Annotated in this window: 51 protein-coding genes and 2 rRNA genes; 16 read left to right on the top strand and 37 right to left on the bottom strand. The window is 49.9% G+C overall.

Going from position 1 to position 57,671, the window contains the following annotated elements; genetic code table 11:
* Window positions 1–111: 111 nt before the first annotated feature.
* Entirely contained in the window at window positions 112–1,926 is a 1,815-nt protein-coding gene (gene asnB, locus T488_RS0104010) for an asparagine synthase (glutamine-hydrolyzing) (RefSeq protein WP_028519688.1), read from the top strand.
* A 6-nt stretch (window positions 1,927–1,932) separates the two neighbouring features.
* Here asnB and T488_RS0104005 read toward each other — a convergent pair whose 3' ends face one another.
* The 18 genes from T488_RS0104005 to mtaB form a co-directional block, all read right to left on the bottom strand.
* Window positions 1,933–2,418, bottom strand: coding sequence for a DUF6548 family protein (locus T488_RS0104005; RefSeq protein ID WP_028519687.1), 486 nt, complete (start codon window positions 2,416–2,418; stop codon window positions 1,933–1,935).
* Between the two features lie 109 nt (window positions 2,419–2,527).
* Window positions 2,528–3,325: an ABC transporter permease gene (locus T488_RS0104000; protein ID WP_028519686.1), complete on the bottom strand. Its 798-nt coding sequence runs from the start codon at window positions 3,323–3,325 to the stop codon at window positions 2,528–2,530.
* Window positions 3,318–4,229, bottom strand: coding sequence for an ATP-binding cassette domain-containing protein (locus tag T488_RS0103995; RefSeq protein ID WP_028519685.1), 912 nt, complete (start codon window positions 4,227–4,229; stop codon window positions 3,318–3,320). The genes T488_RS0104000 and T488_RS0103995 overlap by 8 nt, the downstream gene beginning before the upstream one ends.
* A gap of 108 nt (window positions 4,230–4,337) precedes the next feature.
* Window positions 4,338–5,537 (bottom strand): elongation factor Tu, encoded by a 1,200-nt coding sequence (tuf, locus tag T488_RS0103990; RefSeq protein ID WP_028519684.1) that lies wholly within the window; start codon window positions 5,535–5,537, stop codon window positions 4,338–4,340.
* 168 nt (window positions 5,538–5,705) lie between these two features.
* On the bottom strand, window positions 5,706–7,784 hold the full coding sequence (fusA, locus tag T488_RS0103985; protein WP_028519683.1) for an elongation factor G: 2,079 nt from the start codon (window positions 7,782–7,784) through the stop codon (window positions 5,706–5,708).
* A 24-nt stretch (window positions 7,785–7,808) separates the two neighbouring features.
* Window positions 7,809–8,279, bottom strand: a complete 471-nt coding sequence (rpsG, locus tag T488_RS0103980) for a 30S ribosomal protein S7 (protein WP_009983569.1) — start codon at window positions 8,277–8,279, stop codon at window positions 7,809–7,811.
* A 232-nt stretch (window positions 8,280–8,511) separates the two neighbouring features.
* The gene (rpsL, locus tag T488_RS0103975; protein ID WP_028519682.1) at window positions 8,512–8,928 is read right to left on the bottom strand and encodes a 30S ribosomal protein S12; all 417 of its coding nucleotides are present in this window, start codon (window positions 8,926–8,928) and stop codon (window positions 8,512–8,514) included.
* 187 nt (window positions 8,929–9,115) lie between these two features.
* Complete coding sequence (locus T488_RS20065) at window positions 9,116–12,457, bottom strand: leucine-rich repeat protein (protein WP_028519681.1); 3,342 nt, start codon at window positions 12,455–12,457, stop codon at window positions 9,116–9,118.
* 80 nt (window positions 12,458–12,537) lie between these two features.
* Window positions 12,538–13,812 carry a leucine-rich repeat protein gene (locus T488_RS19210; RefSeq protein ID WP_082320428.1) on the bottom strand — a complete coding sequence of 425 codons (1,275 nt, stop codon included), beginning with the start codon at window positions 13,810–13,812 and terminating at the stop codon, window positions 12,538–12,540.
* Between the two features lie 107 nt (window positions 13,813–13,919).
* Window positions 13,920–15,356, bottom strand: a complete 1,437-nt coding sequence (locus T488_RS0103960; protein ID WP_028519680.1) for a TrkH family potassium uptake protein — start codon at window positions 15,354–15,356, stop codon at window positions 13,920–13,922.
* Between the two features lie 19 nt (window positions 15,357–15,375).
* The gene (gene trkA, locus T488_RS0103955) at window positions 15,376–16,734 is read right to left on the bottom strand and encodes a Trk system potassium transporter TrkA (protein WP_028519679.1); all 1,359 of its coding nucleotides are present in this window, start codon (window positions 16,732–16,734) and stop codon (window positions 15,376–15,378) included.
* A gap of 326 nt (window positions 16,735–17,060) precedes the next feature.
* Window positions 17,061–17,303, bottom strand: a complete 243-nt coding sequence (locus T488_RS0103950) for a hypothetical protein (RefSeq protein ID WP_037297044.1) — start codon at window positions 17,301–17,303, stop codon at window positions 17,061–17,063.
* Between the two features lie 2 nt (window positions 17,304–17,305).
* Window positions 17,306–17,965 carry an HAD family hydrolase gene (locus tag T488_RS0103945; RefSeq protein WP_028519677.1) on the bottom strand — a complete coding sequence of 220 codons (660 nt, stop codon included), beginning with the start codon at window positions 17,963–17,965 and terminating at the stop codon, window positions 17,306–17,308.
* A gap of 243 nt (window positions 17,966–18,208) precedes the next feature.
* Window positions 18,209–18,826, bottom strand: coding sequence for a flavodoxin family protein (locus tag T488_RS0103940; protein ID WP_028519676.1), 618 nt, complete (start codon window positions 18,824–18,826; stop codon window positions 18,209–18,211).
* Window positions 18,827–18,969: 143 nt separating this feature from the next.
* Complete coding sequence (glgA, locus tag T488_RS0103935) at window positions 18,970–20,424, bottom strand: glycogen synthase GlgA (RefSeq protein WP_028519675.1); 1,455 nt, start codon at window positions 20,422–20,424, stop codon at window positions 18,970–18,972.
* A gap of 301 nt (window positions 20,425–20,725) precedes the next feature.
* On the bottom strand, window positions 20,726–22,477 hold the full coding sequence (locus T488_RS0103930) for a leucine-rich repeat protein (protein WP_028519674.1): 1,752 nt from the start codon (window positions 22,475–22,477) through the stop codon (window positions 20,726–20,728).
* Window positions 22,478–22,791: 314 nt separating this feature from the next.
* Window positions 22,792–26,496, bottom strand: a complete 3,705-nt coding sequence (locus T488_RS0103925; RefSeq protein ID WP_028519673.1) for a phosphoribosylformylglycinamidine synthase — start codon at window positions 26,494–26,496, stop codon at window positions 22,792–22,794.
* 169 nt (window positions 26,497–26,665) lie between these two features.
* On the bottom strand, window positions 26,666–27,979 hold the full coding sequence (mtaB, locus tag T488_RS0103920) for a tRNA (N(6)-L-threonylcarbamoyladenosine(37)-C(2))-methylthiotransferase MtaB (protein WP_028519672.1): 1,314 nt from the start codon (window positions 27,977–27,979) through the stop codon (window positions 26,666–26,668).
* A 295-nt stretch (window positions 27,980–28,274) separates the two neighbouring features.
* On the opposite strand from mtaB, the gene T488_RS0103915 reads away from it, so the two are divergent.
* Window positions 28,275–28,505 (top strand): HPr family phosphocarrier protein, encoded by a 231-nt coding sequence (locus T488_RS0103915; RefSeq protein ID WP_019680953.1) that lies wholly within the window; start codon window positions 28,275–28,277, stop codon window positions 28,503–28,505.
* 67 nt (window positions 28,506–28,572) lie between these two features.
* On the opposite strand, the gene T488_RS0103910 is transcribed toward T488_RS0103915, so the two are convergent.
* Together T488_RS0103910 and T488_RS18590 are read right to left on the bottom strand one after the other, a co-directional pair.
* Complete coding sequence (locus T488_RS0103910; RefSeq protein ID WP_028519671.1) at window positions 28,573–29,262, bottom strand: PepSY domain-containing protein; 690 nt, start codon at window positions 29,260–29,262, stop codon at window positions 28,573–28,575.
* An 18-nt stretch (window positions 29,263–29,280) separates the two neighbouring features.
* Window positions 29,281–29,901 (bottom strand): hypothetical protein, encoded by a 621-nt coding sequence (locus T488_RS18590; RefSeq protein WP_051536250.1) that lies wholly within the window; start codon window positions 29,899–29,901, stop codon window positions 29,281–29,283.
* 221 nt (window positions 29,902–30,122) lie between these two features.
* On the opposite strand from T488_RS18590, the gene T488_RS0103900 reads away from it, so the two are divergent.
* Window positions 30,123–30,890 (top strand): hypothetical protein, encoded by a 768-nt coding sequence (locus T488_RS0103900; RefSeq protein ID WP_028519669.1) that lies wholly within the window; start codon window positions 30,123–30,125, stop codon window positions 30,888–30,890.
* A gap of 126 nt (window positions 30,891–31,016) precedes the next feature.
* Here the strand turns inward: T488_RS0103900 and T488_RS0103895 are convergent, their stop codons facing one another.
* Genes T488_RS0103895 through T488_RS0103875 form a run of 5 tightly spaced genes read right to left on the bottom strand, consistent with a single transcriptional unit; the run spans window position 31,017 to window position 33,367 of the window.
* Window positions 31,017–31,232 (bottom strand): helix-turn-helix domain-containing protein, encoded by a 216-nt coding sequence (locus T488_RS0103895; RefSeq protein ID WP_028519668.1) that lies wholly within the window; start codon window positions 31,230–31,232, stop codon window positions 31,017–31,019.
* A gap of 9 nt (window positions 31,233–31,241) precedes the next feature.
* On the bottom strand, window positions 31,242–31,913 hold the full coding sequence (locus tag T488_RS0103890; RefSeq protein WP_028519667.1) for a hypothetical protein: 672 nt from the start codon (window positions 31,911–31,913) through the stop codon (window positions 31,242–31,244).
* Between the two features lie 13 nt (window positions 31,914–31,926).
* On the bottom strand, window positions 31,927–32,388 hold the full coding sequence (locus T488_RS0103885; RefSeq protein ID WP_028519666.1) for a hypothetical protein: 462 nt from the start codon (window positions 32,386–32,388) through the stop codon (window positions 31,927–31,929).
* Window positions 32,389–32,400: 12 nt separating this feature from the next.
* On the bottom strand, window positions 32,401–32,868 hold the full coding sequence (locus T488_RS0103880; protein ID WP_028519665.1) for a DUF2975 domain-containing protein: 468 nt from the start codon (window positions 32,866–32,868) through the stop codon (window positions 32,401–32,403).
* Between the two features lie 10 nt (window positions 32,869–32,878).
* Complete coding sequence (locus T488_RS0103875) at window positions 32,879–33,367, bottom strand: DUF2975 domain-containing protein (protein WP_028519664.1); 489 nt, start codon at window positions 33,365–33,367, stop codon at window positions 32,879–32,881.
* Window positions 33,368–33,826: 459 nt separating this feature from the next.
* Between T488_RS0103875 and T488_RS0103870 the strand changes: the two genes are divergently transcribed.
* The 4 genes from T488_RS0103870 to T488_RS0103855 all read left to right on the top strand — a co-directional run bounded on the left by T488_RS0103870 (window position 33,827) and on the right by T488_RS0103855 (window position 36,712).
* Window positions 33,827–35,422, top strand: a complete 1,596-nt coding sequence (locus T488_RS0103870; protein ID WP_028519663.1) for an MBL fold metallo-hydrolase RNA specificity domain-containing protein — start codon at window positions 33,827–33,829, stop codon at window positions 35,420–35,422.
* On the top strand, window positions 35,419–36,129 hold the full coding sequence (locus T488_RS0103865) for a zinc ribbon domain-containing protein (RefSeq protein WP_028519662.1): 711 nt from the start codon (window positions 35,419–35,421) through the stop codon (window positions 36,127–36,129). Before T488_RS0103870 ends, T488_RS0103865 begins: the two co-directional genes overlap by 4 nt.
* 185 nt (window positions 36,130–36,314) lie before the next feature.
* The gene (locus T488_RS19520; RefSeq protein ID WP_155267155.1) at window positions 36,315–36,473 is read left to right on the top strand and encodes a transcriptional regulator; all 159 of its coding nucleotides are present in this window, start codon (window positions 36,315–36,317) and stop codon (window positions 36,471–36,473) included.
* Between the two features lie 2 nt (window positions 36,474–36,475).
* Window positions 36,476–36,712 carry a hypothetical protein gene (locus T488_RS0103855; RefSeq protein ID WP_028519661.1) on the top strand — a complete coding sequence of 79 codons (237 nt, stop codon included), beginning with the start codon at window positions 36,476–36,478 and terminating at the stop codon, window positions 36,710–36,712.
* Window positions 36,713–36,762: 50 nt separating this feature from the next.
* On the opposite strand, the gene T488_RS0103850 is transcribed toward T488_RS0103855, so the two are convergent.
* The 7 genes from T488_RS0103850 to T488_RS0103820 all read right to left on the bottom strand — a co-directional run bounded on the left by T488_RS0103850 (window position 36,763) and on the right by T488_RS0103820 (window position 43,982).
* Window positions 36,763–37,923 carry a 3-phosphoglycerate dehydrogenase family protein gene (locus T488_RS0103850; RefSeq protein ID WP_028519660.1) on the bottom strand — a complete coding sequence of 387 codons (1,161 nt, stop codon included), beginning with the start codon at window positions 37,921–37,923 and terminating at the stop codon, window positions 36,763–36,765.
* Between the two features lie 140 nt (window positions 37,924–38,063).
* The gene (gene serC / locus T488_RS0103845) at window positions 38,064–39,149 is read right to left on the bottom strand and encodes a 3-phosphoserine/phosphohydroxythreonine transaminase (RefSeq protein ID WP_028519659.1); all 1,086 of its coding nucleotides are present in this window, start codon (window positions 39,147–39,149) and stop codon (window positions 38,064–38,066) included.
* 192 nt (window positions 39,150–39,341) lie between these two features.
* A complete protein-coding gene (locus tag T488_RS0103840) occupies window positions 39,342–40,280 on the bottom strand; it encodes a GNAT family N-acetyltransferase (RefSeq protein WP_028519658.1) in 939 nt (312 codons plus the stop codon).
* A gap of 50 nt (window positions 40,281–40,330) precedes the next feature.
* Entirely contained in the window at window positions 40,331–41,080 is a 750-nt protein-coding gene (locus tag T488_RS0103835; protein WP_028519657.1) for a PP2C family protein-serine/threonine phosphatase, read from the bottom strand.
* A 22-nt stretch (window positions 41,081–41,102) separates the two neighbouring features.
* The gene (locus T488_RS0103830; protein ID WP_028519656.1) at window positions 41,103–41,870 is read right to left on the bottom strand and encodes a TatD family hydrolase; all 768 of its coding nucleotides are present in this window, start codon (window positions 41,868–41,870) and stop codon (window positions 41,103–41,105) included.
* Complete coding sequence (locus T488_RS0103825) at window positions 41,870–42,739, bottom strand: LCP family protein (RefSeq protein ID WP_028519655.1); 870 nt, start codon at window positions 42,737–42,739, stop codon at window positions 41,870–41,872. The genes T488_RS0103830 and T488_RS0103825 overlap by 1 nt, the downstream gene beginning before the upstream one ends.
* A gap of 541 nt (window positions 42,740–43,280) precedes the next feature.
* Window positions 43,281–43,982, bottom strand: coding sequence for an SLOG family protein (locus T488_RS0103820; protein ID WP_028519654.1), 702 nt, complete (start codon window positions 43,980–43,982; stop codon window positions 43,281–43,283).
* Window positions 43,983–44,129: 147 nt separating this feature from the next.
* On the opposite strand from T488_RS0103820, the gene alr reads away from it, so the two are divergent.
* The 6 genes from alr to T488_RS0103790 all read left to right on the top strand — a co-directional run bounded on the left by alr (window position 44,130) and on the right by T488_RS0103790 (window position 48,554).
* On the top strand, window positions 44,130–45,293 hold the full coding sequence (gene alr / locus T488_RS0103815; protein ID WP_082320427.1) for an alanine racemase: 1,164 nt from the start codon (window positions 44,130–44,132) through the stop codon (window positions 45,291–45,293).
* A 16-nt stretch (window positions 45,294–45,309) separates the two neighbouring features.
* Window positions 45,310–46,014 carry a SecDF P1 head subdomain-containing protein gene (locus T488_RS0103810; RefSeq protein WP_028519652.1) on the top strand — a complete coding sequence of 235 codons (705 nt, stop codon included), beginning with the start codon at window positions 45,310–45,312 and terminating at the stop codon, window positions 46,012–46,014.
* Window positions 46,015–46,046: 32 nt separating this feature from the next.
* Complete coding sequence (locus T488_RS0103805) at window positions 46,047–46,577, top strand: SecDF P1 head subdomain-containing protein (RefSeq protein ID WP_028519651.1); 531 nt, start codon at window positions 46,047–46,049, stop codon at window positions 46,575–46,577.
* Window positions 46,577–47,191 (top strand): TIGR04100 family radical SAM protein, encoded by a 615-nt coding sequence (locus T488_RS0103800; protein WP_028519650.1) that lies wholly within the window; start codon window positions 46,577–46,579, stop codon window positions 47,189–47,191. The genes T488_RS0103805 and T488_RS0103800 overlap by 1 nt, the downstream gene beginning before the upstream one ends.
* 130 nt (window positions 47,192–47,321) lie before the next feature.
* Entirely contained in the window at window positions 47,322–47,453 is a 132-nt protein-coding gene (locus tag T488_RS20235) for a hypothetical protein (RefSeq protein ID WP_278245059.1), read from the top strand.
* Window positions 47,454–47,486: 33 nt separating this feature from the next.
* Window positions 47,487–48,554, top strand: a complete 1,068-nt coding sequence (locus T488_RS0103790) for a branched-chain amino acid aminotransferase (protein WP_028519649.1) — start codon at window positions 47,487–47,489, stop codon at window positions 48,552–48,554.
* A 265-nt stretch (window positions 48,555–48,819) separates the two neighbouring features.
* Here the strand turns inward: T488_RS0103790 and T488_RS18585 are convergent, their stop codons facing one another.
* Window positions 48,820–50,244, bottom strand: coding sequence for a family 16 glycosylhydrolase (locus tag T488_RS18585; protein ID WP_051536248.1), 1,425 nt, complete (start codon window positions 50,242–50,244; stop codon window positions 48,820–48,822).
* A 208-nt stretch (window positions 50,245–50,452) separates the two neighbouring features.
* Here T488_RS18585 and T488_RS0103780 point away from each other — a divergent pair, with 208 nt between their 5' ends.
* On the top strand, window positions 50,453–51,118 hold the full coding sequence (locus T488_RS0103780) for a hypothetical protein (RefSeq protein WP_028519648.1): 666 nt from the start codon (window positions 50,453–50,455) through the stop codon (window positions 51,116–51,118).
* Window positions 51,119–51,231: 113 nt separating this feature from the next.
* Here T488_RS0103780 and T488_RS0103775 read toward each other — a convergent pair whose 3' ends face one another.
* The gene (locus tag T488_RS0103775; protein WP_028519647.1) at window positions 51,232–54,081 is read right to left on the bottom strand and encodes an insulinase family protein; all 2,850 of its coding nucleotides are present in this window, start codon (window positions 54,079–54,081) and stop codon (window positions 51,232–51,234) included.
* Window positions 54,082–54,254: 173 nt separating this feature from the next.
* Here T488_RS0103775 and T488_RS0103770 point away from each other — a divergent pair, with 173 nt between their 5' ends.
* Window positions 54,255–55,118: a dipicolinate synthase subunit DpsA gene (locus T488_RS0103770; protein WP_028519646.1), complete on the top strand. Its 864-nt coding sequence runs from the start codon at window positions 54,255–54,257 to the stop codon at window positions 55,116–55,118.
* Entirely contained in the window at window positions 55,105–55,707 is a 603-nt protein-coding gene (locus T488_RS0103765; RefSeq protein WP_431767942.1) for a dipicolinate synthase subunit B, read from the top strand. Before T488_RS0103770 ends, T488_RS0103765 begins: the two co-directional genes overlap by 14 nt.
* Window positions 55,708–55,740: 33 nt before the next feature.
* Here T488_RS0103765 and T488_RS0103760 read toward each other — a convergent pair whose 3' ends face one another.
* The 3 genes from T488_RS0103760 to T488_RS0103750 all read right to left on the bottom strand — a co-directional run.
* Window positions 55,741–57,288, bottom strand: a complete 1,548-nt coding sequence (locus tag T488_RS0103760; RefSeq protein ID WP_155267154.1) for a DUF6056 family protein — start codon at window positions 57,286–57,288, stop codon at window positions 55,741–55,743.
* A 79-nt stretch (window positions 57,289–57,367) separates the two neighbouring features.
* Window positions 57,368–57,484: ribosomal RNA gene (gene rrf, locus T488_RS0103755) — 5S ribosomal RNA — on the bottom strand.
* A gap of 64 nt (window positions 57,485–57,548) precedes the next feature.
* A 23S ribosomal RNA gene (locus tag T488_RS0103750) occupies window positions 57,549–57,671 on the bottom strand; the annotation flags it as partial.

The following is a 57,671-nucleotide window of genomic DNA, read 5'->3' as shown; positions in this document are numbered from 1 at the left end:
GGACTGTGTTCCTTTGGTCGGAGCCACGAGGCAGACAGCCTCGTGCAGGGGCAGGGGCAGAGCCCCTGATAAAACGGCGTACCGTATGCCGAAAAGCGGCGGAGGAGAGATATGTGCGGAATTGCGGGAGCTGTCAGCTTCATCGAGGATATGCGCGAGGACATGAAGATATACGAAAAAATGCAGCACGCCTTACTGCGGAGGGGCCCCGACCAGAGAGGCATGGTGCTGAAACGGGAGGCTGCCCTTATCCACACCCGTCTGGCGGTCATCGACATAGACGGCGGCAGACAGCCCATGAGCTTCGGGCGGTACACCATAGTCTACAACGGTGAGCTCTACAACACCGAAGAGCTCCGCCGTGAACTTGCCGAGGACTTCGGCTTCACCACTCATTCCGACACCGAGGTAGTTCTGAAAAGCTACATAAAATGGGGCAGCTCCTGCGTTGACAGGTTCAACGGCATTTTCGCCCTTGCAGTCTGGGACGGAGAGGACCACCGCCTGTTCCTTGCCCGTGACAGGATAGGCGTGAAGCCCCTGTTTTACTATGATACGGGCACAAGGCTCATCTTCGCCTCGGAGCTCCCCGCCCTGCTGGAGCACCCTCTTGTTCCCCATGAGATAGATGCAGAGGGAGCGGCGGAGCTTCTCCTCATGGCGCCCGGGCGTACTATGGGCTGCGGAGTTATCCGCGGCGTAAAGGAGGTAAAGCCGGGCTGGTGCGGATACTACACCGCCGAGGGACCGGAGCTGTGGGAGTACTGGCGGCTTCGCGCCTATGAGCTCCGCGAGACCTTTGAGGACACCGCCGAACACGTCCGCGAGCTTGTGATTGACTCCATACGCCGTCAGCTGGTCTCAGATGTGCCTGTGTGCACCTTCCTGTCGGGAGGTCTTGACTCCAGCCTTATCTCCTCCGTGGCAGCCGCGGAGCTGAAAAAACAGGGCAGACAGCTCACCACCCTGTCCGTGGACTACCGCAACAACGAAAAATACTTCCGCAGCAGCCATTTCCAGCCCGACAGCGACCCTGAGTACATCGCCTGCATGGCGGAATATCTGGGCACAGACCACCATAACATCGTCATCGACACCGCCGACCTCGCCGGCGCTCTCGATGATGCGGTGGAAGCTCGTGGACTTCCCGGAATGGCTGATGTGGACGCCTCCATGCTGCTGTTCTGCCGTGAGATAAAAAAATACGGCACCGTCGCCCTTTCGGGAGAGTGTGCCGACGAGATATTCGGAGGCTATCCCTGGTACAGGGACGAGGATATACGCATGACCGACGGCTTCCCCTGGGCGCAGAGCACCGACTACCGCAGCCGCTTTCTCTGCCACAGGTACGCCCGTGAGATAGACGCCGCGGACTATGTCTACTCCGCCTACCGGAATACCGCAGACTACGCCATGAAGCTGCCTGAGGACAGTCCCCTTGAGTACCGCATGAGGGAGATGACACAGCTCAACTTTCACTGGTTCATGCAGACCCTTCTTGACCGCAAGGACAGAATGTCCATGTACAGCGGGCTGGAGGTGAGAGTCCCCTTCTGCGACTACCGCATAGCCGAGTACCTCTACAACGTGCCCTGGGAGTACAAGGACTACAAGGGCAGGGAAAAGGGGCTTCTCCGGGAAGCCATGAAGGAATGGCTCCCCGAGAAGGTGCTGTGGCGGAAGAAAAGCCCCTACCCCAAGACTCATGATCCCGTATTTCTTGACATAGTTACGGCTAAGCTGCGAAATGTGCTGAAGGAGGGCGGCAGGCTCACGGAGCTTGTTAAGCCTGAGGAGCTTGAACGGCTCCTCGCCCATGAAGACCATGTACAGTGGTACGGTCAGCTCATGAACCTGCCCCAGACTATCGCCTATTTCCTCCAGCTGAACTACTGGCTGGAGCGGTTTGACATAAAGCTCTTATAAACATAACTACGCACCTAAAAAGAAATCCTTAATGATCTGAAACAAACTTTTCCGCTTTTTTATAACTTGTTTCGGTGAATTAAAGGGATAATAGTTATACTGGGGTTCTGCTTTCTCAACTGTCATTTGTGTTTTCTGAGTAGTTACCGGCTGGTGCTTCTTAGAATGCTGCTCTGCTGTTCTAAGCATAGCCAACGGATCTTTTGATGAAAACAGGTTATCATAAAACTTCTTCAGCCAATAAAAATCGTCCGGTTCACAAATATCAGAATCATACCCTACTTCATGAGCAAGCTGATTTCTTACCCAACGGATATGTTTCAACTTTTCATAATCATAACTCCATGAATGGATACACCTTTTTCCGTCAGAATTATTTATCTCCATTTGGCGTATGTATTCCGATACTCCGTTTGAAGTTGAATAAGCATCTTTAAGGAATTTATCAACGCTCTTATATAGTTCTAAGAAATCTAAATTAAGCTCTTGCATATCCTTTCCCCCAATTCCAATGACTAACTATAGACTATTATTACTTACATTATAGCTTTATTTGAAAAAATAGTCAATAAAAAAGCTCCCCTCGGGGAGCTTTTCGTATTTACTTGAGGTCAGCCTTTCTGAAGAGAAGGATACCGCTTATTGTAGATATGATCGTAATAGCAAACATAAACACTATCATTCTCGGAGCATTGTCCGGTACAACATACTCCTGAACATTTATCAGCTTATTCATCTGAAGAGTAGGAATGATATCCCCCACCAGCTCCTGAGCCTTGGGGTACTTGTTAAGAAGTGCCATTGCGATAGAGAAAATACTTACTATATATGTCATGGTAATGGAAAGCACAAAGCCGCCCACATTCTTCATGGTGTTACAGAAGAATACGATCAAAGAAGTTATTGCCATCTGTATAGCAAGTGTCATAAACAGAACACCTATTATACCACCAGACGGGAACTGATCAAAGCCCAGAACTATACCGCCTGCGATCAGAGCAACTACAAAGTATGCAAGCTCATATATAAGCATTACAGACTCTGAAACGATAAAGTTTGCCAGATAGATGTTTGTTCTTGAATGGCCGATGATGATCTTGTTTCTGATCGTATTGTTTCTGAAGTCCTGTACGATGAGCATACCTGCTGTAATACCGATGAGCAGCGGCATATCGCCCTTCATGGCAAACATGAGCGAATCCGCAGTATACTTGAGATTTGAAAGCTCCTGAATATCAGCCTCACTAAGAGCATCTGATTCAAAATTGAACAGAATCTTATTCAGAAGATAGTAAAGGAACGTGAAAAGCAGTGCAATGCCGATGATAACTATAAGAACGATATAAAATCTCTTACCTTTGAAAAGTCGTCTGTAACCCTCAGCAAGAAGATTAACCATTATGAACACCTCCTACAAGACCCATGAAGTATGATTCGAGGCTCTCGTGGCGCTCGGTCATGGAATTAACGAAACAGTTCTTCTCATTGAGAGCAAGAACCAGCGGAGTTACCTGCATAGGAGTGAAAATATCCGCCTCATTGGGAGAATAGAGTCTGTACTCAGCGCCCATGCCATTGAGAACTTCGGCAAGAATAGCCGTATCGTTTACATTTACATGGATAGAAGTGCGGCAGGTCTTGTCCAGCTCCTCCGCGCTCATTTCCTTGATAACGCGTCCCCGCTCTATAAAACCGTAATGAGTGGCAAGACGCGAGAGCTCGTCGAGGATATGGCTTGAGATAAGGATAGTAATGCCCTTCTCCTTATTGAGCTTGATGAGCATTTCTCTTACCTCCATGATACCCTGAGGATCAAGACCGTTTATAGGTTCGTCAAGGACGAGAAACTCGGGATCGCCCACGAGAGAAAAGGCAATGCCCAGTCTCTGTCTCATACCGAGAGAGAAATTCTTTGCTTTTTTGTTTCCTGTATCAGCAAGGCCGACAAGCTTAAGTACATCATCGATCTTTTCATCAGAGATACCGAGTGCCTTAGTCTGCTGGATAAGGTTATCCCTTGCTGTCATATTCGGGTGGAGAGAAGGTGTTTCAACAACTGCGCCCATTTTTCTGCGAACCTCAAGAAGCTTGCTGTCATTGTTCTTCACGCCGAAGAGTGTAAATTCACCTGATGAAGGATTATTAAGTCCTGTAATTATACGGATAAGGGTAGTTTTACCCGCACCGTTCCTTCCGACCATACCATAGATAGAGCCCTTGGGCACATTGAGAGTAAGGTCGTTCAGGGCTTTGAATTTACCGTACTGCTTGCAAAGCTTCTGGGTCTGGATAATATATTCCATAATGTTTACCCTGCCTTTTGTTTAATTTATAACGATGTTTATTATGTAAAAAGGCGGTCATGCCGGAAGCACGACCGCCTGAAGTCGTTATTATTAAAAAATCAAGAATTATTCGTTGATCTTTGTAACAACGCCTGAACCAACTGTTCTACCACCCTCACGGATAGCGAAACGGAGTCCTTCTTCGATAGCGATAGGAGTGATGAGCTCAACGTCCATAGCAACGTTATCGCCGGGCATACACATTTCCTTGTCTGCGGGAAGTGTAACAACGCCTGTAACGTCAGTTGTTCTGAAGTAGAACTGAGGTCTGTAGTTGTTGAAGAAAGGAGTATGACGTCCGCCCTCTTCCTTCTTCAGTACGTAAACCTGACCGCTGAACTTTGTGTGGGGATGAATTGAGCCGGGCTTACAGAGAACCTGTCCACGCTCAACCTGATCTCTTGTGATACCACGGAGAAGAGCACCAACGTTATCACCAGCCTCACAGAAGTCAAGAGTCTTTCTGAACATTTCAAGACCTGTAACAACTGTGTTGAGCTTCTCGTCAGAAAGACCAACGATCTCAACAGGCTCGTTAACGTTGAGCTTTCCACGCTCTACTCTACCTGTAACAACAGTACCACGACCGGAAATTGTCATAGTATCCTCGATAGGCATAAGGAAAGGCTTAGCATCGTCTCTCTCAGGGCTGGGGATGTACTCATCAACAGCATCCATGAGGTCGAGGATGGGCTTGTAAGCGGGATCGCTGAGATCATCAGGAGCGTTAAGAGCTGCAAGAGCAGAGCCCTTGATGATAGGTGTATCGTCGCCGGGGAAATCGTAGCTTGTGAGAAGGTCACGGATGTCCATCTCAACGAGCTCGAGGAGCTCCTCATCGTCAACCTGATCAGCCTTGTTCATGAATACAACGATTGCAGGAACGCCAACCTGACGAGCGAGAAGGATGTGCTCTCTTGTCTGAGCCATAGGACCATCAGAAGCAGCAACAACGAGGATAGCACCATCCATCTGAGCAGCACCTGTGATCATGTTCTTAACGTAGTCAGCGTGACCGGGGCAGTCAACGTGAGCGTAGTGACGCTTGTCTGTCTCGTACTCAACGTGAGCTGTATTGATTGTGATACCACGCTCTCTCTCCTCGGGAGCCTTATCGATCATATCGTAAGCCTCGTACTGAGCCTGACCCTTCAGAGCGAGAGTCTTTGTGATAGCAGCAGTAAGAGTTGTCTTACCGTGGTCAACGTGTCCGATTGTACCAATGTTTACATGGGGTTTGGTTCTTTCAAATTTAGCCTTAGCCATTGGGAAATTCCTCCTTAGAATAGATTTCAGAAATCTGTATATATTATTATACCAGATTATTTTGGTAAATTCAAGTGTTTCAGTAAAAAAATTATAGCTGAATCACATGATTTTGTAAATTATGCCCGTTTCACACAGTTTTCCGCATAAAACGGGCGGAAATAGCAATTAGTTCTTAGCTCTGTTAGCCATGATCTTTTCAGCGATGCTCTTCGGAACTTCCTCATAGCTGTGGGGCTCCATTGTGTACTGTCCACGACCCTGAGTATTTGAACGGAGGTCGCTTGTGTAACCGAACATTTCTGAAAGTGGAACGAGAGCGTCTACCTGGATAGAACCGGATCTGGATTCCTGACCCTGGATCTGTCCACGGCGTGAGCTGAGGTCACCGATAACTGTTCCGAGATACTCATCGGGAACGATAACTGCAACCTTCATAACAGGCTCCATGAGAACTGCGTTAGCCTGCTTGAGAGCTTCCTTGAACGCGATAGAACCTGCGATCTTGAATGCCATTTCAGAGGAGTCGACCTCGTGATATGATCCGTCGTAGAGCTCTACCTTAACGTCAACTACTTCGTAGCCTGCAAGGATACCGGCCTTCATAGCGCCCTGGATACCTGCGTCAACAGCAGGGATATACTCCTTGGGGATAGAACCGCCGACAACAGCGTTGGTGAACTCATAGCCCTTACCGGACTCGTTAGGAGACACACGGATCTTAACGTGACCGTACTGACCGGAACCACCGGACTGCTTCTTGTACTTGTAGTCGATGTCTGCGCTGCCCTTGATAGTTTCCTTATATGCAACCTGAGGAGCACCAACATTAGCCTCGACCTTGAACTCACGGAGAAGACGGTCAACGATAATGTCAAGGTGGAGCTCACCCATACCTGCGATGATAGTCTGACCTGTTTCCTCGTCAGTCCATGTCTTGAAGGTAGGATCCTCTTCAGCAAGCTTTGCCAGAGCGATACCCATCTTCTCCTGACCAGCCTTTGTCTTGGGCTCGATAGCGAGCTGGATAACAGGCTCGGGGAATTCCATGGATTCGAGGATAATGGGGTGCTTTTCATCACAGAGTGTATCACCTGTAGTGGTGTTCTTGAGACCAACAGCAGCAGCGATATCGCCTGAGTAAACTGTTGTCAGGTCCTTTCTGTGGTTAGCGTGCATCTGAACGATACGGCCGAAACGCTCGCGGGTGTCCTTAGTAGCGTTGAGGACTGTATCACCCTGATTTACGACACCTGAGTATACACGGAAGAACGCAAGCTTACCAACGAAGGGATCTGTTGCGATCTTGAATGCGAGAGCTGAGAAGGGCTCGTCGTCTGAGGAAGGTCTTTCTTCCTCTGCCTCTGTTTCGGGGTTTACACCCTTGATAGCAGGAACGTCAAGGGGAGAAGGCATATAGTCGATGATAGCATCGAGGAGCTTCTGAACGCCCTTGTTCTTATATGAAGTACCGCAGGTAACAGGTACCATGTGGTTAGCTATAGTAGCCTTTCTGATGCAGGTCTTGATCTCTTCCTGTGTGAGCTCGCCCTCTTCAAAGTACTTCTCCATGAGAGCCTCGTCCTGCTCAGCAACGTGCTCAACCATCTCATCGTGGTATTTCTGAGCAAGTTCCTTCATATCCTCGGGGATATCCTCAACCTTGATATCTGTACCGAGGTCGTTAGTGTAAATGTAAGCCTTCATCTCAACCAGGTCGATGATGCCTCTGAACTCGTCCTCAGCGCCGATGGGGAGCTGGATCGGAACAGCATTACACTTGAGTCTGTCCTTCATCATGTCGATAACACGATAGAAGTTGGCACCCATGATGTCCATCTTATTTACATAAGCCATACGGGGTACCTTATAGTTATCAGCCTGTCTCCAAACAGTTTCAGACTGGGGCTCAACGCCGCCCTTAGCACAGAGAACTGTTACAGAGCCGTCGAGTACACGGAGTGAACGCTCAACCTCAACTGTAAAGTCAACGTGGCCGGGGGTGTCGATGATATTAAGTCTGTGGCCTGCCCAGTAGCAAGTTGTAGCAGCAGAGGTGATAGTGATACCTCTCTCCTGCTCCTGCTCCATCCAGTCCATAGTAGCGGAACCTTCGTGTGTTTCACCGATCTTGTGGTTAACACCTGTGTAGAAAAGGATACGCTCTGTGGTAGTGGTCTTACCTGCGTCAATGTGGGCCATTATGCCGATATTTCTTGTATTTTCAAGTGAACAATCTCTTGACATAATTTACTCCTTTTACAATGACGCTTACCAGCGGTAGTGAGCAAACGCCTTGTTTGCCTCTGCCATCTTGTGTGTGTCGTCGCGCTTCTTGCAGGCACCGCCTGTACCGTTGAGAGCGTCGAGGATCTCACCGGCGAGTCTCTCCTTCATTGTCTTCTCGTTTCTCTCTCTGGAGTACTTAGTGATCCAGCGGAGTCCGAGAGTCTGACGTCTTTCAGGTCTTACCTCCATAGGTACCTGGTAAGTAGCACCGCCGAGACGGCGAGCCTTTACCTCGAGCTCAGGCATGATATTTTCCATAGCCTGCTCGAACACCTCAAGAGCGTCCTTGCCTGTCTTTTCAGCTACGATCTCAAATGCACCGTAAACTATTTTCTGCGCTACGCCCTTCTTACCGTCTAACATGATATTGTTGATGAGACGTGTAACGAGCTTTGAATTGTATACAGGATCCTGTAATACATCACGCTTTGCGATTTTACCTCTTCTTGGCATTTTCGCTTCCCTCCTTCATATAGATTGATGAATTCATAGGTACTCAAACCATATCGGTTACTGCCTTTATATCGGCACTGCTTCGCCGATAGGTGTGTCAGGAGCCAATGCAGAGGATCAATCGAACCAAATCTATATGATCTCCGCATTACCCTGCGGTAGTAGTTATCCTATTGATAATGAATGTACGGCTTTGATAGTCAGTCAGCCGCCGACTGATGTGAAGTAGCTCTTACTTCTGCTTGGGCTTCTTGGCACCGTACTTGGAACGAGCCTGGTTACGGTTAGCAACGCCCTGAGCATCGAGAGTACCTCTGATGATGTGGTAACGCACACCGGGGAGATCCTTTACACGTCCGCCTCTGATGAGAACAACGCTGTGCTCCTGAAGGTTGTGACCGATACCGGGAATGTAAGAAGTAACTTCGTAACCGTTTGTGAGCTTAACTCTTGCGATCTTTCTCATAGCTGAGTTAGGCTTCTTAGGTGTAGCAGTTCTTACAGCTGTGCAAACGCCTCTCTTCTGAGGTGAGCTGAGGTTGATCTGTACCTTCTTCTTTGCGTTGTAGCCCTTCTGGAGAGCAGGAGCTGTAGACTTTGTCTCAAGGTCCTTTCTACCCTTACGAACGAGCTGGTTAAATGTAGGCATATTTTTCCTCCTTTTCATATAATATAGTACGCGCTTACCCGCAAAAGGGTATAAAAACTGCGTACCGATATATTATACCCAAAAAAGTGCGGCTTGTCAAGGGGAAACCCTCAAAAGCCGCACTTTTTACTGATTTTTTGTTATTTTTCCCATTATTAACGGCATTTCCGCCGTGGAGACTTAGCTATTATTTCAGCCATTCCCTCATATCGGTGATAGTGCCGCCTGTAGCGGTGTAGGCATAGAACGCCAGCACCTTGGAAGCGTCAACGGAATCTATTCTGCCGTTTTCGTCCACATCGGCTGCCTTTTTCTGAAGGCTGCTGAATTCCGAAGGTCTGTTGGTAGCTGTCCTTGCGTACTCTGCCAGTATCTGGCTGGCATCAACGGAGTTGACCTTCTTGTCTGAGTTCACATCGCCCAGAATGAAAGGCGGATCCGAAGGCACATTGCTGGTAGTGGTTGTCACAGGCTGAGGCTCTGTGGTGGTGGAAGTTGTGGTGGTGGTCGTAGTAGTAGTGGTAGTAGTTGTTGTGGTAGTGGTCGTAGTAGTGGTAGTTGTTGTGGTAGTTGTTGTGGTAGTTGTTGTGGTCGTGGTAGTCGTCGTCGTAGTCGTTGTTGTTGTGTTGGTAGTTGTCACCACATTTACGGTAAAGTCCGCATTTGCATATACCCACTGTGCCACTGCCTCGTTGAAGGACTTATAGACCAGACTCACCTTCTGCTCGCCGCTTACTGAGCTGTCGAAGCCCTGCACCTCATATCTTTCGGGGTGAGAAGCCGCATCGTCCGCAGCGTATACAAGCTCACTGCCGCTGTCGCTGACATGGTAGACATTGACCGCCATGCCTGAGAGAATGAACGCTTCTCCCACAGCGTAGGTCAGCTTATCGGGAAGCCTTACAACCTCTATCTCCGCCGAATACAGAGGCGAAGTGGTGGTAGTAGTGGTGGTCTCCTCCGTAGTTGTGGTAGTCGTAGTGGTAGTAGTTGTGGTGGTTGTAGTCGTAGTCGTAACAGTGGTAACGACCGCACCTACCGTCATATTGAACTCAGTGGTGACAGTCACGCCGTTTTCGGTGTAGCTGAGCCACATGGTGTATGTACCGTTTCTCCAGCCCTGGAAGTTATCCCTGCGCTTGACCTTTCCGTCGGTCATGGGAACTATCTCCGAGGTCTCCGAGCCGTCGCTGTTGATATGGCCTATCTCCACAGTACCGCCTGCCAGATTGAAATACTCAAATATGTTGTAGTTCACCCTGTCGGGAAGCGTTTTTATCCTGATGAAGGGCTGAGCCGCCGCGGTGGTGGTAGTTGTTGTTGTGGTAGTTTCCTCCGTGGTGGTAGTTGTGGTCGTAGTGGTCTCCTCGGTGGTGGTAGTAGTCGTGGTGGTTGTGGTCGTAGTGGTCTCCTCGGTGGTAGTAGTTGTGGTGGTGGTTGTGGTCGTAGTGGTCTCCTCGGTGGTGGTGGTTGTCGTTGTAGTAGTAGTAGTTGTTGTTGTAGTGGTGGTCGTTGTTGTCGTTGTTGTCGTTGTTGTCGTTGTCGTTGTTGTCGTTGTAGTCACAGGCTCAATGACCTCCACCTGCATCTCCGCATAGGAGACTGAACCCGACTCTGTATAGCCGAAGGTTATGGTGTATTTTCCGGGACGGCTGCTGTCGAACTCCGTCTTGTTCACATAGACACCGTCACGCCAGTAGGAAATATCGTTCATGTCCAGAACATCGGGATGAACGTCCCTGTAGGAGCCGTCGCTGAGATACTCCCTGTATGAGCGCATTATGGTACCGCCCGAAAGGTCCAGCTCCTCACCTACAGTAAAGGTTGTCCTGTCCGGAAGCTTTCCCACTCTCACATTTGCGAAGACGCTGACCACATGGACCGTTGTGGTGGCCATGGTGGTAGTAGTCTCCTCGGTGGTAGTGGTTGTACTGGTGGTAGTTGTCTCCTCCGTGGTGGTGGTAGACGTTGTTGTGGTTGTGGTTGTGGTCGTCGTTGTGGTGGTGGTAGTCGTAGTCGTAGTCGTAGTCACAGGCGCCAGCACCTCAACCTGAAGCTCGGTATATGAAACAGAGCCTCCATAGGTATAGCCGAAGGTTATAGTGTACTTGCCCGGGCGGCTGCTGTCGAACTCCGCCTTGTTGACATAGACGCCGTCACGCCAGTAGGATATATCCGTCATATCGAGAGCCCCGGGGAAAACGTCCCTGTATGAGCCGTCGCTCATGAACTCTCTGTAGGAGCGGACTACCGTACCTCCCGAAAGGTCCAGCTCCTCCCCTACGGTATAGGTGGTCTTATAGGGAGAACGTCCTATTTCCACGCTTGCAGAAACGCTCTGCACAGATGTGGTGGTAGTAGTAGTGGTGGTGGTTGCAGGGGGAAGCACCACTACCTCTATCTCCGCATAAGCTGTAGAACCCGACTGTGTATAGCCGAAGGTTATCTTGTATGTACCCGCCCTTGTGTTATCAAAGGCGTCCTTATTTGTATAAACGCCGTCCCGCCAGAAGGACATATCCGTCATGCTGAGCTCATCAAGCTCTCTGTCGAGATAGGCGCCGTTGCTGAGGAACTCCCTGTATGAGCGCTTTATGGTGCCTCCTGTAAGGTCCAGCTCCTCGCCGATGGTATATGTAGTCTTGAAGGGAGAGCTTCCCACCTCAAGCATAGCCGAAACGCTTGAAACAAACACCTCTGTCGTAGTTGTTGCGGTAGTTGTAGTGGTTGTGGTAGATGTTGTTGTTGTGGTTGTTGTTGTAGTTGTAGTTGTTGTTGTAGTGGTTGTAGTAGTTGTTGTTGTAGTTGTTGTTGTGGTAGTGGTAGTAGTTGTTGTGGTAGTAGTTGTGGTAGTGGTTGTTGTTGTCGTTGTAGTAGGTGTGGGCGGTGTACCGCTCAGCTTCTCGAACCTGAATCCCGACTGCTTTGCGTAGGTCTCTGCCGTTGAACCGCTGTAGCCCCTGATAACGCCGTTATATGAGCCCTTTCCGCCTGATTCTCCGTTGCACACGGTAAGGGTGCCGCCGACGATATTGCACTTGGGATTTCTTATGGTAAGTGAATTCAGTGCCGAGCAGCCTCTGAACGCATCGCGTCCCAGACTGGTGACATTTTCCGACAGTTCAAGAGAGCTGAGAGCCGTACAGCGCTGGAAAGCACCTCTGCTTATAGCCGTGACCGACTTTGCCAGACTTACGGACCTGAGGTTTGTGCACTCTGCAAAGGCTCCGGGGCCTACATTGGTAATGCCCTCTCCTACCTCCACAGAGCTTATGGAATTTCTTGATTTATACCACGGGGTATTGCTTGCCATTTCCCAGGAAGTCATATTCCCCGTACCCGTGATAGTGAGCTTGCCTCCGCTGAGCTCATAGTAAGCGTTCACACCGCACTGTCCCGATTCGCCCACATTTCCTCCCGGCAGCTCGATAAGCTGGGAGGAAACGGCTTCGGATAGGGTCTGCGGATAGGAAACGCAGGTAAAGATCGCCATTATCGCCGCCATTAAAGCGGCTATCAGTTTATTCATGCATATTTCTCCATTCCAAGGAGCCGATCACGTACGAACTCCTTTAATTTCCCCTATGCACTCCCCTAATACTGAATCGTTTATCTGCCGCTCATGTATTCTGATAATGATTTTTTATCTCCGTGTGTAGTAGCTGTATAAGCGTAGTACGCAAGGATATTTGAAGCATCGACTGCGTCGGTCTTGCCGTTTTTGTCAACGTCGGCAGCCTTGACCTGTACCTCGTTGAACTGTCTGGGCTGAGAAGCTCCGAGACGGGCATATTCCGCAAGAACGCCGCTTGCGTCAACAGCATCTATCTTGGTGTCATTGTTAATATCACCGAGAGCATAAACAGTGAGCTGGCAGGTGTTGTAGCCGCTCTCATTGGTATAGAATGTGATATCCACCGTACCCGGTGCCACGCCCTTTATCATGTTGCCGTTCTCGATAACAGCAACAGAAGGGTCTGCTGATACGATATGATCCAGGGGCCAGCCGTCGGTATAATACGTGGCATACTTACCGACCTCTATTATTTTATCATACAAGAAGAAGCTGGTATGTATAGGAGGTGCCGTAGTAGTAGTAACAGGTGCAGGAGTTGTAGTTGTTGTGGTGGTGGTAGATGTAGTAGTAGAGGTAGTTGTAGTGGTAGATGTAGTAGTAGTTGTTGTTGATGTTGTTGTAGTGGTCGTAGAAGTTGTTGTGGTAGTTGTAGGCTGTGTAACAGGCGAGTTTCCAAGAACAGCAAAGTTGAGCTTGTACTTCTTGCAGAAGGTCTCAGCCTTTGATCCCGAAGGAGCATAGACCGTACCGTTGAAGCTGCCTGTGTTGGCGCCGTTCATGGCGTTGCATATAGTCAGTGTACCGCCGACGATATTGCACTGAGGGTTGCAGATAGTCACCGAGCTCAGTGACGAGCACTCTCTCAGGGCGTCTCTTCCAAGGGTAGCAACACTCTCGGGAAAAACGATGGACGAAAGCGAGGGACACTTCTGGAACGCGCCCATTGCCACCGATGTAACGGTGTTGGGTATGCTGACAGACCTGAGATTTGCGCAGTCAGCGAAAGCACCCATAGGAATAGTGGTAACGCCCTCACCTATCTCAACAGATGTGATAGAGCTGCGTACACTGTACCAGGGGGTATCGCTGTTTCTCTCCCAGGGGGTCATGATGCCCGAGCCTGTGATGGTGAGCTTTCCTCCGCTGAGGTCGTAGTTGACGTTCGGTCCGCACTGTCCCGAATCTCCCACATTGCGGTCTGTGATAATGCCTGTGACGAACTCAGTCTCCACAGCTCCTGCGGGAACAGCCGCTGAAGCGGTGATGCAGATAGCTGCCGAAATAGCAGCTGCCAATAGCCTTTTCATGTTTTTATTCCTCCCATTTATTATTTCTTTCGGCAAACACTGCCTTCCGCAGCATTCACCGTATTAAAGCCCTGCAAAGCACCCCACGCAGTGCAGGGCTCAAAAGCTTAACGCCTTCTTGGTACGAACAGCATAATGAGCGGATATATCTCAAGACGTCCCAGCAGCATATCAAAGCAGAGGACCACCTTCGAGAAGGCATTGAGACCGCCCAGATTTCCCGCAGGACCAAAGCGTCCCACGCCGAATCCGATGTTGTTCATACAGGTTATGACAGCCGAAGCCGATTCCTCAATGGTAAAGCCGTTGAGCGTCACCAGCAGAACGGAGATGCACATGAGCATGATAAAGAGTATGAGATAGTTGCTCACGCCGCGGACAACGTCCTTTTCCACGGGCTTTCCGTCCATTTTTACCGTGGTCACAGCACGGGGATTGGTGATGTATTTCAGCTCCTTGATACCTGTCTTTATGAGTATCATGATACGTGATACCTTCATACCGCCGCCTGTAGAGCCTGCGCAGGAGCCCACGAACATGAGCATGAGCAGCAGAGTCTGTGAGAATACAGGCCATTTCGCCGTATCCGTAGTGGAGAAGCCTGCGGAGGTTATGGTGGAAGCCACCATGAAGAAGGTATGCCTGAGAGTATCGCCCACGCCGTCGTACAGCTTGTGTACGTTTATGGCGATTATGGCGGTAGCTGCGATAATAACGCCGAAGTAGGTCCTTACCTCCTCATTCTTTGTAGCCAGCGAGAACTTCCTTATTAAAAGGTAGTAATAAAGGTTGAAGTTTACGCCGAAAAGAATAATGAAGACAGCGATGACCATTTCAATGTAAACGCTGTCATAGTGACCTATGCTGTCGCCCCATATTGAGAAGCCTCCCGTACCTGCGGAAGAGCAGGCATGGATAACAGCGTCATACAGGGGCATACCGCCGCAGAGCAGCAGCACAGCCTCGGAAACTGTCAGTGTGATGTAAATGCCGTAGAGGATACGCGCCGAAAACCTTGATTTCGACACAAGACGCCCCACCTTGGGACCTGCGCACTCAGCCCTCATCATGTGCATGGTGCGTGAGTCGTTGCTTGACATGATAGCCAGCACGAACATCAGGACTCCCATACCGCCCAGCCAGTGGGTGAAGGCTCGCCAGAAAAGGCAGGCGCGCGACATGGCTTCCACGTCCTCAAGGATAGTGGCGCCAGTGGTAGTGAAGCCCGAGACGGTCTCAAAGAGAGCGCTGGGATAGTCGGGTATCTCACCCGAGATAACGAAGGGCAGAGCGCCTATGCAGGACATGGTTATCCATGAAGCCGCAACGCTGACGAAGCCCTCCATTGAGAATACTGAATTGTTTTTCGGCTTTTTGATAGTGAATATAATGGCGATAGCCATTGTGATGAGAAACGGTATGCCGAATGAAGCGACCACATGGTCTTCCCCGTAAATAAACCCTACTACTATGGGCAGGAGCATGAAAAGTCCCACGACCTTCAGGATCTGACCCATAATATATGATACCATTCTGTAATTCATAATTTAAGCTGTGCACTCCTCAGTCGAAAATATTGCTAAGGTCGTGCATACCCTTGGTGGTAGTAACGACCACAACGCTGTCGTTCACCTTCAGGCAGTCATCTCCCTTGGGGATAATAAGCTCGTTGCCTCTTACTATACTTGCGATAAGGATACCGCTGCGGAGCTTCAGTTTCTTCAGGGGAACTCCCACATAGTCCTTCTCATCACGGACAACGAACTCGATAGCCTCCAGTCTCTCGTTCACCAGTCTGTAGAGAGTGGTTACGCTGTTGCCCATTGAGTTCTGTCTCGCGCGGACATACTGGAGTATCTGGTTTACGGTGATAGTCTTTGGTGATATGATACTGTCAAGGTCCAGGGTGTCGGAAAGCTGCATGAGTGACATTCTGTTTACCTTGGTGACAACCTTCTCCACGCCGTTGTTCTTGGCGAGGAGAGAGAGAAGGATATTCTCCTCATCAATGCCTGTGAGAGTGACCACGGCGTCGGCGTCGTAAACGCGCTCCTCCTCAAGAATGTCATGGTCTGTACCGTCGGCGCAGGATATATCCACCTTGTTGAGCCTGTCGGACAGTTCAAGGCAGCGGTCGCGGTCTATCTCGATTATCTTGACCTTCACGCCCATTTCTATGAGCTGCTGAGCCAGATGATAGGCAACTCTTCCGCCTCCGATGAGAACTGCTGACTTTACGCGCTTTTCGCGGTAGGCAGCACTTATGCTCTTGAAGAACTTGACCATGTTGCTGTGCGAAGCTGTCATGTGTATCTTGTCCCCGGCGCGGAGCACGAAATTTCCGTTGGGGATAGTGAGCTCGTCACCGCGCTGAACGGCGCAGATGAGCACGTCCAGTCTCATACGTCTTGAGAGCTGGCTGAGAGCCACGCCGTCAAGGATACTTCCGCTGGTGATCCGTATCTCGGCGAGGTCCACCCTGCCCTTGGCGAAGGACTCTATATTTATAGCCTCTGGATAGCGCAGTACCTTGGCTATCTCATTAGCGGCGTTGTAGTCGGGATTTACCATCATACTGATACCCAGCTCCTCACGCATGAATACCAGCTGCTTGTCGAATTCGGGGCTGCGAACACGGGCGATACAGTGGCGTGCACCCATTTTCTTTGCGATAAGGCATGAGAGGATATTGACCTCATCAGACGCCGTAACGGCAATGAAGATATTGCACTTGTCCACATTTGCCTCGTCCAGGACCTCAGTCTGGAGACAGTTGCCGACAATGCCCATTACGTCGTAATCGTTGGAAGCCGCCTCAACGAGGTTTTCCTTCTTATCTATTATGGTCACATTGTGTTCGTCGTTCAGCACATCGGCGAGGGCGGTACCCACCTTGCCGCAGCCTACAATAATAATATCCATAATTCCTCCGTAGTTGATTCTGATGAAGCTTCTGCGCCCCGGATAATCGGCACAGACGAGCTTTAATAAGAGTATGTGCGAGGCACTTGCGGGCGTTTACTGGTCACCTCCCGACTTTTCGGGGGACGGCGGCTGTAAATACCCATAATAATTATAATCCGACAGTATGCTTTTGTCAACTGCATAAATAAGAATTTAACACCTGCGGTGTTAAATTCTTAGTGAGTAGAGAGTAGTAAGTAGAGAGTAGTATTATTCAGTGTATCGTCTTCTACTCACTACTTTCTACTTACTACTTACTCAAATCATAATTTTGCAAAGCAAAATTATGATTTATACATCTCCTCCAGCCATTTTATCAGCTGGTCGAAGCCCTCCTGTGTACGGTCAAACTCGGCTTCGTGCTCAATCTCCGCCTTCATGGAGCAGAGTCTGCCGTGCCAGGTCATACATTTCAGATTATCGCCGTTGCTTATCTTGTAAGAGAAGTCCCCCTTGCTGCCCGAGAAGTCGTTGCCGCTCTCGAAGTAGTAGAACTTGGGGATCTCAAATATCTCGGAAACGCTCATTATTATCCCCCCCTTTCAAAGAAGTCCACAGCCATATCGAGGCTGTCGTAAACTGCCGAGAGGAGGGGCTTTATCTCCTCATCGGGCTGAGTCATATCGGGTATCATCACCGCAAAGCAGCCTGCCGCATGGGCAGCCTTTATGCCGTTGGGAGAGTCCTCAAAGGCAGCGCACTGCTGAGGCGGAAGCCCCAGTTCTCTTGCGGCGGTAAGGTAAATATCGGGAGCCGGCTTGCCTGTCTCTATCATGTCTCCGCATATCACAGCCGAGAAATAGTCAGCCGCACCGATGCTGTCAAGGTAGTCCAGAGTCCTCTCGCGGGGAGTAGCCGTAGCCACAGCCATTTTTATCCCCTTTCCGCGGAGGTAGTCCAGCAGGGTGAAAAGTCCCTTTTTGACCTCGATACCGTTCTCCTTTATGTATTCGTTCATGAGCTCGGTGCGGTGTGCTCTTATGTCCTCGGTGGGACAGTCCTCGCCGAAAATGCCCTTGAGCAGCGGGATAGAGAACTTCCTCGCCATACTCCGCATGGAGTAGACGTGCTCAGGCGTCATATCATAGCCGAAGTCCTTTGCTGCCAGTATCCAGAATTTGAGATAGAGCTTTTCGGTGTCTATCATGAGACCGTCCATATCGAAAATAGCGCCTTTAATATTATTCATTCAAATTATCCTTTTTAGTTGTTAGTGCTTAGTGATTAGTGCTTGGCAGAGGGCAAACAGTGCTCGCCGAGCCTTGCGGGCATACCACCTGTCCGAAATCCTGCCTTGTAGGGGACGGCGTCCCCGACGTCCCGGGTGTTTGCACACCCGCATTCTCAAGCTGTTTGTGGGCGCACACTGTGCGCCACTACGGTTTTACGTATCCGCCGCTGTAATTATGCATTATGAATTATGAATTATGCATTATCTAATAAAGTGTGTGGGCTGCCAGGGTTCCTTCTCGGGAATGCCGTATTTCTCCCTGCCCAGAGCGATGGACTTCATAAGGAAGCTCATATTCCTTGCGAGGGTCCTCATGGTCTGGAGACCCTCAGCGTCCTGAGCCGCCTCGCCCTTTTCCCTGCCGTGGATAATGTTCCAGTACTGGCTGGAGGCAACGGGCATACCGCTTATGGTGAAGTATTTGTTCAGCTCGTCGAAAGTAGCCGTACAGCCGCCGCGTCTTGCCACGGCTATAGCCGCCCCCACCTTCATGGTCTTGTCGAAGTGGGTGCTGAAGAAAAGTCTGTCCAGACAGGCTACCAGAGTAGAGTTTGCGGAGGCATAGTAAACGGGAGAAGCAGCGATGAGACCGTCCGCCTCCTCGAACTTGGGAGCCAGCTCGTTGACTACGTCATCGAAGACGCATTTACCCTTTTCGCCGCAGCCTCCGCAGGCAACGCAGCCTCTTACAGCCTTGTTTCCCACCTGACAGACCTCGGTCTCGATGCCCTCCTGAGCGAAGACCTTCACCATCTCATCTATTGCCAGGGAAGTATTACCATTTGCTCTGGGACTTCCGTTAAGTATAAGAACTTTCATTGCATTTCTCCTTTATATGGTAACGCCATTGGCGTTCCTGACCGTTATACCGTAATATTACATTATTTGCGGAACATGACCGCAAACATGAAGCAGAGAGGGCGGAAAGAAATCCGCCCCCGCTCCCTTATGTTTCAGAATTATTACCATTCTATCATCCAGCTGTACATACCCTCGTACTGACGGGCGGAGCTGTTCCATGAGAAGTCCTGCTCCATAGCGCGCTGGACCATTATATCCCACTGCTTGCGGTGGTTGTAGTAGATGTGCTTGGAGTAGTTGATGACTCCCAGCATCTCGTCGCCGTTGTAGTTTGCGAAGGAGAAGCCGTTGCCTGTGCCGTCGAACTCATTATAGGGAGTAACGGTGTCCTTGAGACCGCCTGTCTCGCGGACGATGGGCAGAGTCCCGTAGCGGAGGGCGATGAGCTGAGTAAGTCCGCAGGGCTCGAACAGCGACGGCATGAGCATAGTATCAGCCGCAGCGTAGAGCTTGTGAGCCAGTTCATCGGAATAGAGGATATTTGCAGACACTCTCTCGGGGTACTTCCACTGATAGTGCTTGAACATATTCTCGTATCTGGGGTCACCTGTGCCGATGATGACGAACTGAGTGTTCTCGTCGCATATCCTCTCCATAGCGTAGTTCACCAGATCCAGCCCCTTCTGGTCGGTCAGACGGGAGATAATAGCTATCATATACTTGTTCTCGTCAACGGGGAGACCAAGCTGCTCCTGGAGCTTCTTCTTGTTCTCAGCCTTCTTTGCCTTGGCATTTTTGGGCGTGAACTCCGCAAATATCTTTTTGTCATTGGCAGGATCGAAGACCTTGTAGTCTATGCCGTTGAGGATACCTCTCAGGGAAGCAGACCTTGCGCGGAGAAGTCCGTCAAGCTGCTCGCCGTAGAAGGGATATTTTATCTCCTCGGCGTAGGTCTCGGACACAGTGGTGATGTAGTCCGCATAGACCAGACCACCCTTGAGCATATTTGCGTTGTTATGGAACTCCAGCTTATCCGATGTGAACATATAATCGGGAAGAGCCGTGTTATACTTGAATGTGTCTATATCCCACACGCCCTGGAACTTCAGGTTATGGATAGTCATAATGGACTTTGTTGAGCTGAAGAAGGGATTTGTAGCAAAGGCAGTGTGCAGGAAGACAGGTATCATGGAAGCCTGCCAGTCGTGACAGTGTATGATGTCGGGGCGGAAGCCTATAACAGGCAGTATCGCCAGCACAGCCTTGCAGAAGAAGGTGAACCTCTCTATATCCCATTTCAGGTCGGGAGAGTAGGGGCTGTCGCACTTGAAGTAATACTCGTTATCCACGAAATAAAAGGTTATACCGTTGTATTCATACTCCATGATACCGACATGGACACCCTCACTTCTCATACCGTAATCCATATAGAAGTGGTGGACGTACTTGAATTCGTTTCTGTACTTATCGGGTATGCAGGTGTAATAAGGCATTATGACTCTTACGTCGAACTTTTTCTTGTCGATGTACTGCGGAAGTGCGCCTACAACATCGGCAAGACCGCCGGTCTTTATAAAGGGAACGCACTCGGAAGCGGCGAATAGAATATTGTTCATAGCATATCTCCTTACCATTGTATTTGTTACAGCGCAACACCTGTAACCGTTACTAATATTATATACTAATTTCGCCCATTAGTCAACACAAAAATATGAACATTGCACAGCGGGCAGAAACACTGTGAATATCAACAATAGTATTAGCAATAATTTGTTTACTAAGTCGAATTTCAAAAAATTTTTTCGGTTATACAACGTTTTTCCGTTGTTTCAGCCCCCCTTCCGCACTGCTTATGAAGGGAGATGATAAAAAAAGGGCGCCCCGATGATCGGGACGTCCTTGTATGCCTGACTATTTTTACTGATTTTCGCCTGCAAGATACTCGGTGAAGGACTTATCTCCTCCGCCGCCCTTATAGGCGTAGTACGCAAGTACCTGAGAGGCGTCTAAAGCATTCAGCTTTCCGTCCTTGTTGACGTCGCCTGACGCCATCTCATCTGCCGTGGGAGCAGCTCCGCCTGTGGAGGCAGCAGCGTACTTCGCAAGGATATTTGAAGCGTCAACAGCATCTATCTTGCCGTCGCCCGTGAAGTCTCCCAGAGCCTTTTCGGCAGTCACAGGCTTTGTGGTAGTCACAGGATCTGCAGCAGAGGCAGTGGTAGAAGTCGTAGTTAAAGCAACTACGGGAGCTGATGTAGTGCCGGGAACAGCAGGAGCTTTTGTGGTAATCCCCGCCTGCGGTGCAGTTGTTGTTGTACCGCCGGGAACAACGGGACCGGTTGTTGTGGTTGAAGTTACCGGGTTGTCAGTGTAAACTTTAAGTCTATAACCTGTGATACCGGTTGTGTACTTGTCTCCTGTGCCGCCTTCCTTGAATACGTGGAGCTGGTCCTCAACGAGTGAAATCGAGATAATGTCGCCGTTCTCAGCGTCCTCGGGGACCCTGACCCTGATAATAGATACAGACTCACCGTTTGTAACCGGGGTAGGTTCACCTGTTGTAGCGCTTACAGACATAACGCTGAAACGGGCTGTTTCAGGGCTGTTAACAATTGTAGCACCGCCGAGGGCCTTTGCCTTCTTACCCATCTGAAGGAGCTCGAGACCGTCGAGATCATACTGAGCGTCGAGTCCTGCACAGGTGTTGTCGCCGGCGTCTACGATAAGGCTGAACTGAAGCTCTTCGCCTGCCTTGGCTAAACCTTCTGACTTGCCGTCAGCATCAATGATCCTGAAGTAGAATTCTCTGGTGTTTGCAGTTGTAGTTACAGTCGTTGCCCCATCATCACTTGTGGTAGTGGTAGTAGTGGTAGTAGTTCCGTATGTATTGGTTGTTGTAGTATAGGTTTTGACAGCAGTGGTGGTAACTATCTCCTCAAACTTATAGCCGTTCTGCTCGGCGTAAAGTGCACCACTGGAGTCCTTGTAACCGTAGATAGTGCCGTTGAAAATGCACCGGTCACCGTCGGTGCCGCCCTGTGAGGCATTGCAGATAGTCTCGGGATGGTGTTCTATATTGGCATCATAAACCACTATTTCATCAAGAGAGGTGCAGTCCGCAAAGGCTTCATATTCTATCCATTCTGTATTTTCAGAAAGAACTGCCTTTTTTAGCTTCGGACAATTCTTAAATGCTGATTTCTCTATCCTACACAGAAATCTTGGAGCCTTTACCGAGGTGATATCTGCATTGCCCTTGAAGGCGTCCTGACAGATATACATTACAGGAAGCTCATCGACTCTGTCGGGGAGAACAACATCGCCCTTTACAGTGCTGTCAGCGCTGATTATCTTGCCCTGATTACCGTCTATACCGTAAGTTATGCCGTCAATGACAGTAGTCACTGTAGTAGTGGTGGTGATGTTTTCCGGCTGATATGTGGTGGTGGTAGTTATCAACGGCTGGGTTGTGGTAGTTTCAGGCTCATCTTCCAGCACTTCAAACTTATAGCCGTATTTCTCCGCATATGCCTGAGCGGCAGCGTCCTTTCCGACCTGCTCCTCCGCAGCCACTGTAAAGCTTTCGGGAGAATAGAAAGCCGCCGTCTGTACAGCGCCGCATGAAATTGCCAAAGCAAGACCTGCCGCAAACAACTTCTTAAATTTCATATAAAGACCTCCTGTTCCCTATACTGGGTTGTATTTATAAACATTATACCACATTGCGCGGCTTCAAAAAATCCGCCATTATAACAAATTTATGCACTTGTTTTTGCGCATTTCGCACAATGCAAAGTATACAGAGGCGGATAATATCCGCCCCTACAACGCGTTCAAGTTTTTTGCGTAACCGGCGGGACGTCGGGGACGCCGTCCCCTACACATGGTCGTTCATGGTTTGTAGGCATAAGTACGCCGCCCCTACAAGCTCAGGGCTAAGGGCTGACGGCAAAAAAAGGACAGCCGAAGCTGTCCTTTTACGCTTATGTGAAGTACTTTACGCCGCTCTCGAAGATCTTCTGATCCTTTTCGCCCTGAACGTTCTTGCAGATGTAGCTGCCCTTACGCTCTGAGTGACCCATCTTGCCGAATACTCGTCCGTCGGGTGAGGTGATACCCTCGATAGCCTCGATGGAGGTATTGGGATTATAGCGTATATCCATTGTGGGATTGCCGTCAAGGTCAACGTACTGTGTAGCGATCTGACCGTTCTTTGCAAGCTGCTGAATGAGGCTTGCGGGAGCTACGAAGCGTCCCTCGCCGTGTGAGATCGGAACTGTGTGTATGTCGCCCACCTCGCAGCCGTAGAGCCAGGGGCTCTTGTTGGAGGCGATACGTGTATTTACCATCATGGACTGGTGACGGTTGATAGTGTTGAATGTAAGTGTGGGAGCGTCGTCAGCCATGTCGATTATCTCGCCGTAGGGCACAAGTCCCAGCTTGATAAGTGCCTGGAAGCCGTTGCAGATACCCAGCATAAGTCCGTCACGGTTCCTGAGGAGGTCGTGAACTGCGTCCTTGATCTTGGGGTTGCGGAAGAATGCTGTGATGAACTTTCCGCTTCCCTCGGGCTCGTCACCGCCGCTGAAGCCGCCGGGGATCATAATGATCTCAGAGCGTCTTACCGCTCTCTCGAAGTAGCTTACGCTCTCCTCGATGTCGCCTGCGGACAGGTTGCGGATAACTACTACCTCGGGCTTAGCGCCTGCCTTCTCAAAGGCACGGGCAGTATCATACTCGCAGTTTGTTCCGGGGAATACGGGGATAAGCACTCTGGGCTTTGCGATCTTTGTGGAAGCCGAGAGCTGTATGCGGTTGGGTGATGAATATGTCTGGGGAGTTGTATCCGTTGTCTTTATGCGGCATGGGAATACGGGCTCAAGCTTGCCCTCCCAGATCCTCTGGAGGTTATCCAGGCTGAGTGTATAGTCGCGGCAGAGTATCTTGTAGTCCTTGATAGTCTTACCGAGGACTTCCTCGCCGCTCTTTGCCTCGCCTTTAAGCTCGATGATGAATGCGCCGTAGCAGGGCTTGAACAGCATCTCTGCTGAGGGCTGTGATGTGAACTCAAAGCCGATCTTGTTACCGAAGCACATCTTTGCGATACCCTCGGCAAATCCGCCGTAGCCGTTGGTCCAGATGGCATTTGCCCTATCCTCGGCGATGAGCTTCTCGACCTTGTCGAAGCACTCTCTGATGCTGTCGAACTTGGGCAGACCGTGCTCGTCATACTCGGGAACGATAGTGATGACTGTGCTCCCCGACTCCTTGAACTCTGTGGAGACTATCTTATCTGCCATAGCAGTTGAAACTGCGAAGGAAACAAGTGTGGGAGGAACGTCGATGTTCTCGAAGGTACCGGACATTGAGTCCTTGCCGCCGATAGAGCCGCACTCCATTTCCAGCTGAGCCTTGAATGCGCCCAGGAGAGCAGCCATAGGCTTGCCCCAGCGAGTAGGATCGTTCTGTGTTCTCTCGAAGTACTCCTGGAATGTGAGCCAGCACTTCTTGTAAGAGCCGCCTGCTGCAACTACCTTGGCGATGGACTCGATAACAGCCAGCATTGCGCCGTGATAAGGAGACTTCTCGGATATATCGGGATTGTAGCCCCAGCCCATGAGCGAGCAGGTGTTGGTCTCGCCCTTGAGGACGGGTATCTTTGCTGCCATAGCCTGTGAGGGAGTCATCTGGTAAACGCCGCCGAAGGGCATGAGGACTGTGCCTGCGCCGATGGTGGAGTCGAACTTCTCGATAAGTCCCTTCTGTGAGCATACATTGAGGTTGGACATGAGCTGTGACCAGGTCTCGGCGCTGTCAGCGGGAACTGTCTCTGAGCTGAAGGCAGGTCTCTCAATCTCGATGTCTGTATACTTGGGAGCGCCGTTTGAGTTGAGGAACTCGCGTGAAAGGTCAACGATGGTATTGCCGTTCCAGTTCATCTTCAGTCTGGGTTCTTCAACAACGTCTGCAACGAGGGTAGCTTCAAGGTTCTCCTTGGCAGCCTCCTCCATGAATTTATCAAGGTCCTCGGGAGCGATGACAACTGCCATTCTCTCCTGTGACTCGGAAATTGCTATCTCGGTACCGTCAAGACCGTCGTACTTCTTGGGCACTGCATTGAGGTTGATAACGAGACCGTCTGTCAGCTCGCCGATAGCAACGGAAACGCCGCCTGCACCGAAGTCGTTGCAGCGCTTTATCATCTTTGTTACCTCGGGATTGCGGAACAGTCTCTGGAGCTTTCTCTCCTCGGGAGGATTACCCTTCTGTACCTCAGCGCCGCAGCTCTCAAGTGACTCAAGTGTGTGTGACTTTGAGGAGCCTGTTGCACCGCCGCAGCCGTCACGGCCTGTCTTTCCGCCGAGAAGGATAACGATGTCGCCGGGAACGGGGCTCTCTCTGCGGATATTCTCAGCAGGAGCCGCACCGAGAACTGCGCCTATCTCCATACGCTTTGCAACATAGCCGGGGTGGTATACCTCAGCAACATGGCCTGTTGCCAGACCTATCTGGTTACCGTAGGAGCTGTAGCCGTTTGCCGCGCCCACTGTGATCTTTCTCTGGGGGAGCTTGCCTGCGATGGTGTCCTCAACGGGTACGAGAGGATTGGCTGCACCTGTTACACGCATAGCCTGATATACATAAGAACGTCCCGAAAGAGGATCACGGATAGCACCGCCCAGACAGGTAGCCGCACCGCCGAAGGGCTCGATCTCTGTGGGGTGGTTGTGGGTCTCGTTCTTGAACATGAGGATCCAGTCCTCCTGCTCGCCGTCTATATCCACCTTGATCTTTACAGAGCAGGCATTGATCTCCTCGCTCTCGTCAAGGTCGGGAAGCTTTCCGTCAGCCTTCAGCTTCTTTGCTGCAAGGGTAGCAAGGTCCATAAGGGTCATGGGCTTGTCCGTTCTGCCCAGCTCCTCGCGGACGTTCACATACATATCGTATGTATCCTTTATATAAGGAGTATCTATCTTTACGTTTTCAACATTTGTGAGGAATGTGGTGTGACGGCAGTGATCCGACCAGTAGGTGTCGATCATGCGGATCTCGGTAATTGTGGGGTTGCGCTTTTCCTCGTTGCGGAAATAGTCCTGACAGAACTTTATATCATCGTAGTCCATGGCAAGTCCGAACTTGTCAACGAATGCATGGAGTCCGAAGGCATTGAGGTTGATGAAGCCCTCAAGCTCCTCAACTGTTGTGGGGATGTCATAGTTGGTATCGAGGGTCTTTACAGTCTCCAGTGAAGCCTCGCGGCTCTCAACGGGGTTGATGATATAAGCCTTGAGCTTTGCGAAGTCCTCGTCTGAGATCACACCTGAGATGATGTAAACTCTGGCATTTCTCACACGGCAGCGCTCGCCCTGGCGGAGTATCTGTATACACTGCTCACAGCTGTCGGCTCTCTGGTCGAACTGTCCGGGGAGGTACTCAACAGCGAAAACGCGGTCGGTCTCTGCCACCTGAGGAAGCTCGTCATATACCACGTCAACTGCGGGCTCGGAGAATACTGTGCTGATGGCAGCGTTGAAGTCCTCCTCGCTGAGCTTGTCTGCATCGTATCTGTTAATGATGCGGACGCCGGAAATGTTAAGTCTGAGAGCAGTTTTTATATCGCTGAGCACGGACTGTGCCTCAACTGCAAATTCAGGCTTTTTTTCAACGTAAATTCTGAATACGGACATAAAGATCTCCTTTCGGTCAATTCATAATTCATAATTCATAATTCACAATGAACGTATCGGCTTCGCCGATAATATCAGAAACAGGACCATTTAAGATCATTCGCCGCATGGCGGCACCGCAATTATGAATTATGCATTATGCATTATGCATTTTATAAAGCATTACGCATTAATACAGGCCGCCGACGGGACTGCCGAAGCAGAAGTCGTGACCACACTCTTCTATTATAACACTAATTATCTGATTACGCAAACTTTTTTCGGGATTTTTTCGGGAAATTTTTATTAATGTATAATCGGGTGCATATCCGCGGTGAAATTCTGTTGATTTTTCGCGTTCAAAGAGTACGGGGACAGTCTTTCCCACCTGAGCGCGGAGGTACTCCTCACGCTTTTCCTCGGCGGCGGCTGTCATCTCCTGCCAGCGGAGGGTCTTGATGCTCTCGGGCACCTGTCCGCTCATTCTGTCGGCTTTTGTACCCTTTCTCCGCGAATATCTGAAAACGTGGACCTTCGCAAAGCCCACGCGGCGCACAAAGTCCACGGACTCGGCGTGATCCTCGTCGGTCTCCTGCGGAAATCCCACCATCACATCGGTGGTGAAGGAGCAGTCGGGGAAGATGCTCCGTATCCGCTCGGTCAGGGCAAGGTACTCCGCGGCGGTATATCTGCGGTTCATGGCTTTCAGCGTCCGCTCACAGCCGCTTTGCAGGGACAGGTGGAACTGGGGACAGAACTGCGGCAGGGCTCTCAGTCTCATGAGCAGCTCCTCCGACATCATCTCGGGCTCAAGGGAGCTGAGCCTTATGCGCTCAATGCCCTCTGTGGCAGCACATATCTCCGCGGCATCAGCAAGGTCTGCACCGAACTCTCTGCCGTAAAAGGCAAGATTTATGCCCGACAGAACTATCTCCTTTACGCCCCCCTCTGCTATGGCTCTCACCTCGCTGCGGAGAACGTCCAGAGGCTTTGAGCGGCACCGTCCCCTCGCATAGGGTATCATGCAGTATGAGCAGAACTGGTTGCAGCCGTCCTGTATCTTCACGAAAGCGCGGGTATTGCTGTCAAAGCGGGTGCATTTCAGGGGCTCGAATATATCTCCTGAGCTGTAATCGGAAAGCTCCACGATACGGCGGCGCTCCTCAAGGCAGCTCTGCACCATGCTCACTATCCTGCTCCTGTACTTTGTTCCCGCGATTATATCCGCCTCGGGAAGCTGCTCAGCCTCCTTGCGGTTTGCCTGCGGATAGCAGCCTGTCAGGGCGATCACCGCATCGGGAAGTGCCGCCCTTGTTCTGCGCAGCGCCGAAAGGGCACGGCTGTCACCCGACGAGGTGACAGTACAGGAATTTATGACCACGGCATCAGCTCCCTCGGGGGCGTCGGCTATATCAAAGCCTGCTCCGCGGAAGAGCTCCTTCATACATTCGGTCTCATAGTGGTTGACCTTGCAGCCAAATGTTATAAAATATACTTTATACATAATTCTCCTCAAATTTAATAATCAACGTAGTATGGTACACTTTCCCCTCACTGGAATTGTGCACAATTATTACTCAGAGTTTTTATGCACTCTTAATAGTTTATCCTCTATCAATAAAAATCGGCTCCCCTATATCAATCATATATACCAAAATGACGAAAATTCCCAAAACGGCTTGACAGCGCAGTTTAGAAGTGCTATTATATAACTGCGGAAGGGAAAAGCCGCAGAAAAAGAAATAAACAAGAAAAAAATCCATTCGCACATCCGTACATCTGAAAACAGGAGGTAAAGTATGACTAAAACAACTGTTAATCTTCAGGCAATCAATGACGTAAAGGAATTCGTCAACATCGTTATGAAGTATGATTTCGATATTGACCTCGTTTCCGGTAGATATGCCATCGATGCAAAGTCCATCATGGGTATCTTCAGCCTCGACCTCTCAAAGCCTATCCAGCTTAATGCGCACACAGATGACGCTGACAAGTTCCTCAAAGAGATCGACAAGTTTATTGTCAAGTAAGATAAATACCAGAAAAAGCAAAAGGGATATGTTCCGTTAAGGAATGTATCCCCTTTTCTTTTTATATTCAGTCTGTTACGGGTATGCGGCGTATGATGTCGCCGTTGTTTGCGTCGATATATACCTCTGCCACGTCCTCGTCATTTACGGGTACCTTCCATGCCAGAACGGGGCCCTCGGCTATGATGAGCTCGGGCTTTGTACCCTTGTCGGTCCTGTACTTGTCCCCTGCGCACTTCACTGCCTCGGCTTCACTTACCTTAGGCTTGGTGCTGAAGCCCCAGAGATCGGTATAATGGCTGTTGAGAACTACTGCTCTGTTGCCCTCGTCGGGATCCACCATCAGCTCCACGAAGCCTGCTTCCATGCCATCGCAGAACTGGTCGAACCTGTAGTCCACCTTTCTTCCGTACTCTGTGGCGCCGCTGTACTGAAGCTCGCTGTATACGTCTATATAGCCCATTACCTGGGAATATGAGGCGATGAGGTCGAGAGCTTCCCTTTCGTTGTTGATGGGATCGTCGCTGAGGACGCCCTGTATTATCTTCACAGCATCGGTCTCCTCGTCTCTGGTGACAAAGACCCGCTCCTCGCCTGCTATGGGAGTTATATCCTCAAGAGCCCTCTGCTCCACTGACCAGTTCTCCGGTCTGTCGGGGACGTCGCTGCTCTTATGGGAAAGCTTGCTTCCCGAACAGCCGCTCAACATTACCGCCGCAGCTGTCAGAGCTAAGGCTGCATATACTCTTCTTTTCATGTCAGCACCTTCATTCTGTTATTGTCTGTTATAGTAATCTATACCGCCGTTGGGGCGGAAATATGTTCTGATATAGCCGTCTGTGGACAGTATCACGAACTCGTTGGTAGACTCTATGTAGTAAACTCCGTCGCCGTCCTCCGCCTCGGTCTTGTGAAGGGCTGAGGAGTTGTTGATAACGTCGCTGGCGCCCTTTTCGTACTCAGCTGCGGAATTATAGCCGAAATCGTCGGCAAACTCCTCGCCGTGCTTCTCGAAATGCTGGTTGAGGAGCTTTTTATTGCGGAAGTGATACTCCACATAGGTGCCGTCATCGCTGTCAAAAACCGCCGTAGTTGTGGTAGTTTCGGTATATTCTTCTTCGGAAGAAGTAGTCTTTTTATTCTTGTTCTTGTTCTTTTTGGCAGTTGTAACGCTGTCCTCGTTATCGGCGGAGGTGGTCTTCTTCGCCTTCTTTGTGGTGACAGCAGTGGTGGTCTGAGCCTTGGTGGTCCACTCCACTATACCCTCTGTTGTGGTCTCCGCTTGCGTATGCGGTCTCTCGATGTAGCTCTCATTGTGGTCGGTACAGCCGCTGAGCATTGAAGCCGCAATGACCGCAGCTGCCGAAAGGGCGGCAAAAAATCTCAATTCTTTCATATTCTGACCTCCTCACATAGCTCTTGTAAATACATTATACAGCAACTTTACAAAATAATCAAGAAAAAAATTGGTTTCCCTTTTATTGCGAAACGGAAACAATCTCCCCTTTGTCCTATGAGACAAAAAATGATATGAATTTTTGTTGCAAAAGATAATTGATACTTGCAAAAGAATATGCTATAATCAAATGTGAACAACTTTTGAACGGAGGCTGTGCTATGATCGCAGGTATCATTGACAGTTTGAATAATTCGGGTTTCTGGGAAAATGCCCTGGGCGAGTCCTTCGACTGCACCGTTGCAGCCGATGTGAGCCGTCTCACCGACTGTGATGTCATTCTCGTTTCCGAGGAGTATTGCAGCGGCTCTGTGGGTGCTGTCATCAGCAGTATCCGCAGCTCGGACAGACTGCGCTCTGTGCCGTCGGCTGCTGTCACCTCTGACACGAGCGGCGAAAATCAGGAGATAATGCTGGCTATGGGCTTCGACGACGTTATCCGCCTGCCCCTCTGCGGTCAGCTGCTGCTGAGGAGGGTGAAAGCCCTCACTCTTATCCCCGTAAAGCTGGGCAGGGACGAGGTCATTACCCACGAAAAACTCATGTCCCTCAAAGACCGTGATACAGGCGCTTTCTGTGTGCGCTCAGCAGAGTTCACCAGTATATTCCGCTTCGTCATGAGAACTCTCGAAAGGACGGGCAAGACCGCTCAGATGCTGGAGATAACCCTGTCCTGCGGCGAGGAATGCTCCGCCGCCGCCCGAAAAAAGGTCTTGAAAACCCTCGCGGAGGCGGTAAGGCTCTGTCTGCGCCGCGGTGATATGGCTTCGGTCTGCGGAAATGACCGGGTAGTGGTGCTCCTCATCGACGCCGATGACAACGGTGGTCATCTGGTGGCGAGCCGTATCGTCAGCAGCTTCTACAGCGAATGTGACGATGACGCCTTTGAGCTGAGCTACGATATTACGGAGATATGCGGTAAAAAATGATAAAAAAATCCCCCTGAGTGAAGTAATCATCACTCAGGGGTGCTTTTTTCAGGAGCTCTGCCCCTGTACCCCACCGCACTTCTGCGGTATCCCATTCATGTTTTATTGCAGATGAGCTTCGTACGGCTATTCTTCGCCGTCGTCTATGAACTCCAGTATGTCCCCCGGCTGGCATTTCAGCACCTTGCATATAGCATTGAGGGTGGAGAAGCGTATGGCGCTTACCTTGCCCGTTTTCAGCTTGGAAAGGTTTACGTTGCTGACGCCTACGCGGTCGCTGAGCTCGTTAAGGCTCATTTTCCTGTCCGCCATTACGCGGTCAAGTCTAAGGATTATCGACATATTCCCACCTCACAGTGTCTCGTCGGACTCGCGCTGGAGCTTTGCGCCGTAATTGAATACGCTGATGAACAGCAGAACTACCAGCACGAAAATTACGGTTGTGATACCGCCAAGATTTCCCACTATAAGCTTGTATAGTGCCCATGGGATAAGCGAAAAACCGAATGACTTCATCTTTTTCAGCACGTTGTCCTCAAAGGGCGAGTCGCAGGTCTCCAGTGCCTTTGCAAGTTTCTTGCCGAAAATGACGATGATACTGAGTATCAGCAGGGATAAAGCTATCAGTGCCATTGCCCCTGCTGCCAGCACCTTCAGCTCGGTACCCGTCAGCTTGTCCAGCAGGAAGCTTATGTCATAGACCTTGTTGTTGTCCTCGTCCCTGTTCTCGGTGACGGAGTATTTCAGCTGTCTGCCTTCCTTGCCGACTTCCACGTCTTCCTCATTTATTACGATGAACTTTTCGGGCAGCTCATGGCTGACGGTCACGCTGCCTTTGAAATCGCCCTTGAGAGCCACTGCGTCCTTAGGCAGTGTACAGAAATATATTGACATCACTATGCAGGTCACCATGCCGATGATGAGTGCGGTGAGGGCTATATTCAGCATTATCCTGCTGACCTTGCCCAGTGTATTGACTTTCTGTACGTTCTTGTCCTTGTTTGATACTATTGTCTTCTCCATTTATAATCCCTCCTTATAATGTTTCGTCGGACTCGGTCTGAAGCAGGTTTCCGTAGCGCAGTATCTCACCGAAGAAGAAACACAGTGCTGCGTTGAATATCGAGCCTGAGCCAATAATACTTATTTTGGCAAAGCCAAGATACATTCCCACTATTATCGACGGCAGGACTGCATTTATCAGGAACAGCAGTGCTATTATGCGGATAGCGGTGATATTGCCCTTAGTAAAAGGTCTGGCGTTTTTGGCTATCCTGTAGAAAATGACAGCTGCTATAATAAGTATGACGGAGCATATGATGTTTGATAAAGCTGTCTTTAGCATCATCTTTTTGGCAAAGTCGTCGGATATTCTTTCTGTATCTGATAAAAGCTGACAAAAGCCTGCACAGGCTGTCAGGGCAGCGCCGATCAAAGATATTACCATTATGGCGAGACTGCTCTCTTTTATTTTTGCTTCTACGTTTGATTTGCTCATTGTTAAGCCTCCTTATAATGTCTCATCTGACTCTTTCTGTAGCTTTGTTCCGTAGCGGAAAACTACGGAAAACGCATAAAGCACCAGTCCCGCCAGCCAGAACAGATCCAGCTCTATTTTGCCTGTGCCGATGAATACCAGTGCGGCGCAGGATATTTCCATAACGATGAAGCAAATGCCCAGGTCGCGGACGCGGTTTGCAGTTTTTTTGGTAAAGGGCGTCCTGCCCTTACTGAAATATGACATGGTCTTCATGGCGGAAATGAACATTCCTACCACAGATACCACCAGGAAGAACATGGCTGCAATGGCGAATACTGCCTTTAATGCAGACATATCCTTTATGTCCATATCTATATTGTGACGCTTTACGCCGTCGGGCCATATATCACAGCAGTTGAGCAGGAAATATATCACCATCGCTCCGTATGTGAATTTGCTCAGCTTTTTTATCTTTTTGGTGAGTTTCTCCTTATCCATAGCGTCCTCCTTACAGTGTCTCGTCCGACTCCTGCTGTAATATGGTTCCGTAGCGGAATATCAGCGAGAATGCGCATAAGACCAGTCCTGCCATCCAGAGCATTCCGATGTGTACGGTGTCAAGGGTTGTATACATGAGAATCGTTCTTACTATCTCGAACACGATACAGCTTACGCCCAGATTTTTGATGGACTTGCTGACCTTTTCGTTGAAGGGCGAATTTCCCTTGCTGAGCTGGAAGAGCAACTGAAGTCCCGCAACGATGATTATTGCAAGAACTGCCACGAAAGCGATTCCGCAGGGAACTGATACCAGCATTTTCCACACAGGCGTTTCTGCGGCCGTTTCCGTCTCGTCGTATGAGTTCCAGCCGTCCTTGAAGCCGTTTACCACGTCGGGTATGTAGCGGTAAGCCATACTTGCCAGATAGGCGATGACGCCGACTACCGATATCCCGCTGATTACTCTGAGTTTTGAAAGCATTTTTTCGTTATTCATAATAATTACTCCTTTTTGAACAATGCAGTTCCTTTCGGAGGCGTCCCCCCTTCTGTGACTATATCATATCACAGGTATTAACGTTTGTCAATGGATTTTTAATGTTTATCGTTAATTATTGTGTGTTTGCATATAACAGGCAGGAGTTCAGAGGGGGCTCTTTGTGCAGCTTTCACGATAAAAATTTATCGTTTATCATTAAATAAGAGCAGTGTTTTATATTCAATGTAGACATCCGCGATCAAATGTGTTATAATATAGTAAATCATAATTTTGCGCAAGCGCTAATAGTGATTAGTGCATAGTGGTTAGTGATTAGTTAATGTGTTCGCTTCGCTCACAATATTTAAATATTGTCGCCGCAGGCGACTCCAAAACTTTCAACTCTAAACTCTCAACTCTAAACTCAAATCAAAATTTAGCAAAGCTAAATTTTGATTTATCACAGGAGGTTTTTCTATGAAAATGACTTTTATAGGCGCTACCCATGAGGTCACGGGAAGCTGTACTTATATAGAAGCCTGCGGCAAGAGGTTCCTTGTTGACTTCGGTATGCAGCAGGGCGAGGACATCTACGAGAACGTTCAGGTGCCCGTATCGCCTTCAAACATCGACTTCGTGCTCCTGACCCACGCTCACATCGACCACTCGGGTCTGCTGCCTCTCCTCTACGCAGGCGGTTTTCAGGGGGAGATACACGCAACGGAGGCTACCTCGAACCTTTGCAGCGTTATGCTCCGCGACAGCGCCCACATTCAGGAGTTTGAAGCAGAATGGCGCAACAGAAAGGCTGCACGCCGCGGCGACGAGCCATATCAGCCCCTCTACACCATGGACGACGCTATCGGCGCTATCGAGCTTTTCGTTCCCCATAAATATGACACCGAGGTGGAGATAGCTGAGGGCATAAGGGTGAAGTTCCGCGACGCAGGACATCTTCTGGGCTCATCAAGCATTCTCCTCACCCTAACCGAGGACGGCGTCACCAAGACTATCGCCTTCTCCGGCGACATCGGCAATACCGAGCAGCCCCTTATCCGCGACCCTCAGTTCATCGAGGCTGCGGACTACGTTATGATAGAGTCTACCTACGGAAACCGCGTTCACGACCGTCCCACGGACTACGCCTCATCTTTGGCAAAGGTGCTCCAGGAGACCTTCGACCGCGGAGGAAGCGTTATAATCCCCTCCTTCGCCGTGGGCAGAACTCAGGAAATGCTCTATTTCATCAGGCATATAAAGACCGAGGGACTTGTTAAGGGTCACGACGGCTTCCCCGTATATGTGGACAGCCCCCTCGCCAATGAGGCTACGGATATTTTCATCAGCAACCGTGAGAGCTGCTACGATGAGGAGGCTCTGTCCTTCGTCCGCAAGGGCATAAACCCTATCGCCTTTGAGGGACTTATCCGTACCGTCACCAGCAATGACTCCGTTGCTATCAACAGCGACGAGCGTCCCAAGGTCATAATCTCTGCAAGCGGTATGTGCGAGGCAGGACGTATCAAGCACCACCTCAAGCACAACCTCTGGAAGAAGCAGAATACCATACTTTTCGTCGGCTATCAGGCAGGCAATACTCTCGGAAGATCACTTATCGAGGGTGCCAAGAGAGTAAAGCTCTTCGGCGAGACCGTCAAGGTAGCTGCCCGTATAACTCAGCTCCCCGGTATCAGCGGTCACGCAGATGTGAACGGTCTGCTTGAGTGGGCTAAGGCTGTTTCTGGAGTAAAGCGCTTCTTTGTAAATCACGGCGAGGCAAGCTCCTCAGAGAGCTTTGCACAGAGACTCCGCGACGAGCTGGGCGCAGAGGTATACGTCCCCTACAGCGGTGCGGAGTTCGACATCGCAGAGAACGTCATTACCATTGATGCCGAGCCCATACCCATACCCAAAAAGAAGAATACCGCAAACTACAGCATCGCTTACAGCGACCTCCTTGCGGCTTCGGAGCGCCTTTCTGCGCTTATCAAGGACTCGGACGGCAGAACAAATGCGGATATGCGTCAGCTTACCGAGGCTATACACAAGCTCTGCGATGACTGGAAGCTATGAGAAGGATATGCCCAAAATGCGGCAGCGAGATCCCTCAGGGAGAATTGAGCTGCCCAGCCTGTAAGGAGCTTGAGGAGCTGGATAAGTCCAACGGCAGGAAGCTATCCTCCGCTATATACCACGGAGTTGTGGTGGTGTCCTGCGTTTTTGCGGCACTGCTAATCGCAAACGGCATGACTGACTTTTCCTTTGAGCTCCATGAAGCAAAGAATATGTTCTATATTACGGACTGCTTCCTCTCATATATCCTTATACCCCTGGCATTTGCCCTGTTTACGGTGCTGATAATACTCTTTGAGCGCTCAAAGTATCTTATGATACTCCCCATAACGGGCATGGCAGCTGAGGGAGTTCAGCTCATTACCGAGACCCACGACAATATCCGCAAATTCTACCCCAAAGACGGCTATTTCTACGGGACTGTCGCTATGGATATTTTCTCCGCAGCCCTTGTGGTGCTGTTCTTTGTATTCATGATAAGGCTCATTCGCCGCGGCTACACCATTAACCAGAGCAGGTGGCTCATTGTGGCTGCCTTTGTACCGGTGTTCGCAAGGATAGTGCTGATGATATGTCTCTTTGAGGACTACGAGCCCAAGGGCGGTTTTGTCTCATACGCAGACCAGTCCAGGATGTATATGCTCTTTGCGGCAGCCCTCATAAACGTGAAAAAGCGCTATATCAACAGTAAAGCAAGTGAACAGTGATCGTATATCAGATCAGCCATAGAGAAGGTTTCTTCTTTATGGCTGTTTTGTTATTTATGGAAATTGTGTACAAACGAAACACTGGATTTTTGGTATATCCGCCTATTGTATTTTGAAGTCTGATATGTTATAATTATTTTACAATACGGTTATACATATATACATACAAGAAAGTGAGGTCAATCATGGCAGATCAGCAGATGAGAAAGGTCACATTCAATATTCCCGAGGAGCTCTATGCGGAGTACAAAAAGGTCCTCATCGACCTGCGCACTACTCCCACCGCAGACGTGAGAAGACACATGGCAGAGGTCGTTGAGAAGGCAAAGCAGAAGGAGGACTAATTATGTGGAATACCAATGTTTACACTATTATCCGAAATAACCCCGATATGGTATGCTGGGAGGACTTCGCCGAGGGTAAAAATGACTTCCCCGAGTATCCCTCAGTCTCCGTGCCCATTCAGTACGGCGACAGTGAGCACCAGTTCTGGAACGGCTACTTTAAAAGGTACTTTGGCAAGGAATACGTCCACTTTGACTTTATAATAAGAGTGCTCAGCAGCTTCATGCTTGCAGCATAAAAAACAGCCCCTGAATTATCAGGGGCTGTCTGCTTTAATATGAGCTGTTATTACTTGATGATCCTTACTCTGATAACGCCGTCTACTGCGTTGATCTTGCCCTCAACTGTGGGAGGTACATCACCGATGATGTCGAGCATTGTGTAAGCGAAGTCCTTCTTGGAAGCGTTTACCATGTTCTCGATATTGAGTCCCTCATTGCCTACTGCTGTTGTGATAGAAGCAATAGTTGTGGGAACGTTCTTGTGGATGATGCAGATCTTTGTTCCTACTGCGTTCATTGAAGCGTTGGGGAGGTTTACAGAGTTCTTGATGTTACCGTTCTCAAGGTACTCGATGAGCTCCTCAGCTGCCATAACTGCACAGTTGTCCTCGCTCTCGGGTGTGGAAGCACCGAGGTGAGGAAGAACGATAACGTTCTCAACGCCGAGAACTACATCGTCAGCAAAGTCTGTTACGTACTTTGCAACCTTGCCGTCAGCGATAGCCTTTACTACTGCCTCGCTGTTGATGAGCTCACCTCTTGCGAGGTTGATAAGACGAACGCCGTCCTTCATCATAGCGATCTGCTCAGCATCGATGGTGTTCTTTGTCTGAGGAGTGTAGGGCATATGAATTGTGATGTAGTCGCTGTTTGTGTAGATCTCGTTTATATCGGAAACGATCTTTACTGTAGGATCGAGGTGGAGAGCTGCTCCGATTGAGATGTAGGGATCGTAGCCGATAACCTTCATGCCCAGAGCCTCTGCTGCGTTTGCGATCTTACCGCCGATAGCGCCCAGACCGATGATACCAAGGGTCTTGCCCGCGATCTCGGGACCTGCAAACTTGGACTTGCCGCCCTCAACTGTCTTGGGAGCGTCGGGTGTGCCCTTCAGTGAAGCTGCCCATGAAGCTGCCTCAACGATCTTTCTGGAAGCAAGGAGAAGTGCGCATACTGCAAGCTCCTTAACTGCGTTTGAGTTAGCACCGGGAGTATTGAATACACAGATACCCTCCTGTGCGCAGCGCTCAACAGGGATATTGTTTACGCCTGCACCTGCACGGGCAATTGCGAGAAGGTTGTCGCCGAACTGCATATCGTGCATCTTTGCGGAACGTACCATTATTGCATCGGGGTTTGCAATTTCCTCAGCAACAGTATACTTGCTCTTGTCAAATACGTCTGTTCCGACTGCTGAGATCTTGTTTAATGTCTGGATATTGTACATTTCAGTAAACCTCTTTCTATGTTTTTTTGAAATGCATAATTAAGAATTCATAATTCATAATTGCGGAGCTCGCTACGCTCGATATATCAAGTATAAAAAGACACTGTAATTATGCATTATGCATTATGCATTATGAATTATTATGAGTTTTCTTCCTCAAACTTCTTCATGAAGGCTACCAGCTTCTCAACGCCCTCGATAGGCATAGCGTTGTAGATAGAAGCTCTCATGCCGCCAACTGTTCTGTGACCCTTGAGGTTCTCGAAGCCTGCTGCCTTTGACTCTGCAACAAACTTCTTGTCAAGCTCCTCGTTGCCTGTGATGAAGGGTACGTTCATGAGTGAGCGGTCCTTCTTCTCAACTGTGCCCTTGAACATCTTGCTGCTGTCGAGGAAATCATAGAGGATCTTAGCCTTCTTCTCGTTGTGAGCCTTCATTGCCTCAAGGCCGCCCATCTTCTTGATCCACTTGAATACCTTGCCGCATACATAGATGCCGTAGCAGGGAGGTGTGTTGTAGAGTGACTCGTTGTCAGCCTGGATCTTCCAGTCCATCATTGTAGGTGTGCACTTGAGTGCGGGGCCGTCAGCGATGAGGTCCTCACGAACGATGATGATCTGAACGCCTGAAGGTCCTACGTTCTTCTGAACGCCGCCGTAGATAACGCCGTACTTTGATACGTCAACAGGCTCTGAGAGGAAGCATGAGCTTACGTCAGCAACCAGCTCGTGACCCTTTGTGTTGGGGAGCTCCCAGAACTTTGTTCCGTAGATTGTGTTGTTCTCGCAGATGTAAACGTAGTCTACATCGTCGGGTATATCAAGATCTGAGCAGTCAGGGATATATGAGAATGTCTTATCGGCAGATGAAGCTACTCTTACTACTTCGCCGTACTTTTCAGCTTCCTGTGCAGCCTTCTTAGCCCACTGACCTGTGATGATGTAAGCAGCCTTGCCCTTCTTCATCAGGTTCATGGGAACGCCTGCGAATATCAGTGAAGCGCCGCCCTGTACGAAGATGACCTTGTAGTTGTCGGGGATGTTCATGAGGTCGCGGAGATCCTTCTCTGCTTCCTTGATGATCTCATCGTATACCTTTGAACGGTGAGACATCTCCATTACGGACATTCCGCAGCCCTTGTAATCCATCATTTCCTCTGCACATTCCTTGAGCACTTCCTCGGGAAGAACCGCAGGACCTGCACTGAAGTTGTAAACTCTGCTCATTTTAAAAACCTCCAAGTTTGATATATAAAATAGGTAGTATTTGCCATACAATATAAATTATACTCCTTTGTCCCCCATAAGTCAATATAAAAAAATGATTTTTTTGGCACTTGTTAAATATTCGTCAAATGCCGCAAAAAACAGCAGAGCAAATATCGCTCTGTTATGACAAAGTTACCTCTGCGCAACACTTTATTTCAGACGCTTGTGCCAGAAGCCTATGGAGTCCTCGGTGACAAAGCCTGCCGCATTGTAGAACTTTCTGCGCCAGTCATAGGAATTCACGTAGCATTTCTCGACGCCCTTTTCCCTGCATTTCAGTATCGCTCCGTGCATGAGCGCCGTACCCAAGCCCTTGTGCCTGTATTTCTCCCTTGTACTCACAGGCTCGATGAGGGCGGTCTTCGTGACCGTATCCACATAGACGAAGCAGTATGCGCACACATTGTTCTCATGGTCTGTTTTCCCGTCTATTATGACAGTCTCGAAGCTGTCGGCATACATGGACGACTTCTTCCGCGACTCATAGGCGGTCATGCCATTTCTGTAGCCCTCGGCTTCAAGCCCGGGGTGAAAGCCCAGATTGAGTGCGCTCCATTTCAGAGCCTCGTCGGGGTATTCATCGCCGTAGAGAAGCTTATACCCGTCGGGAAGCTCCACCGTCACAGCTGCGGTCTGAGGGTATACATAATTGTCATAGTCCTCCTCAGCCTGCTTTGTATAACCCATTTCCGTAAGCACCTCAGCTCTGTAGGCAAGACTGTCATTGGCTATGACAAGGAAGTCCACAGAGCCGTCCTTGTCCTTTTCAAACAGGGGCAGGCAGTTCTCCTCGGCATAGCTCACCATATCCGCAAAAATTCTCTCACAGCCCTTCTTTATGCTCATGTAGACCGCGTCGCCGTCGGGGAGTATACAGCCGACTATACTGCCGCTGTCCTCCCACATGAAAATATAGTCCGCAGACCTCGGCAGTCCGCAGTCGGTATACTGTACGTCCATTCTGTATATAAGGTCGTGGAGCCGCTGGGGAAGCCATGAGGTCATGTTTTCCGTCTCATAATAGCAGTCCCTGAGATAGCTTTCAAGCCTTTGCAGGTCTTTTTCTGCTGAAAAGCGCTTTATTTCCATTTATATTCTCCTGTTATTATAAAAAAGAACGGCACTGCCGTTCTTCTTCATTATTCATAGTACACAACGGCGATGACCGTTATGTTGTCCTTGCTGCCGTTTTCCAGAGCCTTGTCCACAAGCAGGTGAAGTCTCGATTTCAGGCTTTTCGGAAGCTCAAGTATCTCCTCTATATCAAGAGCCGATACATAGTCGGAAAGCCCGTCGGTACAGAGCAGCAGCAGGTCGCCGTACTCCATTCCCCCGTCTATGCTTACGGTGTCCACCTTGGGAGTGGACTTCACATTTCCGAAAACGGGGAAGATGATGTTCCTGTGGACGTGCGCCTTTCTCTCCTCGTGGGTGATAGCCCCCTCGTCAATGAGGAGCTGCACAAGGGACTGGTCACGGGAGATCTGCCTGATACGTCCGCCGCGGTAGCGGTAGAGACGTGAGTCTCCCACATTGAAGGTGAGGATATTGTTGCTCTCGTCCACTGCAAAGCCGCAGAGAGTCGCCTGCATATTGTGCATCTCGGGATCGGACTCGCTGTACTCCGCAAGACGGCGGTGAATGGAGAGAAGCTCCTCGTCAAGCTTCATCTCGCCGCTGTACTCCACGTCGCGGAGGAGCTCAAGACACATCTTTGAGGCAAGCTCGCCTGAGCGCTCTCCCGATACTCCGTCGGATACCGCCGCTATAAATGGCGGCGCTATGGTCTGCTCGGAGGATCCCGAATCTATCACGCTGTCCTTTATGAGAAGAGCGTCCTCATTATGGGGCATTACGCCCTTTTCTGTAACTCCGCAGCAGTAATACATCCGTTTTCCTCCTTTCTGCGAGTTATTCTATTCCGTACATCGTCATGCCGTTGCGGCAGGTGATGTCTATTAGCTCCTGAACGGGTATACCCTTGACCTCCGCAGCCTTTGCCGCCGTGAACTCTATCATGGAGCTGTCGCTGCGGTGTCCCCGCAGAGGCTCGGGAGCCATGTAAGGGCAGTCCGTCTCCATGAGAAGCCTGTCCATGGGCACCTCAGCAAGAGCCTTCAGCGCCTTCTTTGCGTTTTTGAAGGTGAGGACTCCCGTAAAGCCGATGTACATACCTGTCTTCAGTATCTCCTTTGCGGTCTCCGCTGAGCCGCTGAAGCAGTGTACCACGCCCCGGGGACGGAACTCCTTCAGTATGTCCACGGTGTCCTCGGTGGCATTGCGGCTGTGAACTATGACGGGCATATCCAGCTCCGCCGCAAGAGAGAGCTGCTGACGGAAAAAGCGTATCTGCTTTTCACGGTCGTAGTTTTCGTAGTGGTAATCAAGACCTATCTCGCCTACTGCCTTTATCTTCGGGCAGGATGAGATAAGCTCCCGCAGCCTTTCGATATAGTCATCGGGAGTCTCATCCACGCTTTCTGGGTGGACTCCTGCTGCGGCATAGATATAGTCATAGCGCTCTGCCAGCTCAGCATTGGCAGCTGAATTCCTCATGGAGGAGCCTGCCAGCATCACCAGCTTTACGCCCTTTCGGGGCAGCTCCTCAAGGACCTGCTCCCTGTCGGCGTCAAAGGCGCTGTCAGCGTAATGTGCGTGGGTATCGAATATTCCTGTCATTACTTCTCCTTGAAGTACTGGTCCTTAACGTTCTCGATGAAGCCGCTGCTGGGGATAAAGTCGGCGCCTGCATTGGTTCCGTCAACGGAAAGTGCCACGGCGATAGAGGAGCCGAACTCGAACATATTCTTGATAGCGTTCTTGTGCTCCTTATAGTCAGCCGCAGTAACATCTGACTCCACCATATTTATAACGGTGTTGAAGTTGTTGTCAAAGCTGTCTGCGATACGCTTGCCATCAGCCTGGTTCACCATGGACTTGAGCACATCGGCAGCTATAAGTGAGCGCTCATACTCGCCGCCCTGGAACATCATGTAGGTAACGAACATCTCCACCTGCTCGCTGTTGAGGTACTGCTGTGTTCCGTCATTCTTGAAGCCTGCGATGTCAGCGTTCACCGCATAGGTGACTCCGCCGAAAATGTCGCTTATCTTTCTGAATGCTGCGGAATCGAACTTCATGTACCTGTCGACCTCGACCTCGAAGACCTTCTCGACGAATTCCGCCGCAGAGGCTGCTCCGCCGCTGTTATAGCTTGCCAGGATACCCTCCTGATTACCGTCAACAAGGGCAATGGAGTTTGAAGGTATTCCTATGAACACGATCTCCTTCTTGACGGGGCGTGAACGCATGAGGATAAATGTGGGAGGTGACTTTCTTTCGGGGACGTCCAGTACCAGGAGCACGGTGTGGTTATCCGAGTCCGTGACCATTCCGTTTGTTCTCGGTACGGGCTCAGAGGGCTTTTTCTGCTGCCCGAAGCCCAGGTACTTGTACAGTCCTGCGGCTATTCCTCCGACTACGATAAGTCCGATGAAGATAGTCGCCAGAAAGGGTACTGCTATTGATCCGCTTTTTCTTTTTGCCATTGTTGTGGCTCCTTTCGTTTTTTTATTGTCAGAAACTTGTCATTATTGGATTTTTTATTATTTTACGTTCGATATAAACTTCTTGTATAAAGCCTGTCCGAAAATATCCGCCCGAGAATGAATAAAATTATTTTTCCAAACAAGGGGGTTAAAAACTTATCCGCGGTAATGCGGTTGTCAACAGAGTTTTCCACATTTTCAACATAAATGAATGGCTGATGAATGTTTAAACACACAATTCAACAGTCTGTTGAAATAGAACAGGCGTTCAGCATGAGTTTTACCGCATAGCGCCGTGGTTCGTTGCCGCAAATCACGGTATATAGCCAAATTCTCAAGATCCCTCTTTTCGCCGTTCACTGTGAAAAGTGTTCCCGAAGCTGTTAAAAAAGGCTGTATTTCGGTGATAATCCTGTGAAAAAAGCCTCCGTTTTTTCAACTTTTAACATCAGCATAAAAATGCCATTTCAGCGCGGCGGAGAACTTGGATAATGATTTATCTCTCCGCGACGGTTGATTTACCAAAAAGAATGTGATATAATTAGTACGGCAGCTCAAACACGTTTTCCATGAAAACCAGCTTGCGGCGTATGCCCTCTATATCGGGGCCGCATTCGTCTATGATGCCATAGGCTTCTTCAAGCCCGAAACGACGTATCTTCAACCCCTGACGGACTGCGTAGTTCAGCGTCTGACTGGTGCCCGACTTGAATGAGCCTTCGTTGAAGTAGGAGATCACCGCCGAGGCATTGTCCGCCATGAAGTAATTCCTCACCCTGTAAAGGTCGGGAGAGGTATTCCCCTCGCTGCGGCTCTTGCCGTATACCACATCAGGGTCCGTATTGGTGGTCAGGAGCATATCCGCTCCCCTTTCCACGTCGCAAAGCAGCTCCTTATAGCGCTGACTGAACCGCTCAGCGTGCCTGAGATAGGGCATCACACCGATAAGACGTATGCTGCTGTCAGAGTGCTTCTTGCCAAGGATATACTTGGCAGCCCACAGGTCAGTACCCTCGGCAAGTCCGCTGATAAAGCTCCTGTAGCCGCTCTCAACAGCCATATCTATGTACCGGAAAAGCATGAGCTGAACAGTGCGCAGAGTTATACTGCTGTATATTGGGTCACCCTTGTATGGAAGGACGCTGTTTTCACGATGTCCCGTAAAGCAGACCGTATCTGCCCTGTCTGTTACTATTTCATCGGACGGAAGCACGGGGACTCCCGAATCAATTGAGAAAAGCATGGAACACCTCGCTCTCCCGAAAATATACTGCCGCTGTGTGCATACACTGAAATTATAACATACATCACGTCTTATTTCAAGACGTTTTTTGACTTGTAATTAAATTTTAAATAAAGGCAGCGCCGCGCCCCTCAGAATGCCCGGCAGATGCCTGAAGAAAGGACCGATCACGGAATGAAGCCGTATCTCAAACGCGCATGGGCTGAAGTGTCGCTTCCTCAGCTCAGAAAAAATGTGGATATTATCCGCAGCCTCAACTCTCCTAAGACAGAAATCATGGCGGTGGTCAAGGCTGACGCCTATGGTCACGGCGATGAGCATATCGTCCGCTGCCTCGCGGAGCAGTGCGGGATAAAATACTTCGCTGTGTCAAATCTCGACGAGGCTATTGCTGTAAGGAAGTTCGCTCCCGACGCGGAGATACTCATTCTGGGCTATACTCCCCCCGAGTACGCCCACGAGATCGCTATGTACAATATTATCCAGGGCGTGGTCTCCACCGAGTACGCTCAGGAGCTTGTGAAGAATACTCCCTCTCCTATCCGCTGTCATATCAAGATAGACACGGGCATGGGAAGGATAGGTCTCAAGCACGATACTCCCGAGGAGTGCGCTGACGAGATCGCCGAGATGATGAAGATAGATAAGCTCTTAGTTGAGGGCATTTATACCCATTTCGCCGTTGCAGACAGCGACGATCCCGACAATATCGCCTACACCGACAGGCAGGAGAAGTTCATCACCGACACCTACGATGTTCTGGCAGGCAGGGGCATAAAGCTCCGCCATCTCCACTTCATGAACAGTGCCGCTACCTGCTACCGCAACAGCTCACGCAGCACCCTGTCAAGGGCAGGAATCATTCTCTACGGTCTCCACCCCGATGTGAGCCTGGAGATACCCGAGGGTCTTGAGCCCCTTATGGAGCTGAAGGCTGTCATCTCCCACGTCAAGACCGTCAAGCCGGGAGACTGCATAAGCTACGGACGTACATTCGTGGCTGACCGCGAAATGCGTATCGCTACGGTGACTATCGGCTATGCCGACGGCTATTCGCGTCTCCTCAGCTCAAAGGGAGAGATACTGGTCCACGGCAAAAGATGCAGGATAGTTGGCAGAGTCTGCATGGACCAGCTCATGATGGACGTTTCCGACGTTCCCGAGGCCAAGTCGGGAGATATAGTCACCCTCATCGGCACCGACGGCGGCGACCGCATTACTGCCGATGACCTTGCTCAGATATACGGCACCATCGGCTATGAGGTGGTCTGCGGCATTTCCAAGAGAGTTCCCCGTATCTATATAGAATAACAGAGGAAATACAACTATGAAAAAAATAAAGCTTATGGCGGCAGCTGCCTGCATAGTGCTGGCAAATGCTGCTTCCTGCACCAGGAGCGAGGAGCCCGCGGAGAAGAAGTCTGAAACCAAAAGAAAGGATACAGGCAGTATCGTATTTCAGGCTGAGGGCGACATCAGCAAAAACGATCTGGACATCATTACAGAAGTGCTGAAACTGCGCACAGAAAATGAGATACCCGATATAGGTCAGGAGTTCAGCGAGGACTATGACGCTAATACCATCACCATGACCTTCGAGAAGGAGAACGCTCTCAGGGAAAATATAGAGGTCTTTTCGGAGAGGGTATGCGAGAAGCGCCTGCTGGAGTTCCGCAAGGGGGAAAAGGCGGACGACGAGCTGATACTCACAAATGATGATGTGGAAAAGGCTGAAAATGTCATAATGGCTGAGACTGACGGAAGTATGAGGGATTATGTTTCTATACAGTTCAACGATCACGGAACAGATGTGTTCGGCAGTGTGACCGGTCAGCTTGCAGGCACGGATACTCCCGTTTCTATATGGTTCGACGGCGAACTGCTGTCGGCTCCCGTGGTAAGCTCGGCAATAATCAACGGCAATTGCATAATATCGGGCGACTTTGATACTACCGCCGCCGCTGAGCTGGCAAAGAAGATAGATTCTGCACCGCTTCCTTACGAGGTAAGCGTTAAAGAGATAAATTACTGATACCATGTATCAAAAAACAGGAGGTATATGAGATGAAGAAGAAAGCTTTCGCAGCTATGGCAGCTGCTCTGCTGCTCACAGGCTGCAGCAGTCCCTTTGACAAGAATGACGCTGAGGAGACGGCTGTTACCACCGCTCCCGTGACCACCACAGAGGCTCCCGAGATCCCTACTATGACCCTCCCCCAGAAGATGATATACCTGCGTATGGGCGAGGACGAGTCCGCAGAGCCCTTCCTCACCAGCGACCACATCGTTGACTGCTCTATGGAGATAATGCCCGATCAGCCCGATAACTCAACCTATGTTGTGGACATTTTCTTCGACGAGGAAGGCAAGGAGATCTTCGCCAAGAAGACCGAGGAAGCCGCTGCAAACAACGGTGTCATTTCCATATGGTACAACGAGTATGTTATAAGCATTGCTACAGTCGAGGCTCCTATAACAGACGGTGCTGCCGTTATCTCCAATCTGGATATGAACAGCGCCGCAAAGATAGCAGGCTGGATCTACGAGTGTATCAATGCAAAGGATAACAATAATTCAAATGAAGGTGAGCAATAATGGAAAAAGCTATGACCATTTCCTATGTTGTCGGGGATAACCTATATCTGAACCTGACAAACAAATGTCCCTGCGCCTGCACTTTCTGCATACGCAACCACGCCGACGGCGCTTACGGCTCAGACCCTCTGTGGCTTGAGCATGAGCCCGATATGAACGAGATAATGGCAGACCTGAGAAAACGGGATCTGAGAAAATTCCGCGAGGTAGTCTTCTGCGGCTACGGCGAGCCCACCGAGCGCCTCGATGTGCTCCTTGAGACTGCCGCTTATCTCCGCAGCAGAGAGCACTGCCCCAGACTCAGGCTCAACACCAACGGTCTCGGCGACCTTATCCACGGCAGGAGCATCGCCAAGGAGCTGTGCTACGCTCTGGACGTTATCTCCATAAGCCTTAACGCCCCCACCGAGGAGGAGTATATGAAGGTCACAAGACCTAAGTTCGAGAACGCCTTCGAGGGGCTCCAGAAGTTCACCAAGGACTGCGTAAAGGCAGGCAGGGCTGAGGTCATCATGTCCGTCGTGGACGTTATCCCTCCAGAGCAGATCGAGGCTTCCAAAAAAGTAGCCGAAAAGCTTGGGGCAAAGCTCCGCGTAAGGACCTTCGACGAGTAAAAATACGCACGGATTTCAACAGGCGAATTTGTGCATAATTTTTAGCTCTCCCCTATGGAAAATAATTCAATTGTATGGTATAATTATTTATTGAAAGATTTCTCTTGATCTGACGGAAGGAGTAGATTCTATGAGTAAAAAAGGTAAGATCATTCTTGCAGCTTCGCTCTCTACCTCAGTCCTGGCTGTCACAGCCGCTGTGGTCACAGTCTTTGTCTGCAAGCGCATTTACGAGAAGAATTACTTCTCGGTAACAGATTAACAGGTAATTATTTAAAGAAGAAGGTTGAATAATATGGAAATCAAATTCACAAAAGCAGAAACTCTCAAGGCTAAGCCCCAGCCCGGCGACAAGCTCGGCTTCGGTCACATCTTCACAGACTATATGCTGGTAATGCCCTATGACGAGGGTCAGGGCTGGCACGATCCCGAGATCATGCCCTACGGCAATATCGATCTCTCACCTGCCGCTATGTGCTTCCACTACGGTCAGGAGGTCTTTGAGGGACTCAAGGCTTACAGAACTGCTGACGGCAAGGTACAGCTCTTCCGCCCCGAGGAGAACTTCAAGAGACTGAACAAGTCCAACGAAAGACTTGTTATCCCTGAGCTCCCTGTTGAGCTTGGTATGCAGTGCCTCACAGAGCTCGTTAAGATCGAGAAGGACTGGGTTCCCTCAAAGGACGGCGAGTCACTCTATATCAGACCCTTCATCATCGCTGTTGACCCCTTCCTCGGCGTTAAGCCCGGCGAGCACTACCTCTTTATCATAATCCTTTCTCCTTCGGGAGCTTACTACGAGACAGGCCTCAACCCTGTTAACATCTACGTTGAGAGCAAGTATGTCCGCGCTGTAAGAGGCGGTATGGGCTTCGCTAAGACAGGCGGAAACTACGCTGCTTCTCTTATCGGACAGGACGAGGCTCACAAGCAGAACTACTCACAGGTTCTCTGGCTGGACGGCGTTGAGCAGAAGTACATCGAGGAAGTCGGCGCTATGAACATCTTCTTCGTTATCGACGGCAAGGTAGTTACACCTATGCTCCAGGGCTCTATCCTCCCCGGTATCACAAGAAAGTCCGCTATCGAGGTCTGCAAGTCCAAGGGTCTTGAGGTCGAGGAAAGACGTATCGACATCCAGGAGATCGCTGACGCTTACGATGCAGGCAAGCTTGACGAGGTATTCGGTACAGGTACAGCTGCTGTTATCTCTCCTGTTGGTCACCTCAAGTGGGGCGACAAGGTTATGGAGATCAACGGCAACAAGATCGGCAAGATCTCTCAGATGCTCTACGATACAATGACAGGTATCCAGTGGGGCAAGGTCGAGGATACATTCAACTGGGTATATCCTATCGACTGATATTACTGATATAAAAAATCAAGCCATAGTATTTCTGATACAAGGTCAGAAGTACTATGGCTTTTTTATTTCAGAAGCGCGGAATATTAGATAAATCATAATTTAGCGAAGCTAAATTATGATTTGAGCCGTTAGCCCTTAGCCGTTAGCTAATGTAGGGGACGCCGCCCTCGGCGTCCCGCGAGATATATTACACTCCCAACGGGACGTCGAGGACGCCGTCCCCTACATTATGATAAATTATGATTTAGTTCAGAAGCTTTCATCAGCTCCAGCTTATGTCGGAAAGGGTAACCTCATGGGCACCTATGGCGGAGGCTCCGTCAATGTTTCCAAGCTGGAACTTTATATCCGCTGACATATCCCCCGGGAAGGTAACATCAAAGCTGTAATGCTTCTTCTCGGGAGAAATCGTCACCTTCTCGTCAAGGTAACGGGTGTAGGAGCTGTCCTCCGCTGTCACTACCATCGTTCTCTCCGCTGTGGAGACTGCGTCAAAGCTGAGAGTGTAACTCTGTCCCGCCTTCACCTCTCTGCCGCGTAGAAGTCCCATTACCGCGTATTCAAGAGAGCCTGCATTCTTTACATCTATGACCGTGCAGCCCTCCTTGTTCACCACGGAAGCCTCTGCGCCCTCGATGTAGTTGTCCAGAGCCAGTGAAGTCATCTCCGTAGGACGGAAGTCAGAGGCGGTATTCTCGTAAACTCTCACATAGTCGATGTCAAAGTTCTTGTCTCCACTTGCGAAGGTGGCAGGGTCAGCGTATATGCCGTCGATACCGTCAAAATGTCCGCCCACCGCAAGGTTGAGTATAATGTAGAAATTCTGGTCAAAGGGCGCAGGATAGCTGAAGCCCTCGGAATACCAGTCGGTCTGGGTGCTGTAAAGGCTGTCGTCCACATACCAGCGGATCTCACCGCGTTCCCACTCTATGCTGTAGGTATGCCAGTTTTCTGTGCCGTCGCCCTCGGGGAAGCTGTACTCCCCTGTCAGGTACTTGTTGGCAGGCCATGCTCCTCCGAAATGGACGGTCCCACAGACTCTTTCGGGAGTGCTGCCCCAGCCCTCCATAATGTCTATCTCGCCCGACGATGCCCAGCCGCCGTAAGCGCTGTCCTCGGGGAGCATCCATATGGCAGGCCACAGTGACTTGCCCGAGTCGCACCGCGCTCTCACCTCTATCCTGCCGCCGCAGACCGAGAACTTGTGCTGTGTGCTCAGCCTTGAGGAGGTGTAGTCATAGCTGCCCTGCTTCTCGTCGGTCCAGCTCTCCTTGCGGGCGGATATGGTGAGGACTCCGTCCTTCACTGCGGTGTTCCTGTCAGTGTAGAACTCCTGCTCGTTGTTGCCCCAGCCGTTTGTGATATAGTTACCGCTGTCGTCCAGCTTCCAGTTGCCAAGCTCATATGACCACTTGTCCATGTCAAGACTGCTGCCGTCGAATTCGTCGCTCCACACAAGGCGGTAGCCCTCCTGTACAGGTGTACCTGCTCCGTTGCCGAGGAGAAAGCCGCTTAGGCGGTGGAGCTCCTCCCCGTTTGCACCGCTCCTCCTTGCAGATACCATGTCAAATATATCAACTGCGCCGTCGCTGTTGTAGTCCATATCAATTGCAGTGTCAGCGTATACCGCCCCGGGCAGGGTCCATAAAAGCACCGCCGCAGCCGCTGCTGCCCTGAGTATCCTCATAAAAAGACCTCCTTCTGTGTTTTACGAGATTATTCTAACACTTCCACAGGGCTGTGTCAAGCCATTCCTTGCCACTTGCATTATCCTTCGTGACGTGATATAATAATATCTGCTGAAAAATTTTCGGTAATACCTCGGAAAACTCACTTTTCCTGCGTATACTGTATATACGGACAGAGTTGTCCGATTCTTTTGGGAGGATATTGTTATGAAAAAGTTTATTACATCTGTTATAGCCTGCTCCATGGCACTGCTGGCACTGGCTTCATGCGGCAAGTCATCGGGCGGCAAGAAAAAGGAAAAAACTGCGGATATTACAGGCAAATGGGCGCTCAGCGACAGCCCCAGCGAAGACATCGAGAGCGTTGGACTCATATTCAGCGACAAGGGCAAGGGCTCTATCTACGAGGAGACCACTCCCGTGTTCAGCTTCACTGAGGACAGCATGATACTCTACGGCTATGCCATAGACAAGGAGTACATCAGCGAGGAAAATGACGTTGTCACTGTAAGTCTCAACAACAGCGACGTCATCGTAATGAAGAGACTTGAAAGCGGCGGAAGCGGCTACAACGGCAAATATGACCTCACAGGCGGAAGTCTCTACGACAGCCTTTCAAATGCCTATCCCTCAGACAGCGGCAAGGCAGATATAACCGTTGAACTCAAGGACGACAAGAGCTTTGTGGTTTTCAACGACCTGTTTACATACGAGACCAAGGGCAGCGACCTTGTTATTTCGGGCTGCTCCCCCCTCATCAACCCCTCTGCGGACGAGAATTCCGATGAAATGACCGCAGAATTCAAGGTTGACGGAGACACACTCACCATCACCGACGATAAGAACAGCAACGTTCTCACTCGCGTTGCATAAAAAACCTCACCTCTGCTGCCGCTTCTGCGGCAGCCTTTTTTTGCAGTGCAGACAATAAACAGCCCCGAAGCAACTTAAAAAGTTCACTTCGGGGCTCTCCTTTTATTCAGTTATCATGCAAGAGTATCCTTTACAAGATCCAGACCCTCCATTGCGGACTCTGTTCCCATTACGCAGATATTGCCTGTTGTTCTCAGCTTCTGCGCTGCCTCGCGGAGCTGCTCGGCTGTGACCTTGAGCATACGCTTCTTCTCGGCAGCTCTGTCCTCGTCGGTTATGCCTCTGAACCACAGTCCGTCTGCCTTGCGGCTCTTGTTGCCATCGGACATTAAAGGCTCCTCCTTTGCCACGGAGCTGATGATATACTGGGTAATATCGGGGTCCCCTGCGCAGTACTGCTCGGTGAAATCCGCTGCCTTTGCGCATATATCAAGAGTTGCCGCAGGCGAAGGATCACGGTAGGAGTAGAAGGACTGCTCTCCCGACACGGTCATGAATGCGCCTGTGCCGTAGGCTCCGCCCTTGACTCTGACCTCGTTCCAGAGGTATTCCAGAGAAAGTGCGCGGAAAAGCACCTTCCTTACCGCTGTATCTGCGGAATTATCGGGGAATGCCATTGCGGAGTAGGAAACTCCCGCGGGAATGACTACGCCCTGCTTTGCGGGAATATCAAGGCTGTAGCTCATTTCCTTCGCAGAGGGAGCTGCTCCCTGTGGAAGTGCCATGATAAGTGCCTCAGGTGAGATCTCTCCCGTCACTGAAGCGGTAACACGGGCTCTGCATATGATACGGCTGCTCAGAGCTTTGATAGCTGCTATAAGCTTCTCAGGAGCCTTTACTGCCTCGTGTATGCGCTTGTAGCCCTCATAGCCCGATACCAGCTCAGTCACCGCAGACTCCGCCGACAGGCTCGCCCTTACCCTTGTCATGGAGTAGGTGTGACCGTTGGCGATGATGCTCTGCTTGTAGTTCTCATCGGTCTGGAGAAGGAGCTCCTTAACGGTGTCCTTGTCGTCGAAAGAGGTCTTTGTGAGTATCTCTGCGATGAGAGCAAGTGCCTCATGGGTGTTCTTGTCGAGGAAACGTGCTGTCACCGAGAAATAGGGGCTGCATTTATCCGTAACGCCCTGCTTTGAGAAGACGTCCACGTTGTAGTTTATGCTGCCAAGGAGGCCTGTTATCCTGCGCTGGAGCTCTGCTGCGGAGCTGTCTGCGGTGGGGAGCTCTCCGAGGAGCTCTGACATTGCCGCTGCGGCAGAAAGCTCCTCCTCTGTGCAGTCCGCCAGCGAGAAGTAAAGGCTGACAGCCGCTATGCCCTCGTCCGATGAGGGATGGCGGAGCACGGTGATGCCATTCATGTCGGTGACCTCGGTGTCGAAGCTGAGGGGCTCCTCTCCCACCTCTGAAATAGCAAGGTGAGGCATGGTGGCAAGCTGCTCTGCTGTGTCCACGGACTGCTGCCACTCGTCAAGCTTACGGTTCTGCTCCACGATAACGTCCTTTTCCTCGCAGGCAAGACCGTCCACGATAGCTGCAAGACGCTTTGCCTCATCAGCCTTCTGCTCGTCGCCGTAGGTGCGTGAGGGCAGGAGGTACAGCTGGGCAGTCCCCTCATCATCAAGGAGCCACTGCTTCAGGAGCTCCTCAAAATAGCCGTTTCCGGTCTTTGCTCTCAGGCTGTCGAATACCTCGCCCATCTCAAGATAGAGCAAGGGGTCGCCGCCGTAGAGCCATGCGGACAGGGCGTTTATATTTCTTGTGAGTCCTCTGGGCTCGCCGCCTGCACGGTAGCGGAATTCCAGACGGTTTATGGCTGCGGTGAGGAGCTCGCTGCCTATGCCCTTTTCACAGAGCTCGGACACTGCGCTGCGGAGAGTCTCTTTCAGCTTGCCGCAGTTCTCCTCGTCGGTGTTGTTTATGGCGATACAGCCAAAGGGCTGCATTATACCGTCGCTTACCTCAAGGGATACGTCAAGGCACAGCCCTGTGTCCAGGAGGGCGCGCTTCAGAGGAGCGTCATTGGAGCCTGTGAGAGCTTCTCCCAGAACGGAAGCGGCAGTTATCCTCTCGCGGTCCTGCCAGCTGCCCAGCACCTTGCCGATAAGATAGTAGGTGTGGCTGGTCTCCTCCTCGTCGGGAGATATTTCGTAGTAATTCCTGACAACAGTGGGGGCAACAGGAGCCTGAACGGGTATGTCGTTCTCAACCTCACGCTTGTCAAAGCGGCTGAGATACTCACTGTCTATGAGCTCCAGAACAGCGTCTATGTCCACGGGACCATCAAGGTATATGTAAGCGTTGGAGGGGTGATAGTAGGTCCTGTGTCCCTGTATGAACTGCTCGTAGGACAGGTCGGGAATAGACTCGGGAAGTCCGCCGGACTCAAATCTGTAGCAGCTGTCGGGATAGAGTACCTTCATCATATCCGACTCCATTCGGCTGTAGACCGAGGACATGGCTCCCTTCATCTCATTGAATACTACACCCTTGTATACGGGTGTGTCGGAGCTGCTGCGCATCTCGATGTGCCAGCCCTCCTGATAGAAGATATTTGGATTATAGTATATGGCAGGGGCGAACACTGCGTCAAGATATACCCTTGTAAGATTCATAAAGTCAGTATCGTTTCGGCTGGAAACAGGGAAAACGGTCTTGTCGGGGTAGGTCATGGCGTTGAGGAAGGTGTTCATAGTGCCCTTCATAAGCTCAAGGAAGGGCTCCTTTACTGGGTATTTCTCAGAGCCGCCCAGAACGGAGTGCTCCAGTATATGGAAGATACCCGTATCGTCCGTGGGAGGAGTCTTGAAGGCTACGGAGAAGAGCTTGTTCTCGCCGCTGTTTTTCAGCCAGACCAGTCTTGCTCCTGTCTTATTATGTGTCATCTCTATGAGCTCCGAGCCGCAGTCGGGGGCGGGAGCTGTTCGTGTAACGGTAAAACCGTGGACATTATCGTTTATATTCATTGGTTACCTCCTGTATTCGATATAAAATAATTATACCATTACATGAAGAAATATGCAAGTATAGTTTACTGAGGAAAACAGTCCGCCGCCTTTGACAATATACGCCGCCGATTCATATAATAATCTGATTAGAGATAATCACTTTATGCCCTATGGGCAGATTGGAGTAATTTATGACAAGACCTGATATACTTATTGCAGGCGGCGACACAAGACAGCTTTACTGTGCAGCCCGCCTTGCCGATGAATACAGTGTGGGCATTCTGGGCTTTGACGATGATTATATTCCGGAGGAGCTGTCTCTGCCTGCCCCCGATACCGACTGTGAAGGCTGCTGCCGCTGTGCAGTGCTGCCCGTTCCTGCCCTTGATGACATGGGAAATATCTCCGCCCCCTGTTTCAGCGGAACAGTCAGGGCGAAGACAGTAGAAAAGCTGCTTGCCCCCGATGGGATAGTACTGGCAGGAAAGGTGGACGCAAGACTGAAAGCTGCATTCCCACGGCATGAGGTATGTGACTATCTTCTCCGTGAGGAGCTGAGCCTGAGAAACGCAGTCCCCACCGCAGAGGGAGCAATTCAACTGGCACTGGAGGAGCTCCCCGTAACTCTCAGCGGTCTCCCCGTCCTTATCGCAGGGCTTGGCAGGATAGGTACTGCTCTTGCAGGGATACTCAGAGGCTTCGGTGCCGAGGTCACAGCCGCTGTCTATGATCCCCGGGGAGCCGCAAAGGCGAGACTCCACGGAATACGCTCTGTACCCACAAGGCGAATGGGCGGAAACTATGGACTGGTTTTCAATACAGTCCCGAAGCTCATATTTGACAGGGATGTGCTGAGCCGCTTTGACAGGAAAACTCTTTTTATAGACCTTGCCTCGAAGCCCGGCGGTATCGACATGGACGCTGCCGCAGAGCTGGGGCTGAAAACAGTGTGGGCTCTTGGGCTCCCCGGCAAGACAGCTCCCATTACTGCGGGAGAGATAGTCGCCGAGACAGTTTCCTCTATCCTGGCGGAAAGGAGCGGTGCTTGTGAGTGATGTATTCAAGAGACTTCGCATAGGATACGCTGTGACCGCCTCGTTCTGCACCTTCAGACGAAGCTTCGAGCAGGCGGAAATTCTCAGGGAATACGGCGCTGAGCTCATTCCGATAATGTCTGAGCACGCCGCGTCTGTCTCCACAAGGTTCGGAACTGCCGAAGAAAACCTTGCAAAGCTCCGCTCAATAGCAGGGAGAGCCGTGATAACCGACATAGCAGAGGCAGAACCCATAGGTCCAAAGGGGCTGACGGACATTATGGTGGTCGCCCCCTGTACCTCAAACACCGCAGCCAAGCTGACCGCGTCCATCACAGATACAGCCGTGACTATGGCAGTGAAGTCTCACCTCCGCAGCGGAAAGCCGGTGGTGCTGGCTATCGCCTCTAATGACTCACTTATGGGCTCAGCCCGAAACCTCGGTGAGCTTTTCAACAGAAAAAACTACTTCTTCGTACCTATGGTTCAGGACGACTGGGTGAACAAGCCCGCTTCCCTGGTGGCTGAGTTTTCAATGCTGCCTAATGCCATCGAAGCTGCGCTGAATGGTATCCAGCTGCGCCCCATAATCTACCACAGTTCACCATAAAAAACAGCGGTTCGTCAGAACCGCTGTTCCAGTTTATTCAGCTTTTTTTATAAAATAATCATACGGATCGATCTCTAATTCCACATATTCCTTTTCCCCATTATAGTCAATGTCATGATATCTGAGAATATATTTATTATATCCGAACTCGCCGACGCCGATACCCGGCGAGAAAAGTCCCTCCTCGAGATCCTCATGAGAATACTCTGTATAGGGAAGCATGATAAGCTCAATCTTTTTGTTTTTCTCTTCCGCCAATTGTTCCTTTATGTATTTATAACGAATAGTATTTACATACTTGTTGGAAAAGCAAATGAAAAGAATGAGAAATGCTCCGGCAAATGAAGCAATAAAAGCAAACGGACTGAACTTTTTACGGTATCTGACATTTATAGTCCTGAAAGCTGAGGTGACAGTCTCGCCGCAGAGAAGTATCCAGAATAACTCATTTGCAAGGAAGCAGCGTGCAGTAGCCGGACTTATAAAAACAAAAGGCGCTGTGAGCAGAAATGTGCTCACCAAATATATATACGCTCTGATCATACCGTTTTTATCGAAAAACACACTTATAAGATAAGCCAGAGAAACAACATATACAAAGGAAAATGCCGCCTCAAGCGCAACAATTCTCTTGGCAGGAGAGAAAATCCTGAAATTGCAGATGCAGACTGTATATATCGAATATATAGAGTAAAGCCAGCAAATAGCAAGACATAACATGAGATACTTCGGTTTCTTATCACTGAACTCTTTTTTAACATAAAGCAAAGAAAAAGAAACTGTGATAATTATAGGAATGATCCAGAAATCTTTGGTATAATGTGAAACAACGAAGGAATAAGCGTTCTCGAATATATTTGAAAGTCCAATCTTGAAGGTGCGGTTACCAACACTGTCCCCCTTTGAAGCTATATTTGAATATGCCCTGTTTGCAAACATCACAATGCAGGAAATAATTGCTCCGGAAAAAAACATAAACGCATGAAGAACGCCCTTTCGTTTAAGCTTTATAATAAGAATAATCATAACAACAGAAATAAATACATTATAAATAGTAATATGCTCTACACACAGACCGCTGACCAGTGATGCTGGAAGAAGGAACATAGCAATCCACAATGGTGGTTCTTTGTCTTTGAAAAGACAACTAAACATAAAAAGCAGATAAGCGAAAACTATGACCATGGGAAAAATATAATTAGCAAATCCACTGATCCACAAAACTGTCTCTGCATAGGTTTTAGATGGAATAAATATGAAAAGTAACAACGTAAGGTAATACTTACTGCTCTTAGTGATATTTCTGAAATCAAAAAGATTAGAAAGAAAAATGAGCATAAAACAATAAAAAAATGCAATAAAAATAGTTCTGAAAGAAATACTGCGGCACAGCCATACAGTTATCTGATTTGAGACAAATCTGCCGTTTGGAGCAGCCCATGAACTTAACTGCGGATCTTCTGTCGAATAATACCATAAATAATCATCGCCGTACATGAAAACAGATAGAGAAGTTAGGATGCCAAAAAGCGCAATGAAAAAAAATGGAAAAAATTGCTTTTTCTGAATACACTTTCTCATAATACATATCACGCTCCGTATATATGAATTATATTGAATAAGTAAAAAAGCTCCATTAGAAATCTAATGGAGCTAACTGTGTCGGCACTGATTTAGTTTCCCGGGCCGTCACCAGCCAAGTATCGTCAACGTGAATGAGCTTAACTTCCGTGTTCGGAATGGGAACGGGTGTGACCTCATTGCCATAAGCACCGACTAAATATAAATGAAGTTTTCAAGGAATAAAGCGTAATGCGAGGCGAAAACTCTGAATGAAGTAAAAAGGAAAAGCCCTCGACCGATTAGTACTCGCAAGCTGAACGTGTCACCACGCTTACACTTTGAGCCTATCAAACTCATAGTCTATGAGAGGTCTTACTCTTACGAAGGGATATCTTATCTTA

This window comes from Ruminococcus flavefaciens ND2009, from assembly GCF_000621785.1.
In the GTDB taxonomy this organism is placed as follows: Bacteria; Bacillota; Clostridia; order Oscillospirales; family Ruminococcaceae; genus Ruminococcus; species Ruminococcus flavefaciens_C.
This window is presented reverse-complemented; position numbering and strand designations above follow the sequence as displayed.

What these genes read in the sequence shown, in the direction of transcription:
- asnB (WP_028519688.1), top strand. Translation starts at nt 112, where the DNA reads ATGTGCGGAATTGCGGGAGCTGTCAGCTTCATCGAGGATATGCGCGAG.
- T488_RS0104005 (WP_028519687.1), bottom strand. Translation starts at nt 2,418, where the DNA reads ATGCAAGAGCTTAATTTAGATTTCTTAGAACTATATAAGAGCGTTGAT.
- T488_RS0104000 (WP_028519686.1), bottom strand. Translation starts at nt 3,325, where the DNA reads ATGGTTAATCTTCTTGCTGAGGGTTACAGACGACTTTTCAAAGGTAAG.
- T488_RS0103995 (WP_028519685.1), bottom strand. Translation starts at nt 4,229, where the DNA reads ATGGAATATATTATCCAGACCCAGAAGCTTTGCAAGCAGTACGGTAAA.
- tuf (WP_028519684.1), bottom strand. Translation starts at nt 5,537, where the DNA reads ATGGCTAAGGCTAAATTTGAAAGAACCAAACCCCATGTAAACATTGGT.
- fusA (WP_028519683.1), bottom strand. Translation starts at nt 7,784, where the DNA reads ATGTCAAGAGATTGTTCACTTGAAAATACAAGAAATATCGGCATAATG.
- rpsG (WP_009983569.1), bottom strand. Translation starts at nt 8,279, where the DNA reads ATGCCAAGAAGAGGTAAAATCGCAAAGCGTGATGTATTACAGGATCCT.
- rpsL (WP_028519682.1), bottom strand. Translation starts at nt 8,928, where the DNA reads ATGCCTACATTTAACCAGCTCGTTCGTAAGGGTAGAAAGGACCTTGAG.
- T488_RS20065 (WP_028519681.1), bottom strand. Translation starts at nt 12,457, where the DNA reads ATGAATAAACTGATAGCCGCTTTAATGGCGGCGATAATGGCGATCTTT.
- T488_RS19210 (WP_082320428.1), bottom strand. Translation starts at nt 13,812, where the DNA reads ATGAAAAGGCTATTGGCAGCTGCTATTTCGGCAGCTATCTGCATCACC.
- T488_RS0103960 (WP_028519680.1), bottom strand. Translation starts at nt 15,356, where the DNA reads ATGAATTACAGAATGGTATCATATATTATGGGTCAGATCCTGAAGGTC.
- trkA (WP_028519679.1), bottom strand. Translation starts at nt 16,734, where the DNA reads ATGGATATTATTATTGTAGGCTGCGGCAAGGTGGGTACCGCCCTCGCC.
- T488_RS0103950 (WP_037297044.1), bottom strand. Translation starts at nt 17,303, where the DNA reads ATGAGCGTTTCCGAGATATTTGAGATCCCCAAGTTCTACTACTTCGAG.
- T488_RS0103945 (WP_028519677.1), bottom strand. Translation starts at nt 17,965, where the DNA reads ATGAATAATATTAAAGGCGCTATTTTCGATATGGACGGTCTCATGATA.
- T488_RS0103940 (WP_028519676.1), bottom strand. Translation starts at nt 18,826, where the DNA reads ATGAAAGTTCTTATACTTAACGGAAGTCCCAGAGCAAATGGTAATACT.
- glgA (WP_028519675.1), bottom strand. Translation starts at nt 20,424, where the DNA reads ATGAACAATATTCTATTCGCCGCTTCCGAGTGCGTTCCCTTTATAAAG.
- T488_RS0103930 (WP_028519674.1), bottom strand. Translation starts at nt 22,477, where the DNA reads ATGAAATTTAAGAAGTTGTTTGCGGCAGGTCTTGCTTTGGCAATTTCA.
- T488_RS0103925 (WP_028519673.1), bottom strand. Translation starts at nt 26,496, where the DNA reads ATGTCCGTATTCAGAATTTACGTTGAAAAAAAGCCTGAATTTGCAGTT.
- mtaB (WP_028519672.1), bottom strand. Translation starts at nt 27,979, where the DNA reads ATGTATAAAGTATATTTTATAACATTTGGCTGCAAGGTCAACCACTAT.
- T488_RS0103915 (WP_019680953.1), top strand. Translation starts at nt 28,275, where the DNA reads ATGACTAAAACAACTGTTAATCTTCAGGCAATCAATGACGTAAAGGAA.
- T488_RS0103910 (WP_028519671.1), bottom strand. Translation starts at nt 29,262, where the DNA reads ATGAAAAGAAGAGTATATGCAGCCTTAGCTCTGACAGCTGCGGCGGTA.
- T488_RS18590 (WP_051536250.1), bottom strand. Translation starts at nt 29,901, where the DNA reads ATGAAAGAATTGAGATTTTTTGCCGCCCTTTCGGCAGCTGCGGTCATT.
- T488_RS0103900 (WP_028519669.1), top strand. Translation starts at nt 30,123, where the DNA reads ATGATCGCAGGTATCATTGACAGTTTGAATAATTCGGGTTTCTGGGAA.
- T488_RS0103895 (WP_028519668.1), bottom strand. Translation starts at nt 31,232, where the DNA reads ATGTCGATAATCCTTAGACTTGACCGCGTAATGGCGGACAGGAAAATG.
- T488_RS0103890 (WP_028519667.1), bottom strand. Translation starts at nt 31,913, where the DNA reads ATGGAGAAGACAATAGTATCAAACAAGGACAAGAACGTACAGAAAGTC.
- T488_RS0103885 (WP_028519666.1), bottom strand. Translation starts at nt 32,388, where the DNA reads ATGAGCAAATCAAACGTAGAAGCAAAAATAAAAGAGAGCAGTCTCGCC.
- T488_RS0103880 (WP_028519665.1), bottom strand. Translation starts at nt 32,868, where the DNA reads ATGGATAAGGAGAAACTCACCAAAAAGATAAAAAAGCTGAGCAAATTC.
- T488_RS0103875 (WP_028519664.1), bottom strand. Translation starts at nt 33,367, where the DNA reads ATGAATAACGAAAAAATGCTTTCAAAACTCAGAGTAATCAGCGGGATA.
- T488_RS0103870 (WP_028519663.1), top strand. Translation starts at nt 33,827, where the DNA reads ATGAAAATGACTTTTATAGGCGCTACCCATGAGGTCACGGGAAGCTGT.
- T488_RS0103865 (WP_028519662.1), top strand. Translation starts at nt 35,419, where the DNA reads ATGAGAAGGATATGCCCAAAATGCGGCAGCGAGATCCCTCAGGGAGAA.
- T488_RS19520 (WP_155267155.1), top strand. Translation starts at nt 36,315, where the DNA reads ATGGCAGATCAGCAGATGAGAAAGGTCACATTCAATATTCCCGAGGAG.
- T488_RS0103855 (WP_028519661.1), top strand. Translation starts at nt 36,476, where the DNA reads ATGTGGAATACCAATGTTTACACTATTATCCGAAATAACCCCGATATG.
- T488_RS0103850 (WP_028519660.1), bottom strand. Translation starts at nt 37,923, where the DNA reads ATGTACAATATCCAGACATTAAACAAGATCTCAGCAGTCGGAACAGAC.
- serC (WP_028519659.1), bottom strand. Translation starts at nt 39,149, where the DNA reads ATGAGCAGAGTTTACAACTTCAGTGCAGGTCCTGCGGTTCTTCCCGAG.
- T488_RS0103840 (WP_028519658.1), bottom strand. Translation starts at nt 40,280, where the DNA reads ATGGAAATAAAGCGCTTTTCAGCAGAAAAAGACCTGCAAAGGCTTGAA.
- T488_RS0103835 (WP_028519657.1), bottom strand. Translation starts at nt 41,080, where the DNA reads ATGTATTACTGCTGCGGAGTTACAGAAAAGGGCGTAATGCCCCATAAT.
- T488_RS0103830 (WP_028519656.1), bottom strand. Translation starts at nt 41,870, where the DNA reads ATGACAGGAATATTCGATACCCACGCACATTACGCTGACAGCGCCTTT.
- T488_RS0103825 (WP_028519655.1), bottom strand. Translation starts at nt 42,739, where the DNA reads ATGGCAAAAAGAAAAAGCGGATCAATAGCAGTACCCTTTCTGGCGACT.
- T488_RS0103820 (WP_028519654.1), bottom strand. Translation starts at nt 43,982, where the DNA reads ATGCTTTTCTCAATTGATTCGGGAGTCCCCGTGCTTCCGTCCGATGAA.
- alr (WP_082320427.1), top strand. Translation starts at nt 44,130, where the DNA reads ATGCCTGAAGAAAGGACCGATCACGGAATGAAGCCGTATCTCAAACGC.
- T488_RS0103810 (WP_028519652.1), top strand. Translation starts at nt 45,310, where the DNA reads ATGAAAAAAATAAAGCTTATGGCGGCAGCTGCCTGCATAGTGCTGGCA.
- T488_RS0103805 (WP_028519651.1), top strand. Translation starts at nt 46,047, where the DNA reads ATGAAGAAGAAAGCTTTCGCAGCTATGGCAGCTGCTCTGCTGCTCACA.
- T488_RS0103800 (WP_028519650.1), top strand. Translation starts at nt 46,577, where the DNA reads ATGGAAAAAGCTATGACCATTTCCTATGTTGTCGGGGATAACCTATAT.
- T488_RS20235 (WP_278245059.1), top strand. Translation starts at nt 47,322, where the DNA reads ATGAGTAAAAAAGGTAAGATCATTCTTGCAGCTTCGCTCTCTACCTCA.
- T488_RS0103790 (WP_028519649.1), top strand. Translation starts at nt 47,487, where the DNA reads ATGGAAATCAAATTCACAAAAGCAGAAACTCTCAAGGCTAAGCCCCAG.
- T488_RS18585 (WP_051536248.1), bottom strand. Translation starts at nt 50,244, where the DNA reads ATGAGGATACTCAGGGCAGCAGCGGCTGCGGCGGTGCTTTTATGGACC.
- T488_RS0103780 (WP_028519648.1), top strand. Translation starts at nt 50,453, where the DNA reads ATGAAAAAGTTTATTACATCTGTTATAGCCTGCTCCATGGCACTGCTG.
- T488_RS0103775 (WP_028519647.1), bottom strand. Translation starts at nt 54,081, where the DNA reads ATGAATATAAACGATAATGTCCACGGTTTTACCGTTACACGAACAGCT.
- T488_RS0103770 (WP_028519646.1), top strand. Translation starts at nt 54,255, where the DNA reads ATGACAAGACCTGATATACTTATTGCAGGCGGCGACACAAGACAGCTT.
- T488_RS0103760 (WP_155267154.1), bottom strand. Translation starts at nt 57,288, where the DNA reads ATGAGAAAGTGTATTCAGAAAAAGCAATTTTTTCCATTTTTTTTCATT.